Below are 54,842 nucleotides of genomic sequence, written 5' to 3' on the forward strand. Positions count from 1 at the left end.
TTGGTGGCGGCCGCCGCCGTCACCGGGTTCGTGCCTTCCGGGATTGCAAGATCGGCGAGGGTCTGCAAAGAGGTCGTCGCCTTCGACTTGGCCGCTTCGAAAACTTCCTGGGTCGGGTCATTGCCGTCTGCAAAGAGCGCCTTAAGTTCCGAAATGGACTGGCCTGCCTCCGAAGCAAGGCGACCGACTTTCTGGGTCGTTTCGGCATCGTCGGGGGCTGACGGGCGTGAAGTCTTGGCAGATTCGGTAACCGTCTTCTTCACTTCGGAGCCGGCCTGGTTTATTGCGTCACCAACTTTGGCGGCGTCTCCGCCGATGCGGGGCATGACGAAAAAGACCATCAAAAGAATTGCGACTACAAGCACTGCAAGGGCCAGCAAGCCGGCACGGTTTCTCATCATCACGTCTCCCCAGGCGGCAATCTTGCCGGACTTCCTAAAATTGCTAGCGATTCCCGCTGCTTTGCACAAGCAGTCAAAGTAGCCAGGCAAATGTAAGACGCAGGTTTTCCGTCATTTTTCTTGACTGGAGCCAGAGAGAATAGTTGTTTGCCCGTATGACAGATCAATCTCATTCCATTCGCTCCATCTGTGTTTACTGCGGCTCGCGACCGGGCAGCGATCCCCGCCATATGGCAGCCGGCCGTGCGCTGGGTAAGGAAATCGCCGAGTATGGCCTGCGCCTCGTCTATGGTGGAGGCACCAAGGGCATAATGGGGGCTGTGGCGAGCGGCGTGCTTTCGAACGGTGGTCAGGTAACCGGCATCATCCCCGAGTTCCTGATCGACATGGAGGCTACGCGCCATTCCCTCGGCCAGCTCAATGAGTTGATTGTAACGCCTGATATGCATACGCGCAAACATGCCATGTTCGAGCGCTCCGATGCCTTCGTCGCGCTGCCGGGCGGGATCGGCACGCTGGAGGAAATCGTCGAGATCATGACCTGGGCGCAGCTCGGCCGTCACGAGAAGCCGATGGTGTTTGCCAATATCGGCGGCTTCTGGGATCCGATGATGGAGCTCATGCGCCACATGACAGACGAAGGTTTCGTCCACACGGCCCATCGCGTCCAGCCGCTCGTTATAGACGACATATCCGAAATCATCCCCGGCATCGTGGCACAGGCGGCCGAAATCGCATCGCTGGACCGCGAGGGCGAGGATGCGGTGATCTCGAAGATGTAACGGCGTCCCTAGATCAGGATGACTTTAGGCCCGATGGGCTGAAATCTGGACTGACCCGGCATCCTGCTAGCGCTCCCGGCTCCCCTTGAGCATCGCCCAGCTGTAGAGGAACAAGCCCGCCCAGATCAGTGGGAAGGCGATCATGCGCGCGGTGCCGAGCGGTTCGTGGAACACGAAGATCGCGATGAGGAAGATCATCGTCGGCGCGATGTACTGCATGATGCCGATGGTCGAAAGCCGCAACAGCTTGGCGCCATTGGCATAGATCATCAGCGGTACGGCGGTGACGATGCCGCAGCCGAGCAGCAGGGCGGTATCGGCCCAGCCGGTGCGATAGAAGTGTCCTTCACCGCTGCCGAGCTCCAGATAGAGAACGTAGAACAGCGCCGGGACGCTGAGGATCAAAACCTCGAGGAAGAAACCCTGGTTCGGGCCGAGCGGCAACGTCTTGCGAAACAGAGCATAGAGACCCCAGGAAATCGTCAGCGTCAGCGCTATCCAGGGAATGCCGCCGCTATCAAGCGCCAATACGACGACCGCAAGGCCAGCCAACGCAATAGCTGCGATTTGCGCCGGGCGCAGCCGCTCCTTCAGCACGACCGCGCCAAGGAAGATGCTGAACAGCGGGTTGATGAAGTAGCCGAGCGCCGCATCGATCGCGTGGCCACTGCCGATCGCCCAGACATAGGTGCCCCAATTGACGGTGATCAGCGCAGCAGTGAGCGCCGCCATGGCCAGCATCCGCGGCGACCGCAAGGCAGTGCGGATATCTTGCGTTCGGCCGAGGACGATGAGCACTAGACCCGCCAAGGGCAAGGACCAGAGGATGCGATGAGCGATGACCTCCGCCGGCGAAATATGAGCGACGGCCTTCATGTAGATCGGAAGGAAACCCCACAGAAGATACGCCGTCAGTGCAAAGGCGAAGCCACGTGGACTGTCTTCGTTCTTGACGATCGGAGCGCTTGCATTGGCGGACATCGAGTGTTTCCATATTTGTTCTTGTTATGGATCCGCTTAACGTAACGGACGTGAATAGGCCAATTCATTTCGGTGAATAGATGCTGGCCCATCGCGACGGTGAAGACCATGGACGAAGAAGCTCTTGCGAACTGCCGCAGAGCATTTGCCTCCCGGGTACTTGCGAAGGAAGGCGTGCAAGACGACGACGCGCTGCTACAGGCCTTTGCAGCGGTACCGCGCGAGCGGTTCCTAGGGCCGCCGCCATGGAAGATGGCGGGATGGGGAGGCTATGTCGATGCCTCGGGAGATGCCTCTGTCGTCTATCAGGACGTGCTGTTTGCGCTTCAGCATGAACGGCATATCAACAACGGCAGCCCGAGCCTTCACGCCCGGGGAATCCACAAGTTGGCGCTCCGTCAGGGGGATACCGTCTGTCATGTGGGCGCCGGCAGCGGCTACTACACGGCAATCATGTCCCTGCTTGTTGGCAGCGGCGGTCATGTCACCGCCGTCGAATTCGATGGCGAACTGGCGATGCGGGCAGAAGAAAATCTCCGCGACTATCCGAATGTTCGCGTTGTCCATGGCAATGGGGTCGAATGGCCGCGCGAGCCGACAGATGCCGTCTATGTGAACTTTGCCATCCACTTTCCAGCCGAAGCCTGGGTGGAGCGATTGAGTGTCGGCGGCCGGCTGATCCTGCCGCTGGGCGTCCCCGATGTCGATGCGGCGGGGCCGACCGGTCTTGGTTCCTACGCTGGCTTCTTCCTGTTCCGCCGCGAAGACCTTGGTTACGCTGCCGAATATCTTGGGCCCGTCGCGTTTGTCTGGGCGGAGGCCGTAAAGGGTGGGTTCGATAGTTACCGGCGGCTGGAGGCCGCCTTCTACAAGGGCGGTGTGGAACAGGTCCGCGCCCTGCGCTGGAAGACCGCGCGACAGGGCAAGGAGTGGTATTCGGAGGCGGATTGGGGCCTCGTCGTCGGTGCCTGACGCCTACTCGGCGGCGATCTTGCCGGCCAGTTGTCGGTTCTTCATGAGCTTGTAGATCACCGAGTCCATCAGCGCCTGGAACGACGCATCGATGATGTTCTCAGACACGCCGACCGTCCACCAGCGAACGCCGTCACTATCGGTAGATTCGATGAGAACGCGGGTGATCGCCTCGGTACCGCCGTTGAGGATACGGACCTTGAAGTCGGCCAGCACCAGATCGTCGATCTCGTGCTGGTATTTGCCGAAGTCCTTGCGCAGTGCGAGGTCGAGCGCATTGACCGGACCGTCGCCTTCTGCCACCGACATGATCGTCTGCCCGTCGATGACGACTTTCACCACCGCTTCCGAGACGATCTTAACTCGCCCGTGGGAATCGAAGCGGCGCTCGACCATCACGCGGAACCCCTCGATCGAGAAAAATTCCGGGATGGTTCCGAGGGTCCGCCGAGCAAGCAGCTCGAAGCTCGCATCGGCGCCCTCATAGGCATAGCCCGATGCCTCGCGCTCCTTGACCAGCGCGATCAGGCGGTCGAGCTTCGGATCGTCCTTGCCGACCTCGATGCCGCGCCGCTTCAGTGCGTTAATGAAGTTCGCCTTGCCCCCCTGGTCAGAGACCATGACCTTGCGGAAATTACCGACGCTTTCAGGCGTCACATGCTCATAAGTGCGCGGATCCTTGAGCAAAGCCGAAGCATGAATGCCAGCCTTTGTCGCAAAGGCAGACGCGCCGACATAAGGCATCTGATGATCGGGCGAGCGGTTCAACAGCTCGTCGAAAGCGTGCGAGAGTCGTGTGAGATTCAACAATCGCTCGGTGTCGATCGAGGTTTCGAACCGGGATGAATACGCTTCCTTCAGCGCCAGCGTCGGGATTAGGGTCACGAGGTTGGCATTGCCGCAGCGCTCGCCGATGCCGTTCAGCGTGCCCTGAATCTGTCGCACACCCGCTTCCACGGCGGCAAGCGAATTGGCGACCGCCTGACCGGTGTCGTTGTGCGCGTGGATGCCAAGACAGTGACCGGGAACGCCCGCCGCAATAACCGCGTGGACAATGGTCCGGATTTCCGGCGGCTGCGTACCGCCATTGGTATCGCAGAGCACGACCCAGCGTGCGCCGGACTCATAGGCGGTCTTGGCGCAGGCGATAGCATAGGCGGGGTTTGCCTTGTAACCGTCGAAGAAATGTTCGCAGTCGACCAATGCCTCCTTGCCGGCGGCGACGGCGGCCTTGACGCTCTCAGCGATGCTTTCGAGGTTTTCCTCGTTCGTGCAACCGAGCGCCACCTTCACATGGTAGTCCCAGCTCTTGGCGACAAAACAGATCGCGTCACTCTTGGCCTGCAGCAGGCTTGCCAGGCCCGGGTCGTTCGAGGCCGAAACACCGGCTCGCTTCGTCATCCCGAAGGCGACGAAGCGAGCTTGTGTCGTGCGCTTCTCGGCGAAAAAGGCAGTATCCGTCGGATTGGCGCCGGGATAGCCGCCTTCGACATAATCAAGGCCGAACTCATCAAGCATGGTCGCGATCGCAATCTTGTCTTCGACGGAGAAGTCGATGCCGGGCGTCTGCTGCCCGTCGCGGAGCGTCGTGTCGAAGAGGTAGATCTTTTCGCGTGTCATGATGGTGGTCCTGTCGGCCTTGTGGGCTCGTTATTGCTTTCCGGCGAACTTGTCTGTGGCGCGGATCAGCTTGTCGAGGATGCCGGGCTCCGAAAACGCATGCCCCGCGCCTTCGATCAGATGGAACTCCGCCGTTGGCCATGCCTTGTGCAGCAGCCAGGCATACTTTGCCGGGCAGGGCATGTCGTAACGGCCATGCACGATGACGCCGGGAATGTCCTTCAGCTTATGGGCATCATGCAGCAGCTGGCCTTCGTCCATCCAGCCGGCATTGACGAAGAAGTGGTTCTCGATGCGGGCGAAAGCATAGGCAAAGTCGGCCTCCTCGAACTTGCCGCTGGTCGACTTTTCCGGCAGCAGCGTGATCGTTTCGCCTTCCCAGATGCTCCAGGCTTGGGCCGCTTGAAGGGCAACGGCCCGGTCCGACCCGGTCAGTCGGCGATTGTAGGCCAGCATCATCTCATGGCGTTCTTCCGGTGGGATCGGCGCGATGAAGCGCTCCCATTTGTCGGGGAACATCTCCGACACGCCGAACTGATAATACCAGTCGAGCTCGGCTCTGGTGAGCGTATAGATGCCGCGCACAACCAGCTCGGAAACGCGCTCCGGGTGCTTCTCGGCATAGGCGAGCGCCAGCGTCGAACCCCATGAGCCACCGAACACCTGCCATTTCTCGACGCCTGCCATCTCGCGCAGCCGTTCGATGTCGGCGACGAGGTGCCAGGTCGTGTTGGCATTGAGGTCTGCGTGCGGCGTGGACTTGCCGCAGCCACGCTGGTCGAACAGCAGCACATCGTAGAGTGCGGGATCGAACAAGCGGCGGTGGCTCGGCGAAAAGCCGCCGCCGGGACCGCCGTGCAGGAACACTGCCGGTTTTGCACCCGGTGTGCCCGAACGCTCCCAATAGATCTTGTGGCCGTCACCGACGTCGAGGTGGCCCGACGCATAGGGTTCGATCTCGGGATAGAGGGTACGGAGCACTTCAGTCATATTTTGACGCCTTCGGCTGGCCAGGTTGCAGTATCGTGATCGGGATGCTGGAAGGAGATAATCGCCTCCTGCCGCGCGTAATAGTCGGGGTCCGTGTGAACAGGTTGATCGAAGATCGTCTCGACCCACGGAATGCGTGCGTCGTAATTGACCTGGATTTGCGGTGCCAGATCGCTGCGATCGTCGAAGGTGCCGATCGCCAACTCCAACCCGCCGGGGTGTCGATAGGTCATGGGCGTGCCGCAGTTCTTGCAAAAGCCGCGATCGATATTGACGGAAGACTGGAAATAGCTGGGCTCGCCGCGCGTCCACTCCATGCCTTCGTCAGGTGCGGTGACGAGAGCGGAGAAGAAGCCGCCGAACTGCTTTTGGCACATGCGGCAATGGCAGATCGAAGGGCGGCCAAGTTTGCCGCTGATGCGGAATCTGACTGCGCCGCACTGGCAACCGCCGGCTCGAATGGGTTCGCTCATGCTGACGCTCCGGTTGGCCAATGGGCTGTGTCGTGGTCGGGGTGCTGATGATTGCTCGCGGCAATCGCGTTTTCGCGCTCGGGTGTTTCTGGTTCCGGCTCGACGGGCAGGGCATCGAGTTTGTGAAACCAGCTCATCTTGCGTCCGGTGTTCGATTGCATCACCGGCTTGACGCTATCGGGATCGTCCAATGAACCGAGCACGATGTTGATGAAGTCCGCACCCGGAACATCGTAGAAAAGCGGTGTCCCACAGTCCGCGCAAAAGCCGCGGCGCACGATATCGGAAGAGTGAAACCATTTGGGCTCGCCGCGCGTCAGTGCGAAATCCGTCCGCTTCGCCGCGGCCAGCGGCATGAAATAGTTCCCGGCGGCCTTCTGGCACATGCGGCAATGGCAGAGGTGCGGATAACCGAGTTCGCCAACGGCCCGGTAACGAACCGCACCGCATTGGCAACCTCCACTCAGAGCCACAGCTGGTGTCATGGATTTCTCTCCTCGGGCCACGTCGTCGTGTCATGGTCCGGATGCTGGTAGGAGACGATGTCGAGCACGAAGGGGGCCGCCTCGGCATCCTCTTCGGTCTCGCGCGCAGGCAACTCATGCAGGTGGTCAACGAAGCCGATCTTGCCTTCGGTGCCAAACTGGATGACTGGCGGAAGGGCGGACGGATCATCGAAGGCGCCTGCTGCGACCGCCATGCCATCCGGCGCCTCGTAAGTCAGCGGCGTGCCGCAATCGGCGCAGAAGCCGCGCTCGACCACGTTGGACGAACGAAAGCGCTTGCGCTTGCCGCGCGTCCATTCGAACTCGGCGCCACGCACGGAGACCAGCGGTGCGTAATAGGCACCGAACGCCTTCTGACACATGCGGCAATGACAGATGGACGAATCCTTCAACATTCCGCGAACGCGGAAGCGGATCGCCCCGCACTGGCAGCCGCCGGTATAGGTGCTCATCTCTTCACCTCCCACTTGGTCACTCGTTCGCCGGTGGCCGGATCCTTGCCGTCCTTGAGCTGGATGCCTTCGGCAAGCAGCGTGTCGCGGATCTTGTCGGCCTCGGCGAAGTTCTTCGCCTTAAGCAATTCGAGCCGCGCCTTCACGCGCCGGTCGATTTCGATGGCGACCGCTTCGTCGATCTCGGCCTTCTCAGGCAGAACGCCGAGCAAAGCCGCGCTGGCGGCGAATGTCGCGTGATCGCCGGACTGGGCAAGCGCATGCAACGCCTGGATGGCTGCCACCGTGTTGAGGTCGTCGGCCAAGGCGCTGAGGACAGCAGCGTCGGGCTGCGCGCCCGCAGCATCTGCTGCCGGCCATTTGGCGAGCACCCGTTCGGCCTCCTCCAGCCGCTTGACCGAAAAATCGATCGGCTCGCGGTAGTGGGTCATCAGCATGGCAAGACGCAGTACTTCGCCGGGCCACTGCCGGCCGCCGAACTTCTCGGTGTGCAGCAACTCGTAGATAGTGACGAAATTGCCTTCCGACTTCGACATCTTTCGGCCCTCGACCTGCAGAAAGCCGTTGTGCATCCAGACGTTCGCCATGACCTTGGTGCCGTGGGCGCAACGCGACTGGGCGATCTCGTTCTCATGGTGGGGGAAGATCAGGTCGAGGCCGCCGCCGTGAATGTCGAAGACTTCGCCGAGGTAGCGCTCGCTCATGGCAGAGCACTCGATATGCCATCCCGGACGACCGCGCCCCCAGGGGCTCTCCCAGCCGGGCTCGCTCTCGCTCGAAAGCTTCCACAGCACGAAGTCGCCGGGGTTTTTCTTATGCGCCTCGACCGCGACGCGGGCGCCGGCCTGCTGTTCCTCGAGGTTGCGCCTGGAAAGCGCGCCGTAATCTGCCATGGATTTCGTGTTGAACAGCACTTCGCCGGCCGCCTGATAGGCGTGACCCTTGGCAATCAGCTTCTCGATGATCTCGATCATCTGGGCGATGTTGTCGGTCGCCCGCGGCTGGATCGTCGGATCAAGGCAGCCGAGGGCCTTGGCGTCTTGGAGATATTGCGTCTCGGTTCTTTCGGTGACCAGCCGGATCGCCTCGTTCAGCGGCAAACCGGGGTGGTCGCGCAGAGCCCGCGCATTGATCTTGTCGTCGACGTCGGTGATGTTGCGCGCGTAGGTGACATGTTTGGCGCCATAGACATGGTTCAGCAGCCGAAACAGCACGTCGAAGACTATAGCGGGACGCGCGTTGCCGATATGGGCGTAGTCATAAACAGTCGGGCCGCAGACATACATGCGGACGTTTAGCGGATCGATCGGCGCAAACGCCGTCTTTTCGCGCGACAGCGTGTTGTAAAGCTTTAGTTCCGGCTTCTTAGTGTCTGGCGCGCCGGCCATGTCTACTCTCCCAAAATGCAATGATCCGAAAAATACTTCCACCGGCGGGCCGGGGCGTTTCTCATCTTGGGTCTTTGGGAGACGAAAACGGCCAGGCCAGCGAGCGCGCTAGCGAATAATCTTCCGGCAGATAATGCAGGTAACCGTTTTCATGGCGGGTTTTATGGCGCGGGAACGGGGATTGGTCAAGGGGGGTGAGAAGCGGTCGGCGCCAGCCGGAGCAATCGATCCAGTGAATCGATTGCAGCGACGAACATCTAGCTGGTTTGAGCGGATGATCTGAGATTCGTTCGCCATTCTCGCGGCGTAAATCTGATCTAGCCAATTGCGAACATGTTGAAAAACCGGGAGGAATATGTGCGCAAGGCGGTATACACGACAATCGGAGCGACAGCAATTTTCTTGGTCGCATCCGCTGCATACTTCGCCTACGATTTCGGAATGGCTCGCTTCAACAATCCATCCCTCAGCCACTATCCGATCCAAGGGATAGACGTTAGTCACCACCAAGGCGATATCGATTGGAAGACGGTCGCGGCGCAACCGAGCGTCCGCTTTGCGATAATGAAGGCGACCGAAGGGGGAGATCACCGAGATGCCAAGTTCGCCACGAACTGGCAGCTCGCGAAAGATGCGGGCTTGGTACGCGGCGCATACCATTTTTTCACCTTCTGCCGCCCAGGCAAGGATCAGGCACAGAATGTCTTGGCAACCGTCCCAAAGGAGCAGGGAACGTTGCCGATCGCCGTAGATCTCGAGTTTGTCGGCAATTGCAGCAAAGTCCCGACGGTGGAGGAAATGGCATCGGAGGTGAACGCATTCTTCGCTGAACTAAAAAGCACCTTTCCGGAGAAGCCGATATTCTACGTCACCCAAGAGTTTTTTGATCGATACCTCAAAGGCAACGAGTCGCGGTTCCCCGAACACTACCTGTGGCTCCGAAGCGTATTCAAAGAGCCACACCAGAACGATTGCCGTGACTGGTCAATCTGGCAATTCGCCGACAACGGCACGCTGGATGGCATTCAAGGCCCGGTCGATCTCAATGCGCTCTGCGCATCGGAAACTGGTTTCTCACACCTGTTCCCGGCCGTCGCGGCGAATTGAGTAAACGTGCCTATTCCGGCAGGCGGTAGTCGACCAGCTTGTTTTCGCGAACGATGAAGAGCTTGCCGGTCTCGGTCACGTCGGGACCGACCAGCGGCAGGATCGCCTTGGCGACCTCGGAAGGATGCGGCAACGTCTCGGGATCTTCGCCCGGAACGGCCTGCGCGCGCATGGCGGTGCGGGTGGCGCCTGGATCAACGCTGGTGATACGAAGTGGCGTGCGCTGCGTTTCACCTGCCCAGGTGCGGGCCAGCGCTTCGACAGCTGCCTTGGAGGCGGAGTAGGGACCCCAGAACGGGCGACACTTGTGCGCGGCACCGGATGAGAGAATGACGGCGCGGCCGGCATCCGAGCGCGACAGCAGCGGGTCTACCGAACGGATCAGCCGCCACGTCGCGGTCACGTTGATGTTCATCACCTTCTCGAAGGTCTTCGCCTCGATATGCCCGATCGGCGAGATCACGCCGAGCACGCCCGCATTGGCGACGAGGATGTCGAGCTTGCCCCAGCGCTCGAAGATCGAGGCGCCGAGCGCATCGATAGCGTTCATGTCGGCAAGATCGAAAGGAACCAGTGTCGCGGAACCGCCAGCCGCCTTGATTGCATCATCGAGGTCCTCGAGACCGCCGACCGTGCGGGCGCAGGCAATTACGTGCGCACCGGCCTTTGCCAGTTCAATTGCCGTGAAATAGCCGATGCCGCGGGATGCGCCGGTGACGAGTGCGATCTTGCCTTCAAGGTTGATAGTCATTGTGCCCCGGTCCTGCATCGCTGAAAAATTAAGGGGCGCAATAAGCGCCCCCTAGTCAAATGTCAAAGCCAATGGCAGTCAGCCATTGGTCGCGAGCAGGGAAACCTTGCGGCCCATCGTTTCGCCGTCCTTGTCGAGAAGTCGCGTCGGATAGTCGCCGGTGAAGTAGTGGTCGGTGAACTGCGGGCGGGCGTCGTTACGGTCCTCACCGCCGACGGCGCGATAAAGGCCGTTGATCGACAGGAACTCCAGGGAGTCAGCCCCGATATATTTGCACATGGCCTCGAGGCTGTCGTACTGGTTGGCCAGCAGCTTCTCGCGATCCGGCGTGTCGATGCCGTAGAAGTCAGGATAGTAAATCATCGGGCTTGCGACGCGCAGATGCACTTCCTTGGCGCCGGCATCGCGGATCATCTGCACGATCTTCAGCGAGGTGGTGCCGCGTACAACCGAATCGTCGACGAGCACGACGCGCTTGCCCTCGATCATCGCACGGTTGGCGGAGTGCTTCAGCTTGACGCCGAAGGCGCGGATTTGCTGCGTCGGCTCGATGAAGGTGCGGCCGACATAATGGTTGCGGATGATGCCGTATTCGAACGGAATACCGCTTTCCTGAGCGTAGCCGAGCGCTGCCGGCGTGCCGCCATCCGGTACGGGAACGACGACATCAGCCTCAACAGGCGCTTCCTTTGCGAGGTTGATGCCCATGTTCTTGCGCGCGACATAGACGCTGCGACCACCGACGACCGAGTCCGGACGGGCAAAGTAGACATATTCGAACAGGCAGAGGCGCTCCGGCTGGCCGTTGCCCGCCTTGCGGGCGTCGATCGAGATCGAGCCGTCCGGCTGGATTTCGCAGATGATGACTTCGCCGTTCTCGACATCGCGGACGAACTTGGCGCCGATGATATCGAGCGCGCAGGTCTCCGAGCAGAAGATCGGCTTGCCGTCGAGTTCGCCCATGACGAGGGGACGGATACCGGTGGGATCGCGCGCCGCGATCAGCTTCGTGCGTGTGATGGCGAGCATCGAATAGCCGCCTTCCATCTGGCGGATCGCGTCGATGAAACGGTCGGCCGTGGAGCTGTAGCGCGAGCGGGCGATGAGGTGGAGAACCACTTCCGTATCCGAGGTGGACTGACAGATAGCGCCACCGGCAATCAGCTGGCGGCGAAGCGTCAGGCCATTCGTGAAGTTGCCGTTATGTGCAATGGCGATGCCGCCGACTTCGAGTTCCGCAAAGAGCGGCTGCACGTTGCGGAGCGCCACTTCGCCCGTTGTCGAATATCGGTTGTGGCCGATCGAGATGTTGCCGGGCAGGCGGGCGAGGGTAGTCGGGTCAGTGTAGTGGTCGCCGACCAGGCCCATATGCCGTTCGGAGTGGAAGCGCAGCCCATCGAAGGAGACGATACCGGCCGCTTCCTGCCCGCGATGCTGGAGGGCATGCAGGCCGAGCGCCGTCAACGTTGACGCATCGTCATGGCCAAGAATGCCAAAGACGCCGCATTCTTCGTGGAGCGTGTCTCCATCGAATTCGTCATTGAACGTCAAGGAATGAGACTGGTTCATCGATGCGGGCCTTTGCTCTCACAAGAATGGATCGGCTTCCATAGCATGACGCCGTTATCATGCGTTTTAAACGGCTGAGGCCCGGCAGAGCGGATGCCCGGCCGGACCTTTATTCACGTTCCGCTCAAATGGCAATTGCCAGGTGGCGGGTCAAGCTGTTGAACACTGCGTCAATTCGACGGCTGCTGTGCACCATTCGCAGGAGCGGGCGCTACGTCTTCGGCTGGCGCCTGATCGGATGCCGGCGCGTTGCCGCTCTCAGTATTGCCGCCCTGCGGCTGAATTTTGTCCATCACGCTCGCCCGCACCATCTGCGCGAATTCGGCCGGCAGTACGGACTGCAACTTGACGACCATCGAGTCCAGGAACGGCTTCGACTTGGCGTTGTTCACCCAGGCCGGGCGGTGATCCGCGTCCACGAGCCAGTTCCAGAAAGCGACGGCGACGACGAGAAGAAGTATGCCCCTAGCCGCGCCGAAGAGAAAGCCCAAAGTGCGGTCGAGAGCGCCGATCCGGCTGTCGATGATGAAGTCCGCGATCTTCATGGTAATGAACGAGATCACGATCAGCGCAATCAGGAACACCACCGCGGCCGAGCCGACGATCGCAATGCGGTCGTCATCCGTGTACCTCTTCGCGTAGGGGACCAGGTAGGAGTAGAAATAGTATGCGGCGGCCGCAGAGCCGCCCCAGCTTGCGATCGAAAGAACTTCGCGGGAGAAGCCGCGCACCATTGCAAGTACGGCGGAGAAAAGAACGACGCCGATGACAATACCGTCGAAAATCGTAATGGGCATATAAATTCAACTCCAGGACCGCCGTTTATATACGGCTTGGTCGCGCCTCATTGCGTGCTTCCTATAACATCACCGATGCTGGCGATGAAAGGATCAAACCTCTTCTTCCACACGTCGCAGTGCGCCTTTCGACCCAGCAATACGTGCAACCAGGTCCGGCAGGCTCTCGATCTCGCTCCAGCGACTGCCCGAACCCTTCGGCAGGTCGGCTGACGCCGAGGGAAGCAACGCGGCAGAAAAGCCCAGCTTCTCGGCTTCTTTGAGGCGCTGGGACGTATGTGAAACCGGCCGGACGGCGCCCGACAGGCTGACTTCGCCGAAATAGACACAATTGGCCGGCAGGGCAATACCGGCCAGCGACGAAACCAGGGCCGAGGCGACGGCGAGGTCGGCGGCCGGTTCGGAGATGCGATAGCCGCCAGCGATGTTCAGATAAACGTCGTGCTGGCCGAGCCGGACGCCGCAATGAGCCTCGAGTACGGCAAGGATCATCGACAGGCGTGCGGAGTCCCAGCCGACCACGGCGCGGCGAGGGGTCCCGAGCGACGTCGGGGCAACGAGCGCCTGCACTTCGACCAGGATGGGGCGGGTGCCTTCCATGCCGGCGAAGACGGCAGCTCCCGGCGATTTTTCGTTACGCTCGCCGAGGAAGAGCTCGGACGGATTGGCGACCTCGCGCAGCCCCTTGTCTGACATTTCAAAGACGCCGATCTCGTCCGTCGGTCCGAAGCGATTCTTGACGGTGCGCAGGATGCGATAGTGATGGCCGCGATCGCCTTCGAAATAGAGCACCGCATCGACCATGTGCTCGACGACACGCGGACCGGCGATCTGGCCGTCCTTGGTGACATGGCCGACGAGAACCATGGCCGCGCCGGTCTGCTTGGCGAAGCGGATCATCGACTGAACGCCGGTGCGCACCTGCGTCACGGTTCCAGGCGCGGATTCGGCCAGTTCGCTCCAGAGCGTCTGGATGGAATCGATGATCACAAGATCGGGCCGCTTGCCTTCCGCCACCGTTGCCAGAATGTCCTCGACATTGGTTTCGGCAGCCAGCAGGACATCGGTGTCCGCTGCCTGCAGGCGTTGCGCCCGCAGCCTTACCTGGGCCACCGCCTCTTCGCCCGAAACGTAGATGATCCGATGGCCGCGACGCGAAAGCGCTGCCGCGCCCTGCATCAGCAACGTCGACTTGCCGATACCAGGATCGCCACCGATCAGCACCGCCGAACCGCGCACGAAGCCGCCGCCGAGTGCCCGGTCGAGTTCCGAAATGCCGGTATGGATACGCGGAGCTTCCTCGATCTCGCCAGAGAGTGCCGTCAGTGCCACTGGGCGGCCTTTCTTCGGCGTCTTTGCCGGTCCACCGCCGATGCCGCCCATGGGGTCTTCTTCGACGATGGTATTCCACTCGCCGCAGCTATCGCACTTGCCCGCCCAGCGGTTATGGACCGCACCGCAGCTCTGGCAGATGAATTGTGTCCTGGCCTTCGCCATCAATTATGCTTTCGGTTGGATGCCGCCAGCGCGTCGCATCGAATCAGTTTGATTGCTCAAATAATCATTCGTGGCACCGATCAAAACTAATGATTTCCCTATCAGGGGCGACGGTGGCACTTGTTCTCCACTGTCTTGGAGGCCACGACGATGCTGGACTATTCGCTCGCGCACTGGATCGCGTTCTTGACCGCGGCGGTCCTGCTCAACCTGTCGCCGGGTCCCGACATGGCTTTCATTCTCGGCCACACCCTCAAAAGCGGGACGAAGACCGGTTTTGCCGCGCTGTTCGGCATCTGGACCGGCGCCTGCCTGCATGTGGGGATGGCAGCATTCGGTCTATCTGCGATTCTCGCCGCCTCCGCACTGGCCTTTTCGGTGGTCAAGTGGGTCGGTGCGATCTACCTCATCTGGCTCGGCATTCAGGCATTGCGCTCGAAAGCCGAGGGCGGCCTGGTCAGTGCGGCGAAGGACGTCCTGCCCTGGAACCATGTCTACAGGCAGGGCATCCTCGTTTCGCTGCTGAACCCGAAGGTCGCGATCTTCTTCCTCGCCTTCCTACCGCAATTTGTGGTCGCGGGCGCCGGACCGACCTGGCTACAGCTGGCGGTCCATGGCCTATTCATCATTGCGGTTGCAGCCTTCATCGAGCCGCCGCTCATCCTTGCGGGAGGACGGCTTGCCGATCTCGTCAAGCGTAAGAGAAGCATCGGCCTCTGGCTCGATCGCGGCCTTGGCGCGCTACTGGTGGCGCTCGGCGTGCGGTTGGCCCTGACGACGCGGTAGGTCCTTAGTCTTCCTCGTACAGGTAGCGTCGCTCGTGCCGAAGGCCGATGCTGGTCAGGATCTCGTAGCCGATCGTACCTGCCGACCTCGCCACGTCGTCGACGAGCACGTTCTTTCCGAACAGTTCGACGTAATCGCCTGCGAGCACTGCATTTTCCGGAAGATCGGTGACATCGAAAATCGTCAGATCCATGGTGATGCGGCCGGCAACCGGAACCTTTCGCCCGGCCAGAAAACCCTGGCCTCCCTGCGGCACGACCTGGCGCAGAGGCACGCCGCCGCTCGACTGGCTTCGCAGGTACCCATCGGCGTATCCGGCCGACACCACGGCGAGCCTGCTGTCACGGGTCAATCGCATGGCGCGGCCGTAGCCGACGGTGTCGCCCGCCTTGGCCGTACGAACCTGAATGATCCGCGCCTCGGCGGTCACGACCGGCCGCATCGGGTTCGCCACGCCGTTGACGGCTTCGCCGCCATAGACCGCGATGCCGGGACGCGTGAGATCGAAGTGATAGTCACTGCCGAGGAAGATGCCACCCGATGCCGCTAGGCTTGACTCGATACCTTCATAGGCTGCGCTAACCCGCCGGAACGATTCAAGCTGTTGCTTGTTCATCTCCGAGGAATGGTCGTCGCTGCAGGCGAGATGGCTCATGACGAGCACCGGCGCAAAACTTGCCGGGCGCGAAACGTCGTCGGCAAGCGCGATCGCCTCGTCCATGGAAAGGCCCAGCCTGTTGAAGCCCGTATCGACATTGAGGGCGCAGGGGTAGTCGCCGTATTCGGCGAGCACGGCCATCCAGAAGGCGAGTTGTTCTTCCGACGAGATCACCGGCACGAGGTCGTTTTCGAAGAGCCGTCGCTCTGTGCCGGGCCAGACGCCCGCGAGCACGAAAATGCGAGCGTCGGGCGCGTAGGGCCGCAGCGTCACGCCTTCATCGACGGTGGCGACGAAGAAATCACGCGCGCCGGCCATAAAGAGCGCTTCGCCAGCGTCTTCGATGCCAGTGCCGTAGGCGTCCGCCTTCACGACAGCCGCGGCCCGAGCCTTGCCGGAGCGTCGCGCCATGTCCTTCCAGTTTTCCGTCAGTGCCGTCAGGTCGACGGTCAGGCGCAGGCCAGCGGAGTCGAATGGGTCTTCATCTTCGAAACTATCAACAAAATCAGTCATGGTGCTTCACAAAAGTAGGGAGAGTGCTTGTCGCGTGGTAGTCTAGAGATCAATAAGGCAAAGTGAAAGCAAGCCGAGGAGATATCGATCTTGCGATCACTTTTGTTCAAGACGCAGGGGACGCGCGTGAAGTAGTCTGGTTTGATGGAGAATGTATCGCAGAAAGAGGCGGCCGAGGCGATGCCGCTTGCAGGTCTCGAACGGGCGCGTTTCTGGCGCGACCGCCGATTCCACAACATGGAATGCCTGAGCGCGAGCTTCCTGACGCACGAATATGCGCCTCATGCCCACGACACCTTCTCGATCGGCGCCATCGAAAGTGGCACGCAGATCGCAACGATGAAGGGTGTTCGCGAGGAGACCGGCGCGGGCGATCTCTATCTCATCGACCCCGGCGTCGTGCATGACGGCGTTCCCGGCGGCGAGGGGTATCGCTACCGGATGATCTATCCCGATACCAAGCTCTTCGTCGATATTCTCGAAGACGTGACCGGCAAGGCTTTCAACGCCACGCCGTCCTTCCCGAAGGAGCTTCTCAATGATCCCGAGATGGCCGCCGCTTTTCATACCGCCCATCGCGTGCTGGAGAGCGGTGCCGGAGCGCTGGAATCAGAAGAGGGTATGTTTCGCGTGCTCGCGGCAATCTTCCAACGCTACGGCAGCACGATTGTCGTGCCGGTGGATACCAAGGAGCGCACCGCAGTCGGCCGCGCTCGCGACTATCTGACCGAAAATTTCGACAGCGATATCGGGCTTGACGAATTGGCCGAGGTCGCAGGCTTGAGCCGCGCGCATCTCATCCGGGCGTTCCGCCGCGAATACCACATCACCCCGCATGCCTTTCTGACCGACAAGCGTGTGCGCGAGGCGCGCAAGCTATTGCGGTCAGGACAGGCGCCAGCCGATGTGGCAATCCAGTGCGGCTTCGCCGACCAGGCGCACTTCACCCGCCACTTCAAGGCACGCACCGGCGTCACGCCGGGACAGTATCGCGCGGGCTGATCACTTTCGTTCAAGACGGTCACTGCGCAGCAGCTTAACACCTCCGACTTTAGCAGTTCTGGAGGTTCCAATGCTCACTCAAAGGCGATCGATCGGCGACTTTTTGGCCGGAGCGCGGGCAATCCTGCCGCTCGTCGTCGCCGTCATTCCAATTGGTCTCGTCTTCGGTGCGGTTTCGGCCACGAAAGGTCTGTCTCCTCTCGAAGCGACCCTGATGAGCGCGCTCGTCTTTGCCGGTGGCTCACAGTTTGTCGCCATGGATATCTGGACGCACCCGGCAAGCTGGGTGGGCGTCGGCTTTGCCGCGCTGCTCGTCAATATCCGCCACGTCCTGATGAGCGCGTCCCTCGGCACGAAGATGCAAGCCTTCTCGGGCTTGCGAAAATATGCCGCCATGCTGTTCCTGGCTGATGAGATATGGGCGATTGCGGAATTCCGCGCAGGCGTGGCGCGGCTGACACCTTCATGGTTCGCCGGCATCGCCATGCCGTTCTATGTGGCCTGGGTCGGCTCCACGCTGATTGGCGCCTCTCTCGGCACGTTTCTAGGCGATCCCGCTGCCATAGGGCTCGACTTCGCCTTTCCCGCAGTCTTTGTCGTGCTGGCGATGGGGTTCTGGAAAGGCCGTGAGACGGGTTCGGTATTGGCTGCGAGCGCTCTGGCCGCCGTCCTGGTTCACCAGGTCGTACCGGGTGTCTGGTACATCGCAGCCGGCGCGCTCGCCGGGCTTGCCGCGGCACTGTGGACAGGCAAGGCAAAGGCGGTGACGGCATGACCCTGGAGATACACACGCTTCTTGCGATTCTCGCCATGGCGGCTGCAACGGTGCTGACCCGCATGAGCGGCCTGCTTCTCATTCGCCATGTCGAAATGACCGAGCAGACCCGAACCGCCATCGAGGCGATACCGCCGGCGGTTCTAATGGCAGTAATTGCGCCCACCGCCTTTGCGACAGGCTGGGCCGAGACGGCTGCCTGCCTGGTTACAGCCCTCGCAGCGCGCCGGCTGCCGATGCTGGCAAGCGTTGCCGTTGGCGTGGCAACCGTTGCCATTCTGCGAGCCGTCGGCTTGTAGGTCGGGTAGCGTACTGACGAGAAGGATCTCGTCAGTGCTCTTCGTATTGGATGAAGGAGGGATCGGCGAGATCTGCGAAACGCGTGAATTCCGACTGGAAGGCGAGCTTCACCGTGCCGGTCGGTCCATGGCGCTGCTTGGCGATGATAACGTCAGCCGTGCCCTTTACCTTGTCGAACAGCGCTTCCCATTCGGCATACTTCGGATCGTTAGGATCGCGAGGCTCGAGATTCTTGACGTAGTATTCCTCACGGAACACGAAGAGTACGACATCGGCGTCCTGCTCGATCGAGCCCGATTCACGAAGGTCGGAGAGCTGCGGGCGCTTGTCGTCTCGGCTTTCGACCTGACGCGAGAGCTGGGAGAGGGCGATGATCGGAACGTTCAGTTCCTTGCCGAGCGCCTTCAGGCCAGTCGTGATCTGGGTGATTTCCTGCACGCGGTTTTCGCCTGACTTGCCCGAGCCGGTCATCAGCTGGATGTAGTCGACCACCAGGCAATCGAGGCCGCGCTGGCGCTTCAGGCGGCGGGCGCGCGCCGAAAGCTGTGCGATCGAGATACCACCGGTCTGGTCGATGTAGAGCGGCACCTTCTGCATCATCATCGAGCAGGCGACCAGCTTTTCGAAGTCGGCATCGTTGATGTCGCCGCGGCGGATCTTCGAGGAAGAGACTTCCGTCTGCTCGGAGATGATACGCGTGGCGAGCTGTTCGGACGACATTTCGAGCGAGTAGAAGCCGACGACGCCGCCTTGCTTCGCCTTCATGCTGCCGTCCGGCTGCACTTCGCCCTCGTAGGCGGCGGCAATGTTGTAGGCGATGTTGGTGGCGAGCGAGGTCTTGCCCATGCCCGGACGACCGGCGAGCACGATCAAGTCAGAGCGCTGCAGGCCGCCCATCTTGCCGTCCAGTGAATGGATCCCGGTGGAGATGCCGGAAAGCCCCCCATCACGTTCCTTGGCGACTGCCGCCATGTCGATCGCAAGTGCTACCGCGTCGTTGAATGACTGAAAGCCACCGTCGTAACGGCCGTTTTCAGCGAGTTCGAACAAACGGCGCTCAGTGTCCTCGATCTGTGTCTGCGGCGGCATGTCGAGCGGCGCGTCGTAAGCGATATTGACGACATCTTCACCGATGGTGATCAGCGCGCGGCGAAGCGCCAGATCATAGATGGCGCGGCCATAGTCTTCTGCATTGATGATGGTGACCGCTTCGCGGGCGAGACGGGCGAGGTATTCGGAGACCGTCATGTCGCCGACCTTTTCCTCGGCCTTGAGGAACGTCTTGATCGTCACCGGATTGGCGATCTTGCCCATGCGGATGATGTCGCCCGCGACTTCGAAGATCTTGCGGTGCAGCGGTTCGTAGAGATGGATCGGCTTCAGGAAGTCCGACACCCGATAATAGGCGTCGTTGTTCATCAGGATCGCGCCGAGAAGCGCCTGTTCGGCTTCGATATTGTTGGGGGCTTCCCGGTAGTGCTGCTCCGCTGGAGCAACGGCGGCAATCTTTCGAGCGACGTCGTTCATCTTGATCCGTTCTGTCTTCTTCAGCTTCGGGTGTGGCGCGCGCAAGCGGCAAAATCAAGCGCGGAAGCGAGAAGGCTCCTGTGCCGCCGTCGATACGGGAAGGCTTTGCCCGTTGTTCGACTTCTCCACAGTCGCACTTGCGGTCAGTGCAAAAATACCGAAAGTGTCACCTGCAGAACACGGCCAGAAACGACTCACTTCCATCGTGGCTTGCGTGGTAGTCTAAGCCTGTCGGGGGAGACTTGCATCCAAACAGAGGCCGTCGGCTCTTGAAAAAGATCGGAAAACAATATAGATAGCAACGATATAATTAGTGCGCTAACAAAATAGGACTGAAATATATGGGAAATCCCGTTCTCGGGCGTGAGCTTATCGAAGACCTTGCCGCTTTCAATCGTAAGCTAAGGGCCGTCTTCGACAAGATAGTGCGGGAGCGCAACATGACGCTGCCGCGCGCCCGTGTCTTCTTCACGCTTAATAAAAAGGACGGAATCAACCAGCGTGAACTTGCCGAACGGCTGGAGCTGGAGACGCCAACGCTCGTCAGGATTCTCGATGCAATGGAAGGGCAGGGTTTCGTCCAGCGGCGCGTGGCCGGCTCCGATCGCCGTGCCAAGGAAATCTACATCACCGAGACCGGCAAGGTCGTGGCCGGCGAAATCGATGACATTGCCGTAAAAGTGCGGGCGCAGGTTATCGCCGGTATTCCCGAAAATGATCTGAAGACTACTTTGGAAGTGATCCGGGCCATGCAAGCCAACCTGCAGGGCATTCGCGGAATTTGAGGTCCTGCCGATGAGCCTGGCCGAGACCGCCAACGACAATGTGGCGCCACGGCCCGCCGAGGAGGCGAAGCCGGGCACACAACAGATGCCGTCGCCGCCACCCGCAGCGGGCGTGCCGATGCCGGCCTGGAAGGTGCCGCTCTACATTGCGGCGTCGGTCCTGCTTTTTCTGACGCAAGGCCTCGGCATGAACCTGCTGACTGCTAACATCTATCAGCTGCAGGGCTCGTTTTCCGCGACCACGACTGAAGTTTCCTGGCTCTCGGCGGCCTATATGGCACCTTACGCCAGCATGTCGATTGGACTCTTCAAGATTCGTACCCAATACGGTCTTCGTCGTTTCGCCGAACTTGGCATTATCTGTTTCGTCGTTGCGGCGGTGCTCAATCTCCTCATCACTGACCTGCATTCCGCGATCGTTGTGCGCACCCTGAGCGGCATGGCCGCAGCTCCCCTTTCGACGCTCGGCTTCCTATATATGCTGGAGCCTTTCCCGCAGGAAAATAAGCTCTCGCTCGGGATCAGCCTTGCCCTGATGTGCACGCTGTTTGCGTCTCCCGTCGCGCGCATCGTCTCACCTTCGCTGCTTCAGTTCGGCGGGTATCAGGCGCTCTATATGTTCGAGATGGGCCTCGCGCTCGCCGTCTTTCCGATCATCTATCTGCTGCCGCTTACGGCGCCGCCTCGGGCGAACGTCATTCAACGACATGACATACTAAGCTATCTCCTCCTAGCGGTCGGCTTCGGGTGTCTTGCCGTCGTGCTGACGCTCGGCCGGCTCTATTGGTGGTTCGAGGCGCCCTGGATCGGCGTTCTACTGGCGGTGTCGGTCGGCTCTCTTGCTCTGATGCTGGCCATTGAGCTGCCGCGCACCAATCCGCTGATCGATTTCCGCTGGCTGTTTTCGGGCGCCAACATGCGAATGGCAGGCGTCCTGCTTCTCTTCCGCTTCGTCTCCTCGGAGCAGTCGTCAACTGCCGCCAACTTCTATCAGCAGCTCGGGCTTCTGAACGATCAGACAGTGACACTCTATGCGATCATTCTTCTCGCCTCCTTGGTTGGCGGGCTTTTCTGCGCGTTTCTGATGACGACGCGCTACGTCGAAACAGCCCACGTGCTGGCGCTCGCACTCATTGCAGCCGGCGCCTTTCTGGATAGCCAGTCGACAAGCCTGACACGGCCGCCTCAGATGTATTTGAGCCAGGCGATGGTCGCCGCGGGCGCCGCGATGTTCCTGCCTCCTGTCATGGCGAACGGCTTCAAGGCCGCGATCTCGCGGGGCGGGCAATACATCGTCAACTTCCTGGTGATCTTCGTCTTCACGCAGAGCATTGGCTCGCTCTTCGCCTCGGCGATGCTCGGGACTTTCGTGACAATCCGGGAGAAGTTCCACTCGAACGTGCTCGTCGAGCACATCCTGCTGCAGGATCCGATCGTGGCGCAGCGCATCTCACAGCTGAGCGCCGCTTACGGCAAGGTGCTTGGCGACAAGATGCTGCTCAACGCTGAAGGTTTGGTGCTGCTCGCCCAGCAGGTCAGCCGCGAGGCCTATATTCTCGCCTACAACGACACCTTCCTCGTCATCGGCTACTCCTCTGTCTTCGGCCTGATCGTCATTCTTTTCCATCAAGCGTGGCGCCGGCTGCCCTGGCCCAGGATAAGCCAGCCCGATGCAATCCCCGCTCAATCGTGATCTCAGGGTCCCAGTATGTTGAAGTTCCCTCGCTCTCCCTCGACTATCATCGCAGTGCTCGCCGGCATCGCCGGCGTCCTTCTCGTTCTCTATGCGTGGCGGCTGCCGCCGTTCGTGACATCGGTGGAGACGACCGACAATGCCTATGTTCGCGGCTATGTCACGATCATGAGCCCGCAGGTGAGCGGCTATGTCGTCGATGTGCCCGTGAAGGACTATCAGCAGGTCAAGCAGGGCGATACGCTTGCTCAGATCGATGACCGCATCTACGCCCAGAAGCTTGCCCAGGCACGTGCGGCGCTCGACGGGCAGAAGGCGTCGCTGGAGAATTCCCGCCAGTCAGAGCTTGCGGCAAAGGCGAGCATCGCCTCTAGCGAGGCGCAGATCGATAGCGCAAATGCAGCGCTGACGCGCGCGCAGCAGGCCTGGGATCGCGTCAACAATCTCAGTAATCGCGGCATTGCATCGCAGAGTGAGACAGAGGCCGCGCAGGCCACACTTGACCAGGCCAAGGCTGCCCTGAACCAGGCAAAGGCCGCGCTGGAAGTTTCCAAGCAAAACCTTGCAACGATCATCGTCAATCGCTCGCTTCTGGAAGCCAATGTGGCAAGCGCCGAAGCCGTCGTGCGCCTTGCGGAAATCGACCTGCAGAACACCAAGATCGTCGCACCGCGCGACGGTCATCTCGGCGAAGTCGGCGTACGCGTCGGGCAGTATGTGGCGGCGGGTACGCAGCTCATGGCCGTCGTGCCGGAGGATGTGTGGGTCGTGGCGAATTTCAAGGAGACGCAGTTGTACGGCATGCAGGTCGGGCAGCCGGTGACCATCACGGTCGATGCGCTCGGCAAGCAGCGTCTGAAGGGACACATCGAGCGCTTCTCGCCCGCAGCCGGGTCGGAATTCGCGGTCATCAAGGCGGACAATGCGACAGGCAATTTCGTGAAGATTGCACAGCGCGTCGGCGTGCGCATCGGCTTTGATCCCGACCAGCCGGTCGTCAAGGATCTGGGGCCGGGGCTCTCCGTCGTCGTCGACGTCGACAAGAACGCTCCGCCGCAGCAGAATACAGCCGCCAAATAAGCAGAAAGCCCGGCGCGAGCCGGGCTTTCGTCCATTTCCAGAGAGGATCTCTCGGGAAAATTAAGCTTCGTCGCCTTCGAGGTCGGCTTCCGGATCGAAGAAGTCTTCCGGACGCAGAGCGTCTTCGTCAACGCCGTAGATGGCATCGACGGAGTTGAGGGTTTCGCCCTTGGCCTGACGGCCGGCTTCTTCAGCCGAACGAGCAACGTTGAGTTCGACGTGGATTTCGACTTCAGCGTGGAGCTGCAGCTCAACCTTGTGCAGGCCGATCGACTTGATCGGCGTGTTCAGGTGAACCTGGTTGCGGCCGATGTTGAAGCCTTCCGCAGCGAGAATTTCAACGACGTCGCGAGCAGCGACCGAGCCGTACATCTGGCCGGTTTCGCCAGCAGAACGGACGACGATGAACGACTTGCCGTCGAGAGCGTCGGCGACCTTCTGCGCTTCCGACTTGCGCTCGAGGTTCCGAGCTTCGAGCGTTGCGCGCTCGGATTCGAAGCGCTTCTTGTTGGCTTCGTTGGCGCGCATCGCCTTGCCGAGCGGCAGGAGGTAGTTGCGAGCAAAGCCGTCGCGAACCTTTACGGTTTCGCCCATCTGGCCGAGCTTGGAGATGCGTTCAAGAAGAATGACTTCCATGTTCGTGTTCCTTTCGTGTCTTTAGATTTTCGTGTCTGTCTGTTTGGGGGCATCGACATCCTTGTTCGGGGTAAGTGCGATTGCCTTGCGGGTATCGCTTAAGCCCACCACGAGGATGAAAAAGGCTGGCACCATCAGGATGAGCGATGCCAGGTAGCAGAGGATAAGCGCTGGCAGGCGCCAATCCTTGCCGCGCGTGCGGAAATGCAGCGCGGCAAAGCCGGAAAGCAGGAAGCCGGCGCCGAAGGTGCCGACCACGGTTGCTCCGATCATCGCCGGCATGCCGCCGAAGAAGGTGGCGGCAAGACCGACGAGAAAAACGAAGATCGAATTGCGGTTCATGCGCAGCGCCGAGGCAATGTCCTCGCGGGGACGCAGGCCGCGGCCGGATGCGCTGACGATCCGGGTCGCGATGTAATAGGCGGCAAACAACATGACCACCCACATGCCGCCCTGAATGGCGGGCAGCATGAGGAGCACCAGCGATTTGGTCTGCGCCGTCACCGCCGGATCGGGCGAAAACTCGGGCTGCTGCTGTGCAAGCGAGCCAAACATCACGTCCACGAGCCGATCGATGAGATCCGGACCGTAACCGATCATGACGCCGACCACGATGACGGCGATCGTCACCAGACCGCAGAGGTGCAGCAGAATGTCCGAAAGCGGATACCAGGCCATCAGATGCTCGGGACCGCCGAGTTCGGAGGCGGGGCGGGCAAGGTTTGCAAGGTGGCTGAGCCAGCCGGCCGGCAGCAGCGTGACCAGCGTCATCATCAACGCGAAGGACGGCGAGATGGCGATCGCGCCAACCGCAGCGGCGGTGACGACGGCGGAAATTGCCGCCATGTTGCCCCAGCCGAGGCCGACGAGAAGAATGGGAAGGGCGGAGGCCGCGTAGAGAACGGCACTGAACGACGGCTGCATGCTTGCGCCGAGCACCAGAAGTGCGGCGGTCATTCCGGCGAGCGCGCCGATGCCTAGCGTTTTTGCGTTCAGTTGCGTCACGGTCGCTGTCCTGCTTCATCAAGCAGTTAGAGGGACTATCCTGAATCGGTTTCAGAAAGGCCTCAACATGGGTTTTAAGAGTTCCGATCCGCGCCCATCGCGAAAGGGAGAAGGGAAGGCATCGCTGCCTTCCCTCGATTTGGTCTCGTCAGCTGATTAAGCGACGACGTACGGCAGTAGGCCGAGGAAACGAGCGCGCTTGATCGCCTGGGCGAGTTCGCGCTGCTTCTTCTGCGAAACAGCAGTGATACGGGAAGGAACGATCTTACCGCGCTCGGAAATGTAGCGCTGCAGGAGACGAACGTCCTTGTAGTCGATGCGCGGAGCGTTTGCGCCGGAGAACGGGCAAGTCTTGCGACGACGATGGAACGGGCGACGAACCGGAGCGGAGGAAGCTTCAGACATTCTTAGATCTCCTTATGCACGGTCTTCGCGGGGAGCGCGGTCCGGACGCGGGCCACGCTGGAAGTCGCCGTCACGGCGCGGCGGACGGTCACCGAATTCGCGGCGCGGGCCACGGTCGGCACCATCACGCGGACCGCGGTCGTCGCGGTCGCGCTTCTGCATCATGGCAGACGGGCCTTCTTCGTGTGCTTCGACAGCGATCGTCATGTAGCGCAGGACGTCTTCGCTGATGCGCATCTGGCGTTCCATTTCCTGGACGGCAGCTGCCGGTGCATCGATGTCCACGAGGACGTAATGTGCCTTGCGGTTCTTCTTGATGCGGTAGGTAAGGGACTTAAGGCCCCAGTTCTCGATGCGCCCGACCTTGCCGCCGTTAGCTTCGATCACGCCCTTGTACTGTTCTACGAGGGCATCGACCTGCTGAGCGGAAATATCCTGTCGGGCAAGGAATACATGTTCATAAAGAGCCATGACAGCTTTGCCTTTCTTGCGTTGGTTCAACCCGATAATCGGCGGCTAAGCCTCAACGACTGCTCCTGAGAGGCGGCAAGCGCCAAGCAAGAAAAGCGTTCCGAGACGGTCGAGAGCGGAGACACGGGAGGCTGGAACGCTTCCGTTCCGACGATTCTCTTGCGAAAACCGGCCCTCCGTTCAGCCACCAGCCAGAAGACCGGGTTTGCGAACAGGGCGGCTTATACGGATTTTTGGCGGAAACGCAAGGGACACTCAGCAATGTTCTTGCTGTGAGTTCAGCGAAGGCAGCCCCGCCTTGCGCAGGCCGTCGACGAAGTGGTCGTAATGGCTGTGCGCCACATAGGGTGTCAGCATCTTCCAATAATGCTCGAGATCGGCCGGTACGTTTGCCAGGATTTCCGGTATCAGCCTCTGCGCTTCCTCCTGGCGTCCGAGCTGCCCCAGGCTGGCAAGAAGCACAACGCGATTGAAATAGGCGCGGCGGAGCGAAAGACCTCGCTCGGAGTAATGCACAGCCTCTTCGTAGTTGCCCAAGTGATAGTGCGATAGCGCAATACGGTCGAGAATGAGGTAGGCCAGCGGATCGTGCGGGCTTAGCCTTGTCGCCATATAAAGGGGGTCCAGAGCTTCGACAAAGTGACCGTTGAATATCCGCGCCCAGCCGAGACCCATATGCGCGAGGGCAAAATTGGGATTGAGGTCAATCGCCTGCTGGGCGGCCTCAATCGCTGCCGGCGCGTTATGGGCTACGAAATGCGCAAGGCACATTGCGTAGTGCGAGTAGGGGTCACGCGGGTCGAGCGCAACAGCGCGCTCGGCCTCTATTCGCAGCTCTGTGCTATCCCGGTCCACGTCGTCGCTGAAACCATGGAAGCATCGGGCGTAGAGTGAGCGGGCAAGCATCATATGGGCGCGTGCGAAATCGGGATCGAGCTCGATTGCGCGGCGATGCCAGGCAATGGCCTCGATGAAATGCTCGACCGTATCCTGCGCGTTATGGAGCCAGGTGCCGCGCATATGGCTCTCATAGGCGTCCAGATTGTCGGTTGTCCTTATCAACGCACGCCGGCTTTCACCGATTAGGATTTCCGGCTCGATTGCGCCGACGACATTCTGCGTCAGTTCGTCCTGAATGGCGAAGATATCGGATATTTCCCTGTCGTAGCGTTGCGCCCACAGGTGAACGCCGCTTTCGGCTTCGATCAGCTGCCCGGTGACACGGACGCGCGTCCCGGACCTGCGGACACTTCCTTCGACGAGATAGCGCACGCCGAGATCGCGCCCGATTTGCTTTACATCGACCGCGCGCCCCTTATACGCAAAGGATGAGTTCTGGGCGATGACGAAAAACCAGCGGTAGAGCGATAACGCGGTGATGATGTCCTCTGTCAGCCCGTCCGCGAAGAACTCCTGCTCGGGGTCGTCGGACATGTTGACGAAGGGCAGTACTGCGATCGAGGGTTTGTCAGGCAGCCTGAGCGGTCCACCGAGCGCACCCGCCTCCACGGGATCCTCCCGGCTCCAATGAACCCGATGCACCGGCACCGGGCGAGGAATATTCTTCAGCGTGCGGTCGCCCATCGGCACGAGGGGGAAGTCGAGCTTCCCCTCGATTTGTTCGCGTAGCGCGCCAGAGATGCAGATACCGGACGGCAGCGCCACCTCCTGGAGACGGGCTGCGACATTCACGCCGTCGCCAAGCAGGTTCTCCCCGGAGACGACGACATCGCCGAGATTGAGCCCGAGACGGAACTCCATCCGCCGGTCCGCCGGCAGGTCGGCATTGCGTCGATGCAGCGCACGTTGAATGGCAACAGCTGCGCGAACACCTTGTACGGCACTTGGGAATTCCGCAACGACGCTGTCCCCGGCACTGCCGAAGACGCGTCCTCCGTGCTCTCGCACGAAATCGCCGATCGTGGCGGTGTAGATGCTCAGCGTCGCAAGCGCGTCTTCCTCGTTGGTTGCAACGAGGCGGCTGTAGCCAGCAACGTCGCCGGCAAGGATGACTGCGAGCTTCCGTTCCACAGTATGAGCGCTCCTGCGGCGCTGCCAGAGCCTTATGAACCTAGCTGAAATGCGCGGAACGGAGAAGCAGAAATTGATGCCCGGGCGAAGTCGCCGAAACTTGTCGTTGTAAGTGCTGGCGAAGGCCGCATGGCTTCCATGCGGCGAACGACCTGGCCAGGGAAGGTCAGATCGCTATGCGTCGTCTGACTGCCCTAGATCGGCATCGGATACTGGCGGTGAACTTGCTCGATTTCAGCCAGAACCTCGTGTGACAGCTTGAGACTGACCGAGCTCAGGTCCGTCTCGAGCTGCTGCATCGTCGTTGCGCCGATGATCACGGACGCCATGAAGCGGCGGCTCAGGCAGAAGGCGAGCGCCATCACGCAAGGGTCGAGCCCGTGCCGTGCAGCGATATCGAGATAGGCCTTCGTCGGCGCTTCCTGCAAGGGCTGCAAACGACCGCCGATGTCGCCGTTGATCGACCCGCGCGAGCCATCCGGCTTGGCGCCGTCGACATACTTGCCGCTGAGGATGCCGCCGGCGAGGGGCGAATAGGCGAGCAGACCGACGTCCTCATGATGCGACAGCTCCGCCATGTCGAGATCGTAGTGACGGTACAGCAGATTGTATTCGTTCTGGATCGTGGCGGCGCGCGGCAGGTCGAGCTGTTCGGAAAGCGCCAGATATTTTTGCGTACCCCATGTCGTCTCGTTGGAGAGGCCGAAGGCGCGAACCTTGCCCTCTTTCACAAGGGCGCCCATCGTTTCCAGTATTTCGGTGATATTCGCGATGGCCTTGGCGTGGTCCTGCTTGAAGGGATCGTAGTGCCAAGCCTGGCGGAAATGGAAATGCCCTCGGCTCGGCCAGTGAATCTGGTAGAGGTCGATATAGTCCGTCTTTAGGCGCTTCAGGCTTGCCTCGATCGCCAGGCGAATGTTCTTGGCATCGGCCCCCTCGCCGCCGCGAATATAGGACCGGCCGGGACCCGCGACCTTCGTGGCGAGCACGATATCCTTGCGCTTGCCCGTCTTCTGGAACCAACTGCCGATATAGTCTTCGGTCAGCCCCTGCGTCTCGGCGGAGACAGGAGTAGTCGGATAGAGCTCGGCCGTGTCGAAGAAGTTGACGCCTTTCTCGACGCAATAGTCCATCTGCTCATGCGCCTCGGCCTCGGTGTTTTGCGTGCCCCAGGTCATGGTGCCGAGGCAGATTTCGGACACGGAAATATCCGTGCGGCCAAGTTTCTTATTTTTCATCTGAAAGCCCTGAAGGTAATCTGGAAACGGAATGGTCTGGAAGGACGGCGCAAATCTAGACCGGAATTGAGCAAGCGCAAGAGGCAAAACCGGGCTTTCTCGCAGCCGCAAAAGCCTTGGAACGCGGGCGTCCGGCACTTGACTCTGCAGGAAAGAATGTCAATTGGAGGCGAAATAACCAGAGGTCCGTATAAAAGGGACATAGCATGACCATTGCTTTTACATTCCCGGGTCAGGGCAGCCAGGCTGTCGGCATGGGCAAGGATCTCGCCGAAAACTTCGCCGAGGCACGCGCCGTCTTCCACGAAGTCGACGAAGCTCTGGGCGAAAAGTTGTCGGAGACCATGTTCAACGGTCCGGAAGACAAGCTGACGCTGACGGCGAATGCGCAGCCGGCCTTGATGGCGGTCTCGATGGCGGTCATCCGTGTTCTCGAGGCCAGGGGCGTCGATCTGAAGGCGAAGGTCTCCTACGTTGCCGGTCATTCGCTCGGCGAATACTCCGCTCTGTGTGCCGCAGGCACCTTCTCGCTTGCCGACACTGCGCGCCTGCTGCGCATTCGCGGCAATGCCATGCAGGCTGCCGTGCCGGTTGGCGTCGGCGCGATGGCTGCCATCATTGGCCTTGAACATGACGATGTCGTCGCCGTCTGCGAAGAAGCCTCTGCCGTCGGCTCCTGCCAGATCGCCAACGATAATGGCGGCGGCCAGATCGTCATTTCGGGGGAGAAGGCGGCCGTTGAGAAGGGTGCAGCGATCGCGACCGAAAAGGGCGCGAAGCGCGCGATCCTGCTGCCGGTCTCCGCTCCTTTCCATTCTTCGCTGATGGCGCCTGCTGCCGAAGCAATGCGCGAGGCGCTGGCGGGCGTGAAGAAGTCGAACCCGGTCGTGCCTTTGATCGCCAACGTGCGCGCTGCACCGGTGACCAACGCAGACGAGATTGCAAAGCTGCTCGTCGAGCAGGTGACAGGCCAGGTCCGCTGGCGAGAGACGGTGGAGTGGTTCGCGGCCAACGGCGCGACGACGCTCTACGAGATCGGCTCCGGCAAGGTCCTGACCGGCCTTGCACGCCGTATCGACAAGACCGTGAACGGCATCGCCGTTAACACGCCTGCTGATATCGATGCGGCCGTTGCCGCCCTGATGGCCTGATAGATTTAACGAATACAAGGAACACTTCCATGCTCGATCTTTCCGGCCGCAAGGCTCTGGTTACCGGCGCCTCCGGCGGCATCGGCGAAGAAATCGCCCGCATCCTGCACAAGCAAGGGGCCATCGTCGGCCTGCACGGCACGCGCGTAGAGAAGCTTGAGGCGCTGGCGAACGAGCTTGGAGATCGCGTCAAGATTTTCCCGGCTAACCTCGCAGACCGCGACGAAGTCAAGGCGCTCGGCGTCAAGGCCGAAGCCGATCTCGAAGGCGTCGACATTCTTGTCAACAATGCCGGCATCACCAAGGACGGCCTCTTTGTTCGCATGAGCGACGAGGATTGGGATAATGTCATTGAAGTGAACCTGACGGCGATGTTCCGCCTGACGCGCGAGTTGACGCATCCGATGATGCGCCGCCGTTATGGCCGCATCATCAACATCACGTCAGTCGTTGGCGTCACCGGCAACCCAGGCCAGGCCAATTACTGCGCCTCCAAGGCCGGCATGATCGGCTTCACGAAATCGCTGGCTCAGGAGATTGCAACCCGCAACGTCACGGTCAACTGCGTGGCGCCGGGCTTCATCGAGTCCGCGATGACTGGCAAACTGAACGACAAGCAGAAGGAAGCGATCATGGGAGCGATCCCGATGAAGCGCATGGGCACGGGCGCCGAAGTTGCCTCCGCCGTCGCCTATCTCGCCTCGTCGGAAGCTGCGTATATGACAGGCCAGACGCTGCACGTAAACGGCGGCATGGCCATGATCTGAAACGGGAAACTGCCTTTCGGGCAGATTTTCCCCGCAATAGCGTGTTGACCAACCCGATGGGGTTGATTTTCTGGCTTTGCGGCAGACTTAAACCGTGTTAAGCGGGCCATGACTGTGAACAGTCTCCCGAGAAAGCAGACGGACCGGCGGGCTTTTGTGCAAGCCTGGGACATTTCTGGTAGCCGGGTTCAAAGAGTTTGCCGAGGTGGCTTTAAGGGGCGCCGCAGGCTGAAACAGGGTAGGGATGTCACAAGGCATTCTGATCAGGACATAAGGTCGAGGAAACCGACATGAGCGATATCGCAGAACGCGTAAAGAAAATTGTTATTGATCATCTTGGCGTCGATGCCGACAAGGTTGTCGAAAGCGCCAGCTTTATCGACGATCTGGGCGCTGACTCGCTCGATACCGTCGAACTGGTTATGGCGTTCGAAGAAGAATTCGGCGTCGAGATTCCGGATGACGCTGCTGACTCGATCCTGACGGTCGGCGATGCCGTAAAGTTTATCGAAAAGGCTCAGGCTTAATCCTGAGCATTTATGAAAGGGCGGACCCGGAGTCCGCCCTTTTTATTTCTGGCATGGTTCTCCAAGAACATAAAAGGCAGGGGAATACAGTCGATGAGACGGGTCGTTATAACAGGTACCGGTATGGTCTCGCCCTTGGGATGCGGAACGGAAGTGACGTGGTCCCGCTTGCTTGCGGGTCAAAACGGCGCCCGCCTGGTCACTGAATTCGAAATCGACGACCTTTCCGCAAAGATTGCTTGCCGCATTCCGGTTGGCGATGGCAGCGACGGCACCTTCAATGTCGATGACTGGATGGAGCCCAAGGAACAGCGCAAGGTCGATCCTTTTATCATCTACGGCATGGCAGCCGCTGACATGGCGCTGAACGATGCGAACTGGCACCCAGAAAGCGATGAAGACCAAGTTTCGACGGGTGTCCTGATCGGTTCGGGCATCGGCGGCATCGAAGGCATCGTCGAAGCCGGCTACACGCTGCGCGACAAGGGCCCGCGCCGTATTTCTCCTTTCTTCATTCCGGGCCGTCTGATCAACCTCGTGTCCGGCCAGGTATCGATCCGTCACAAGCTGCGTGGGCCGAACCACTCGGTGGTCACGGCATGCTCGACTGGCGCGCACGCGATCGGCGACGCCGCCCGTCTCATCGCATTCGGCGATGCCGACGTCATGGTCGCCGGCGGCACGGAGTCCCCGGTCAGCCGCATCTCGCTGGCCGGCTTCGCCGCCTGCAAGGCATTGTCCACCCAGCACAACGATAATCCGACCAAGGCATCGCGCCCCTACGACAAGGATCGTGACGGCTTCGTCATGGGTGAGGGCGCCGGCATCGTCGTTCTCGAAGAACTGGAACACGCCAAGGCGCGCGGCGCCAAGATCTATGCCGAGGTCGTGGGCTATGGTCTTTCCGGTGACGCCTATCACATCACTGCGCCGTCAGAGGACGGCGAAGGCGCGCAGCGTTGCATGACGATGGCGTTGAAGCGCGCCGGCTTGACGCCCGCCGATATCGACTACATCAACGCGCATGGCACGTCGACGATGGCTGACACGATCGAACTCGGTGCCGTCGAGCGCTTGGTCGGCAATGCAGCCTCCAAGATCTCGATGTCGTCGACGAAGTCTGCGACGGGCCATCTGCTCGGTGCGGCTGGTGCGATCGAGGCGATCTTCGCAACGCTTGCCATCCGCGACAACGTTGCGCCTCCGACGCTCAATCTCGACAATCCTGAGCGCGAGACCGCAATCGATCTCGTTCCGCACAAGGCGCGCCAGCGGGAAATCAACGTCGCGCTGTCGAATTCTTTCGGATTCGGCGGTACGAATGCATCATTGGTGCTGCGCCGCTACGTCGCCTGAGTGCAGGCGTTGACGTCCTGACAGTGGGGCTGCACCTTGCGCGGCGCGGCCCCACCTGCATTTTGCCGCATTGCTTAGCAAGAAGCGGGACTTGAGGCCAAGTTTAGAGGATTGCCGGTGAGCGATACGAACCAGAGCAACGGGACGATCGGCGAGGAAAGCCAGCAGACGCAGAGCGGGCCGATCATTCCCAAGTCGCCGAGCGAGGCGCTTCGGCCGGAACGCGTACCCGAGCCGCCGAAGCGCTCGAAGAAGGCGCGCAGCCAAGTTATCATTTTCCTGAACTTCCTGATGACGCTTGTCGTGCTCGGCTGCGCAGCGGCCGTCTTCCTTTTCTATTACACGATCTCTGCCTACCAGAATCCCGGTCCGCTGGAGACAAACACGAATTTCATCGTGCGAAGCGGCGCCGGCGTTGCTGAGATCGCCGCAAGCCTCGAACGCAACAACATCGTGTCGGACGCGCGTATCTTCCGTTACCTCACCACGACGCATCTTGATGACGGCGAGAGCCTCAAGGCGGGCGAGTACGAAATCAAGGCGCATGCCTCCATGAACGACATCATGGAACTGCTGAAATCGGGAAAGTCGATCCTGTATTCCGTCGCGTTTCCGGAAGGCCTCACTGTCCGCCAGATGTTCAATCGTCTGAACGAGGATGCCGTTCTGGAAGGCGACCTGCCGACCGTCGTGCCTGCCGAAGGAAGCCTGCGTCCGGATACCTACAAGTTCTCGCGCGGCACAAAGCGGGCAGAGATCATCGAGCAGATGGCTGCGGCACAGCAGAAGCTTGTCGACCAGGTCTGGGACAAGCGCGATACGTCGCTGCAGCTCAAGTCAAAGGACGAACTGATCATCCTTGCTTCGATCGTCGAAAAGGAAACCGGCGTTCCCGACGAGCGAGCCCATGTGGCCTCGGTCTTCCTTAACCGGCTGGGCAAGGGGATGCGCCTTCAGTCCGATCCGACCATCATCTATGGCCTCTTCGGCGGTGACGGAAAACCGGCGGATCGCCCGATCTATCAATCGGACCTCAAGAAGGAAACGCCCTACAACACTTATGTGGTCAAGGGCCTTCCCCCGACGCCGATTGCCAATCCGGGTCGTGATGCGCTGGAGGCTGTCGCCAATCCCTGGAAGACGCAGGATCTTTATTTCGTTGCCGATGGTTCCGGCGGGCATGTGTTCGCGGCCACGCTCGAGGAACACAATGCCAACGTCAAACGCTGGCGTCAGCTGGAAGCGGCCAAGGGTGCCGACCCCAATATTGTCGTTGATGGACAGCCTGAAAGCCAGACGCAGTCGGACGCACCTGCCGCTCCGGCTCCCCAGAAGAAAAAGAAGACCAACTGATTTTCGGAGGCTCGCATGGCTTTGCAGTCCATGACCGGTTTTGCGCGGCGTGAGGGCACGAGTGGCCGCTGGCGTTGGGCCTGGGAACTGCGTTCGGTCAACGGCAAAGGCCTGGATCTGCGCTTGCGCCTCCCGCCGGGGCTGGAGCGCATGGAGAATGACGTGCGTCGGCTTGCCGGCGAGCGCTTTAGCCGCGGCAATATGCAGGCGTCGCTGTCCGTCTCTGCCGGTGAGAGCCGCATCGAAACCGTTCTCAATCAGGAAGCTCTCTCCGCAGTGCTCGCTCTGCGGGACCAGCTTGGCGGCATCATCGATCCCGCGCCGTTGCAACTCGATACTTTGCTCGCTATTCGAGGCATTATCGAATTCCGGGACAGGGAAGACGGCGATGAAGCGATTGCAGCGCGCGATTCCGACATTGTCGATGGCTTGATTGCCGCCCTTGTCGATTTGCGGCAGATGCGGGAATTGGAGGGCGCCGCATTGTCGCGCGTACTGCTGGACCATGTCTCGACAATTGAGGGACTGACGAAGGTGATCGAGCGTGATCCTTCCCGCTCTCCGCAAGAGATCGCTGGCCGGTTGGCCGGGCAGGTCGCAATGCTCATGGACGGGTCGGGAAAGCTGGATCGCGAGAGGTTGCATGCGGAAGCTGCTCTGCTCGCCACGAAGGCGGATCTTCGTGAAGAGATCGATCGCCTGAAGGCGCATGTGGTTGCCGCTCGCGACCTGCTCAGCAAGGGCGGCCCGGTCGGGCGCAAGCTTGATTTCCTTGCACAGGAATTTAACCGAGAATCGAATACTATCTGTTCGAAGTCGAATGCGGCCGCCGTTACCGCCGCCGGCATCGAGCTGAAAGTGGTCATCGACCAGTTCCGCGAGCAGGTCCAGAATCTGGAGTGATACATGAGCCCGGCCCACTCGAGCACACCAACCAAAATTGCCCGGCGCGGGCTGATGCTTGTCCTGTCCTCGCCGTCTGGTGCAGGCAAGTCGACGATTGCCGGCAACCTCCTCAGGGACGACCATAGCCTCGAAATCTCTGTCAGCGTTACGACCAGAGCCAAGCGGCCGAGCGAAATTGCCGGTAAGCACTACCACTTCATCACTGTCCCGCAGTTCGAGAGGATGCGAGACGCAGGCGACCTGCTCGAATGGGCGGAGGTGCACGGTAATTTCTACGGTACGCCGCGGGAACCCGTGGAATCCGCGATGGCCGAAGGTCGCGATATGCTGTTCGATATCGACTGGCAGGGTGCTCTGCAGCTTCAGGACAAGATGAAGGCTGATATCGTCTCGATCTTCGTGCTGCCGCCCACCATGACCGAACTGCAGTCGCGCTTGCATCGTCGCGCAGAGGATTCGGAAGAGGTCATTCGTACGCGGCTTCTGAATTCTCGCGCCGAGATCGAACGCTGGCGCGAATATGACTATGTCATCGTCAACGACGATCTCGACGAAGCGTTTCGCAACGTGAGCTGCATCGTCAATGCCGAGCGCGTCCGCCGGGACCGACGCCACGGCTTGTTCGACTTTGTTAACGGCCTGTTGACGGAAGAGCCGAAGCTCTAAGTTCAGCAAGTTTGAAGCGAAGGCATTTGCGAGCCGGTCCGCTTGACGTTACCACCTGTCTCCAAAGGTCTAAGCTATCGCTCTGCGTGAGAGATCGCCTGCACGTTGCCTAGAGGCAGTTCGCCAGTCGAACGAACTCGGCGACCGAAAGCGTTTCGGCGCGGCGCTGAGGATCTACGTCCGCCTTATTGAGTAAGGCTTCGCCCCCGAGGGGTTTGAGGCTTTGCCGCAGCATTTTTCGGCGCTGGCCGAAGGCTGCATGGGTGACCTTTTCCAAATCGGTGACCGAGCAGGGGATGGGGTTCTCGTTCGGCGTCAGATGGACGACCGTCGACGTGACTTTCGGCGGCGGCGTAAATGCCTGCGGTGGTATATCAAACGCCATACGCGCGTTCGTACGCCAGCCGCAGAGCACGCCGAGACGTCCATAGTGATCGTCGTCTTCGGTCGCGACGACGCGCGCTCCCACTTCCTTCTGGAACATCAGCGTCAGCGATTCCCAGAAAGGCGGCCACTGCTTCGGGAGGATCCAATTGACCAGCAACTGCGTCCCGACGTTGTAGGGAAGATTAGCGATGATCTTCACACGGCCCTCGGGTGCCAAAGCTTCGAAGTCCGTCTTCAATGCGTCGCCTTCGATGACCTCGAGCCGCCCAGGATAGTGGTCCGCAATTTCGGCGAGGGCCGGTAGGCAGCGAGAGTCGCGCTCGACGGCGACCACTTTCTTTGCGCCAAGTGCCAGAATGGCGCGCGTCAAACCGCCCGGACCCGGGCCGACTTCGAAGACCGTGACACCCTCCAGCGAGCCGGCTGTTCGAGCAACCTTCTGCGTCAGGTTGAGATCGAGCAGGAAGTTCTGGCCGAGGGCCTTTCGTGCATCGAGGCCATAGCGTTGAATGACGTCGCGAAGAGGCGGAAGCCCATCCAAGGCAGCCATCAAATGCGCCCTTCCGCGGTGCGTCCGAGGTGGCCTGCGAGCTTTAGGGCCGCGACGAGGCTGCTTTCGCGGGCAAGCCCTTTGCCGGCAATGCCGAAGGCGGTGCCATGATCAGGCGAGGTGCGCACGAAGGGCAATCCAAGTGTCACGTTGACCGAGTCGTCGAAACCAAGCGCCTTGGCCGGAATCAGGGCCTGGTCGTGGTACATGCAGATCGCAACGTCGTAGCGCGCCCTGGCCTCATCGTGGAACATGGTATCGGCGGGCAGCGGCCCAATTGCGTTGATGCCCTTGGACCTCAGGAATTGAATGGCCGGCTTGATGACCGCTTCATCCTCTTTGCCGATGGTACCATCTTCCCCCGCGTGCGGATTGAGACCGGCAATTGCGAGGCGGGGACTCGCGATCCCGAAGCGAGACCTGAGATCGGCATCGGCAATTCGGCAGGTCTTGATGATGAGTTCCGCATTGAGTGCTTGAGGCACATCCTTAAGGGGAATATGGATCGTGACCGGAATGGTGCGGAGCTTTGGACCAGCGAGCATCATCACCGGCATGGCCGTTTGTCCCGTCGCTCGTGCGGCGAGATCTGCCAGAAACTCGGTGTGCCCGGGGAAGGGGAAGCCAGACTCATAGAGCACCGACTTGGCGATTGGATTGGTGACGACGCCAAGGGCCCCACCTGATATCGTCAGCGATACGGCTTTTTCGATCGCGGCGATCGTGGCCTTGGCTGTCGCGACATGGGGCTCACCCGCCACGACCTCAATACCTGCAGATATGGGAAGCACGGGGAGGGCGTCGACAAAGACGTCATTGGCGTTGGCGCAATCGGTCTCGCGAATGGCAACCGTCAGCCCCAGCAGCTTGGCACGCAACGCCAACACATCAGGATCGCCAATAAACACGAACGGAGGAAGACCAAGCTCCCTACGTCGCATCCAGGCCAGCAATGTAATGTCAGGGCCGACACCAGCCGGATCCCCCTGACTCAGAGCAAGCGGGCGCGAGAACGAGATCGTCATTTTGCTCAGGGACGCATGATCTGCGCCTTCTTGCGCAGTTCTTCCATGTATTTCTGGGCGTTCGGATTCTCCGGAGGTGCGTTCTTCCCCGCCTTCGCCTTATCGAGATCTTCCTGGCGGAACACCATTTCCGCAGCCTGGTCATCGGAAACCTGGCGCTGGCTGCAGATGGCAATGTATTCAACACCCCTGTCCGTTACGCGCGTGGCTGTCGTGTTGCCCTTAGCCTGCTCGACAAGCGGCTTCCATTCGGCCGGAAGTTCCGGCGCGAGAACACGACCGAGCTCGCGCACCGATACGTCGCGCATCGTTGCGGCAAACACCTTGGCCTGCTCGCAACCAGGATACTTCGACCGGGATGCTTCGGCCTCGCTCTTGCGCTTGCCTACGATGCCCTTCTTGCTGGCGGGGACGACGAAGATCATCTGCTGCAGAATATATTCCGTGGTTTCCGGCTTCTGTTTGTTCTCCATCATGCGCGCAACAAGGTCGGAATTCGACATACGGGTGCTTGAGCCGTAGCGTGCATTGACAAGACGCGGCCAGCTCATCTGCACGGCAATAAAAGCCTTGAAATGCACGACACCGACGCCGGCGCGTTCGAGAATCTGCGTCATCTGATCGGTCGTCAGCTTGTTGCCGGTCGCAAACCGCGCGAACGATGCATCGACGTCGTCCTTGGAAACCGACATGCGCACGCGCGCAATTTCCTGCTGCTTCAGCGTCTGGTCGATCAGTTGCTCTTCTGCAGCCTTGGCATCTGCCTTCTGGTGCTGCAGCCGGAGGAATGCCTGACGCTTGGCAACATCACCGCTGGTAATTGCTGTGCCGTTGACGACCACCCTGACTTCGCTTGCAGCGAAAGCTGAGCCGGTCTGAGGCGAGGCAAAAGCCGCCAGCATCGCGAAAGCCGCGCCGGCAATCATCGTCGTTACGGTTTTTCTTGCGCCAATCATCTATCGACCCTTCCCATTGACGCCGCGCATTTACGTCGCGGCGCGCATACCTTCTCGAGACAAACGGGCACTGCCGCTCTAAATTGAAAATTCAGCATATGCCCCAGATATCAACTGGCGACAATGTCCTGCATAGTCTTACGGCGAAAGAAAGGCCCTTTCTTTCGCCGTAAGACTGAACTCGCCGTCAATTCTGGTAGATGGTTGTGTTGGTATCCACCGCGCCGCCGAGGTTGATATCGCCGAGCGTGCGGAAGGTCAACCTGGCGCCGATACTCCAGTCGCTAGCGGTTTCGGCGGTGGTATCACGCTTCTCGCTATATGCGATCGTAAAGATCGTGCATTCGTCCTCATAGGTCAGACCGAATGTTTTCCTGACGATGCTGTTGTCCTGAAGATCCCAGGCTATGCCGCCAAATACCGACCAATAATCCTTGAACTTAACAGTTCCCTTGGCCTGGATCTCATCGTTGTCTTCAGCAAAGCCATACTCTGGCTGTGCTGAGACATGCGTGTAAATCAGCTGGCTTTGGAGATTGTCGTTCTGGAAGCCAGCCGTGAAATCGCCGCGACGGAAACCCAAGCTCTTTTCGTCAAGCCGATAGGAGGCTGCGAGGGCGAGGCCCTGCGGCGTTTCGATGCCGCCGAGACCGACAAAGTCGGAGACGTCACTTTCCAGACCGGAATCCGCACCGACATTCACCAGATCGGCTGTGTCGAAAGAGTTCTGGCCGCCCAGCTGGTAGGATTGCCCGAATATGCCGTGCAGCTTGTAGCCATTGTCGAACGTGCCGGTGTACTGGAAGCCGACATTAGCGCGTGTGCCGCCTTCGATGCGATCATAGCCCGAGAACTTGTCACGCTCGAAAAGATTGGTCGCATCGAACACGAAGCTTTGTGCGTCTTCATTCGGAAGACCGCCAGCAAGGCGTTCGTCAGGCCGTGCATAGATTTGAACGATGGGTTCGAACAGGTGCGTGCTGTTTTCGGTCGTCCCGAGGATCGGATAGCGCATCTCCAGTCCGGCAGTAAACATCGAACGCGTCGCCGCATTGCTGTCATCATAATTGCCATCATAGACAAACGTACCGGAAGTAGGCGGTGGCGTCATGTTCAGTGCCAAGGCATCGCCACGGGCAGCGAGCAACGGCGTGATCAGGAAACCCTCAGGGGTGACAAACGTCCGCTTCCATTCCAGTTCGCCCGTCAGGCGGGACGTCTGGCCCTCAAGGCCACGGAACCGGTCGAAGCCCGCGACACTGTAGAAGTCGTCATGGGTGCGCGACAGGTTCGTGAAGTTGACGTCGGCGGAAAGTTCGCCCCCGGCTAGCGGCTGCGGCGCCACGAAGTGATAGTCCATCACCGGATAGACGATCGCCTGTTGCTTCTCCTTAACGTCGTTCGGATCGGCGTCCTGAACGTCGAAATAGAACGAACGCAGATCGAAGTAATTCCGTTTGCCGAGACCGGTCAGGTAGACCTGATTTGTCTGCGTTGAGTTGTCCAGCCCTTTTAGACTATAGGTCCGAGAAAAGTTATTGTCGCTCTGCGCCATAACGTCCCAGCCGAACGCCCAGCGCGGATTGATCCTGAAATCTCCCTTGGACGCTACAACGCCGCGGAAGTCATTTTCGGCATCACTGGTGCCGGGCGTAAAGGTCTCCGGGCTGAGCTGATTGATACCAGCCATGCGCAATATGTGCGTGCCGTTTTCGAATCGCTGACGATATTCCGCGTCCAGCAGGAAGCCCTGGGTCGTATAACCTGTGCCCGTCACCGTTATATCGCTGCTTGGCGAAATAACGTAGTAATACGGGACGGAAAGACCGAAGCCGAGATTTTGAGCGGTGACAAAGCTAGGAAAGAGGAAGCCAGACTTCCGCTTCACGGTGTTGTCGGGGACTTCGATCCACGGCACGTAGGCAAGTGGATGACCAAGGAGCTCAAAGCGCGCTTTTTCGAGGCGAATCGTGTGCTTGACGCCGTCCTGAATGACACGCTCAGCCTTGACCTGCCAGAAGGGGGGGCGTTCCGGTTTCTCGGCGCAAGGCAAACAGGCAGTATAGACGCCCTTGTTCAGGATCATTTGCGTGCCGCCAACACGCTCGCCGGTTTCAGCAACCAGGCGCGTATTGTCGGCGGTCTCGATTCTGAGTGCGTTTACGAAGCCGTTTCCAAAGTCGTCTGTGACATCAAGCTTGTCGGCGTACATGCGGTTGCCATCGGGGCCGATGAGTTCGACGTTGCCTAGCGCCATCAGGCGCCCAGTCTGCTGATTATACTCTACGCGCTGCGCCACCATCCTGTAGCCGCCGTAGTTAATCTGCACGCCGCCGATGGCCGAAACGATCTGCGCGTCCTTGTTATAGACGAGTTCGTTTGCCGACAGAATCAGCTTCTGGTCGTCCGATACGTTCGGCTTCAAACCTTGCAGGGCATCCTGCGCGAAGGCAGCAGGAAAGCCATTGGAATAGGTAGACAGAGCTGCGCCTACGAACAGGGCAACCAACTGTTTACTAAGAGTCTTGCGGTCGCCTGCCGCCACTAGCCATCCTCCTGATGAAGCAGAATTGTTGCACCCAAAGCCAAGGCAACGGTGACCGGAATCCACGTCGCCACGAAAGGCGGGACAACCCCACTGCTTCCGAATGCTTTTACAAGCACGGTGACCACATAAAGCACGAAGCCTGACAGGATTCCACCCAGAATCACTGACCTCGATTGGTTGAACCGGCTAAATTTTAGGGACACTGTTGCAGCAATGAGAGTCATGGCGACAAGTAGCAGTGGTTGGGACAACAACGAATGAAATTGCGTCTCGAGAGCCTTGGTCGGAATCCCAAAGGATTTCGCGGCGTCGATTCGGCTCGAAAGATCAAAAAATCCAATACTTTCAGGGGCTGTTAGCCTCTGCTGGACGAAATCCTGTTTCAAATTGGTGCGGACACGCACCTCATCCTTGCGCGCCGCGACTTCGCCGGGACGGCGCTCGACAACGTTCTTTAGAAGCCAGTAACCATCTTCCAATTTTGCCGACGCGGCGTCCTGTCTCAGGATGATGTGGTCGGTCGAATCGAAATGCACGAATACCGCATCCATCAGTAGCGTACCGTTCTCGAGAACCGTATGCGCACCTATGATCGCATCGTCGCCACCGCTGATCTGCCGAAGCCACGGAACTTGCGGTGCGGTATTCGGCGCTGAGCCTTCTCCGCGCCAGTTGCTCTCTACGATGGCGGCCTGGCGTTGCCCCCATGCTGCCAGCGGATTGAGGACAGTCATGACCAGGATGCCGAGCAAAAAGGCGCCGATAAGGAAGGGCGACATGAACTGCCAAACCGAGATGCCGGCAGCGCGCGTCACGACCAGTTCGTATTTTCTGTTGAGGCCGATCAAAACCGTCATGCCCACAAAGAGGGCAATAAAGGGAACGGTCTGCTGCAGGATGAGCGGCAGGCGCACGGCTGTCATCACGAGGCCCCCGGTCACGGTATAGCCGGGAAGGCCCGAAAGGCGGCCGGCCGTCTCGCTGAAATCCACGAGGTAGACAATGCCAATCACGCCGAGAAAGAACCACATTGTGGTCAGCACATAGCGACGGAAGAAATAACGGCCGAGCGTCCCGAAGATCATGCACTGCCTCCCGCGGAGGGATCCGCCGACCGGCCGAAGCGTTGCAGCAATCTCTGCCAAGATGCGGCGATGCGGTCGCTCATTGCGGACACGACCGACAGACGCTTGTGATGCGACAGAGATGCGATTGCGAGGAGGCTGGCGATCACGGGAATCGCATACAGCACACCGATATACTCCGGATCGGTGTCGATCTGATTTGCTGCATAAAATGAGGCCCAACGAATCGCGAATGCAAAGATGAGCGCCGCCACCATCGGATGCAGCCGCGCTTCACGATGGGAGCGCGCATCGCCGGCAATCGCGAGTGAAATCAGCGCAAACACCATCGGCAGAGCCCAATCCGTCAGACGGCGGTGCAATTCGGCACGATAACTGCCGGGCTTGGCGATGTAGTCCTTGTCGTTCGGATCCGGACTAAGCAGGAATGGAAGCTCGCGGTCGGATGCACGAAGCGTTGCCTGACCGCGGTTCTGTGTCAGATCGGACAGGTCGAAAGAGTAGGAATCGAAGCGAATAACGGAGACGTCGCCGGTCTGCGTTTTGCGGTGAACCTCGCCATCATGCATGATGAGTGACGTGCCCTTCTCGTCAACGGCGCCTTCGCGTGCGTAGTAGATAAGCTCGAATGCAGGGTCACGCTCGTCAACGACAAACAAGCCCTTGAGCACACGACCGGCCAATCGCTCCGATATCTGCACGTAAAGTCCCGTATCGATGCGGCGGAAGTTCTTCTCCTCAATAACGGAGGAGAGCAGATCCGCATAGGCAGCCGCCACCATCTGGCGAACGCCGGTCTTGGCCTTTGGCTCGACGACGTTGTCCACCAGAAACGAAAAGGCGCTAATGACGGCTGCGAGGATAAGAATCGGGCGCAGGATGATACTGCGCTTGGCGCCTGCCGCATCGATGACGGTCAGTTCCGAATCGTTGTTCATCGTTGTCAGCGTCTGCGTGACGCCGATGACAAGCGCGAATGGCAGTACGATGGGAATGATCGACGGAAGGATCAGCGTTGCCAGCTTGGCGAACGAACCCATCGACTGGCCGCTATCGGTCACCAGATTGACGCGCTGCAGAACCTGAGTCGTCCAAATGATCGCGAGCACCGGCAACAGGGCAACGAGAAACATCTGGCCAACACGCCGGAGTATGTATGTTTCAAGCAGTTTCATTCATGCCCTTGAACGCCATTTGCGAACCGATGCCGCTATGCAGCGAAATCCATCTACGCTCTTTGGTTCGCTTTTGCGACAAGCGGGCGTCGAAAATTCATTCAAATTTCAATTTTTTTTCGCGCTGTTGCGAATCGGTGAGAGCAAGAAGACCTACGAAGACCACGACGGACGAAAGCCATCCGAGGACCACGTCCGAAAGATAGTGGGCGCCGAAAGCAACCCGCATGGCGGGCGCCAGAAACGAGATTGCAGCAAGTGGCAGTGCAAGTGCCGAACGCGCTGGCTGCGGTATCAGGAAGATAAGACACGGGCGCGGTCTGCCCCAGTATGTCTTGAGGATGAGATTTGTGAGGATCACGGGGCCGATAATCAGCGAGCGAGAGCGATCTTGAACGCGCGGGCGCGTGTGACATTGAAAGTGGTTCCACAGTGCCAATAGCACTCCACCAGTTTCCACAGCAACACGATGGCGATGAGATACGGAAGCCGGAAAAAGAGCGTTCTCAGGAGCCCAAGGTACGTCTCATGCCGGTAGGGAAAATAACCGCAGTTCTCCCCGAGAGTCGCGGGAGCGCTGCATGCCTCGCGCACAAAAAAATGCGCCGACACGTCGATATCGATCTGCGGAAAGGCATTGAACAGCAGGAGCAGCAACCACCACAGACAGAAGAGGCCTACGAACGCATGTGTGGTATCGCTGTCAGGCTGCCGTACGCGCCAAGACGCCCTTGCCTTTGCCGACATCAGAAGAGAGAGCAATTTGGAATTCCTGTGGACTTAGTTCCACGGGAGGAATATGCGCCGAAGATGACATCCCGTTAACGAGTTGGCGGCTAGTCAAGCGGCCACGTCTTCGGTCCGAAGACTTGTCTTCGGGGGTGAAACCCGAAATGATCGGATAAAGCGGATTTAGGACAATCCCACTGGAGAAGATATGTCAGCCAAGTTCGATATTTCATTTGCAACCTCCGCCGAGATCGCCGGTGCCTACGCGGTCCTTCTGCAGACAAGCGGTGCAGATTTTGCCGCCGGGGCCAAGGTCGCGGACCCAGCTGGGGTGATCTCGAGAGCGGCAAAGATCGCTGGCTTCTCCGCCAAGGCGACGACTGTATTGGATCTTGTCGCTCCGGAGGGTTCGGCAGCCGAGCGGCTTATCGTCGTTGGCCTTGGCAAGCAGGAGGATCAGACCGCTCACGATTGGCTCAAGGCCGGTGGTGTCGCGGCGTCCAAGATCAAGAAGGCCGAAAAGGTTGCGATCTTCGTCGATGCGCCGGGCGCCAGCGTCGGCGCGAAAGAGGCGGCGGATTTTGCGCTTGGAATGCTTCTGCGCGCCTACAGCTTCGACACTTACAAAACCAAGAAGAAGGACGAGGACGGCAATAACCGCAATGGACGGGTGGCAGTGACGATCGTTACCGCAAATGCCACTGATGCCGCAGAAGCCATCAAGGTCTCGGAAGCCGTTGCGGCAGGGGTCAATCTGGCGCGCGATCTCGTGAACGAGCCGCCGAATGTTCTGGGCCCGGTGGAGTTTGCCGCCAAGGCGAGCGAACTGGCGAAGCTCGGCGTCGAGGTGGAAATCCTGACCGAGAAGGAGATGCAGAAGCTTGGCATGGGCGCCCTATTGGGCGTTGCGCAAGGCTCTGTCAGACCTCCGCGACTTGCTGTCATGCAATGGAAGGGCGGCAAGGACAATGAAAGCCCTATCGCCTTCATCGGCAAGGGCGTCGTCTTTGACACAGGTGGCATTTCGATCAAGCCCGCTGCCGGCATGGAGGAAATGAAAGGCGACATGGGCGGCGCTGCGGCGGTCACCGGCCTGATGCATGTCCTCGCGGTGCGCAAGGCGGCCGTGAACGCCGTGGGCATCATCGGCCTCGTCGAGAACATGCCCGACGGAAACGCCCAGCGCCCCGGCGACATCGTCACCTCGATGTCTGGCCAGACGATCGAGGTCATCAATACTGATGCCGAGGGCCGGCTCGTGCTCTGTGATGCGCTCTGGTATTGCAACGACCGCTTCAAGCCCAAATTCATGATCAATTTGGCAACGTTGACGGGCGCGATTCTTGTTGCGCTCGGCAACGTCCATGCTGGTTTGTTCTCGAATGATGACGAGCTCTCTGAGCAGCTGACTGCGGCTGGGCTGACGACGAGCGAGAAGCTCTGGCGCATGCCGCTCGGTAAAGAATATGACAAGCTGATCGACAGCAAGTTCGCGGATATGAAGAACACCGGCGGCCGCCATGCAGGCTCGATCACCGCGGCTCATTTCCTGAAACGGTTTGTGCAGGATACGCCTTGGGCGCACCTCGACATCGCGGGAACTGCGATGGGGTCGCCACAGGACGAGATCAATCAATCCTGGGGCTCCGGTTACGGCGTGCGCCTGCTCGATGAGCTGGTGCGCGCCAACTACGAGTCATGACGGAAGTTCTGTTCTACCATCTGACGGAATCCAAATTGGAGGACGCCCTGCCGCCGCTGCTCGAGAAAAGCGTCGAGCGCGGCTGGCGGGTTGCCGTACAGTTGAAAGACGCGGCGCGGCGCGACCTGCTCGATCATCATCTCTGGACATTTCGCGAGGATAGCTTCCTGCCGCATGGCACTGATGAGCGGGGCCTGGCAGCAAATCAGCCGGTTCTCCTCACGGTTTCCGAAGGGAATGCCAACGCCGCGACAGTCCGGTTTATCGTCGATGGCGCGGAGCCACCTCCGGTCGAAACCTATCAGCGGATCGTCTTCATGTTCGATGGTCACGACCAAGAGCAGCTGGAAGGTGCCCGCGCGCAATGGAAGAAGCTGAAAGGTGAGGGGCACAGACTGACATACTGGCAGCAAACATCCGAGGGGCGATGGGAGAAGAAGGCCTGAGCTCTATTGGCCCAGGCCGGAAGCCATCACGACCTCGTCGATGAAAGCCTGCTTTGCCTTGGTATATTGTGCGCGGCTTTCTGCATGCTCGCCGGCCAAGCCAACCTTCAGCTGCTCGTAGGCACGTGCGAGCCCGACATCGCTACGCAAGGCGTCGCGAAAGGCGATCATCCGGTTCCAGTTGTCGCCACGATACTCCACGACATGGACCAGATGGGTCCGGCTTTCATTCTTGATGCCGCGGCCGAAAATGTGATCGTCAGGAACGATGTCGCTACCGGCATAGTCGTAGCCTATTGCTTCCATGGCGACGATGCAGCGCGGACCGTCATCCAGGTGTTTGACACCGACAAGTGTGTCAATGATCGGCTTTGCCTTGATACCAGGAATGGCGGTGCTACCGACGTGCTGCATGTCGATTGCGATGTCCCCGAGCACTTGTCGGATGGCTTGCGCCTCGTTGGCATAGGCTTGTTGCCACAGGGTATTGGGTTCGGCGAGAGAAACCGTGATGTTCTTCAAGCCAAGACCGTAAGACGCATCGTCTCGCATGCCGAACCTCCGTGACAGACCGTGAGCTCTTCACAATATTAGGAGGTTCGGCACGTTTCTATCAATCGTGAAACGCGTCGACGAATTTGCGCTTGCCGAGCATGAACGCGTCGGCAACATGGCGAAGAGGCGCGAGATCGACGTCGGACTTGCCGGCCTTGACGATTTCCGCGAAGCGACGGTAGAGCGCTGGATATTCCTCTTCCGGCGCCGAGAACTTCAGCTCGCCATTGATCGACAGCTTGGAACCGCCTTCCGCAAGCTGCACATGGCCGGCTTCCGTTTCCGCGAGGATGTCCCAGCTCTGCTTGCCGGTCTGTCGCCAGTCGAATTCGGCATAAACAGGCACGTCGTCAGCGTTCTTGAAATGCAGATCGGCAGCAATCGGTGCGTCGCGATTTTCCGGAAATTCGAGCGTTGCGCCCGTCAGGAAGATCGCTTTCGGCAGGATGTGAGTGACGATTGAAAGGGCGTTGATGCCCGGGTCGAAAACGCCGAGACCACCGGCCTGCCAGATCCAGTCCTGGTTTGGATGCCAATGGCGAACATCTTCCTTCCAGATGACGTGAACGCTCTTGATCGTCGTCGACGCGAGGAAGGACTTCGTGGCTTCAACGGCCGCCGCATAGCGCGAATGCCAGCTCGCAAACAGTGAAACGCCCTTGCTTGCAGCGAGACTTTCAAGATCGGCCACTTCGCTCAGCGTTGCGCCCGGAGGTTTTTCGAGAAAGACGTGCTTGCCGGCGGAAAGCGCCTTGTGTGCCGCTTCGTAGCGGTATTGCGGCGGCATGCAGAGGGAAACTGCGTCGATCGCCGGGACTGCATCGAGCATCGCATCGATCGTGGTGAAGCTCTGGATGCCCTCGACGGTGCCATGGCGGCTCGCCGTTGCAACGAGCTTGAAGTCGGAATTCTTTGCGATCGAAGGAAGGTGCTGGTCGCGGACGATCTTGCCGACGCCAACGATGGCGAGGTTGATAGGTGACATGCTGGTGGCTCGCGTTCGGTGTTTCACTCAAAAGTATGATTTATTTTGCGCCTGTTTTAACAGAAAGAAACCGGCGGGCAAGCGTCGATAGCCCCATCAGAGAGACGCCATCTCGGCGGGCGCTGTCGGCTTCTTGAACTGCAGCGTCACGACCTTATACCCCTCGGCCTCGAGCGTTGAAAGAAGCGTCGGCAGCATTGTCGCAGTGCGATTGTGGATGTCGTGCATGAGAATGATGCCGCGGCCGGGCTTGTAAATGTTGAGACAACCTTGATGATTATGGTTAGCGATCGGTTTCGATCGTCCGGGAATGCACAGAATAGTGCGGTGTCCAACTAGCTCTAGTTTAGAGCTGTGGCTATCCGGCCATGGCTTCCTCGTATTCCGACGAAAGCTCCAGCCACAGCTCTTCAGCCACAGCGAGCTTTGCGGCAGCCTCGCCACGCTGTTTGGCTTTCTCGGCGGCTTTCGCAGGCGCCTTTTCGTACAGCAGCGGATCTGCAAGTTCCGCATCAAGCGCCTGAATCAGTTTCTCCAGCTTGCCGGTCAAGGATTCGATTTCGTTGATCTTTTTCTTGAGCGGCGCAAGCGACGCGCGTTTCTCTGCATTCAGTTTGCGCTGGTCCGCCTTCGAGGCGGACTCTTCAGCGAGCTGAGGCCTCTCATCCTTCTTTTTACCCGATGTGACAACGAGGTCGCGATACTCGTCCATTTCGCCATCAAAAGTCGTCACGGTGCCGTTGTTGACGAGCCACAATCGATCGACCGTCGCCTCGATAAGATGGCGGTCGTGGGAGATCAGGATGACGGCGCCCTCGTAGTCGTTCAGCGCCTCGATGAGTGCTCGCCGGCTGTCGATGTCGAGATGGTTCGTCGGCTCGTCGAGAATCAGCAAATTCGGCGCGTGGAAGGCGGCGAGACCCATCAGCAAGCGGGCTTTCTCACCGCCGGAAAGATCCTTTGCCGCTGTCGACATCTTCTCCGTCGCGAGGCCCATCTGGGCGACACGCGCCCGCACCTTTGCTTCGGGTGTATCCAGCATCAAGCGGCGCACATGCTCGACCGGTGACTGGTCGGGGATCAGGTCGTCGAGCTGGTGCTGCGCGAAGAAGCCGATCTTCAGGTTTGGGGCGAGCTTGACTTCTCCCGCCTCCGCCGACAGGCGACCGGAAATGAATTTCGCGAAGGTGGATTTGCCATTGCCGTTGGAGCCGAGCAGTGCGATGCGATCGTCGTTGTCGATACGCAGATTGAGGCCTCTCAAGATCGGCTTGCCAGGCTCATAGCCGACCGCGCCACCGCTGATGGCAACGATGGGGGAGGCCGGCTGCTTTTCCGGCTCGGGGAAGGTGATCGGCTGCACGTGATCTTCGATGACGGCTGCCACTGTGCCCATGCGCTCCAACGCCTTGACGCGGCTCTGCGCCTGGCGCGCCTTGGAGGCTTTCGCCTTGAAGCGATCGATGAAGCTCTGCAGGTGTTTGCGCGCGGCCTCGTTCTTCGCTCGTGCCTTTGTCTGCAGCTCGTCGGCTTCTGCCTTCTGCCTTTCGAACTGATCGTAGCCGCCGCGATAGAAGGTGAGCTTCTTCTGATCGAGGTGGACGATCGCGTTGACGGCGTTGTTCAGCAGGTCACGGTCATGGCTGATGATGATGACCGTGTGCGGATATCGACGCACATAATCCTCGAGCCACAATGTGCCTTCGAGGTCGAGGTAGTTGGTCGGCTCGTCGAGGAGCAGCAGGTCGGGCTCGGAAAATAGAACCGCAGCGAGGGCGACGCGCATCCGCCAGCCGCCCGAGAATGACGAGGCCGATCGCGACTGCGCTTCCTGATCGAAGCCGAGGCCGGCCAGAATGGCGGCGGCGCGCGCTTCCGCAGAATGCGCATCGATATCGACGAGCCGCATCTGGATTTCGGCGATGCGGTGCGGATCGGTGGCGCTTTCCGCCTCCGCCAGCAAGGCTGAGCGCTCCTTGTCGGCTGCCAACACGATTTCAATCAGCGCGTCTTCTGTTCCCGGTGCTTCCTGCGCCACCTGACCGATGCGGGCATTTTTCGGGATCGATATCGAACCGCTTTCCGAAGCCAAGTCGCCGGTGATGACCCGAAAAAGCGTGGACTTGCCCGCACCATTACGGCCCACCAAGCCGGCCTTGGTGCCGGCCGGTAACGAAACGCTGGCGTGATCGAGAAGGAGGCGGCCGGCAACGCGCGCGGAAATATCGGAAATCGTGATCATGGGTCGGGTTTTGTCGGAACTCTTGGCCGAAGGCAAGGGCGCGCCGAAGCCGGACGGCACGATATGGCGGAAAGTTACATCACTTCCGTAACCTTTTGCTAATTGGCGTGTGTTGAAGTGCATTGCACGCCATGATTGTTTCGGCGGTGGGCTCGTGCGATGTCGGCGCGGATTGAAGGATAGGCATTCATGTCCCGCAACGCCGATATTCTCGTGGTGGTCGTGAGTTTTACCTTCATCTGCCTGCTTTCAGCCGTCGCCTTGCTCTTTCCCACCGGTCCGTTCGTCGTCGTTATCGCCTCACCCGACATTCGGGCAGCGCAAATGCACCAAATGATCGGCGACGCGGGCGGGCAATATATCGCGGAAGGACGCTACCCATGGATGGCAGTCGCCCATTCCGACCATGCCGGTTTCGCGCAGCGCCTCCTCAGGCATGGAGCGCTGCTCGTTACCAACCACTGGATGACCGAGAGTTGTTTGATGAGGGGGACTGTATGAAATCGATCGACAGCCTGCGCATGCGCGTCGCCGGTGGCATTCTGCTGCTGCTCTGGATAGATCTGGGCCTTCTGGCCCTCAGGCTGTTCGCCTATTCCAGCCTTCCGGCAACGGTGGTTACTCTCTGCGGCGTCGCCATTGTGGCGTTGGCAACCATTCTCTGGTTCATCGATCGAGCAGGTGCTGTCACCCGTGTGGGTATCGTCCATGGCACACGCGGCGCTCGTCGCTCTGCTCGTGTACAGTTTCAGCGGCTCGCCGCTGCAGATTGACATCCATATGTATTTCTTCGCAACGCTGGCGATCTGCGCGGCATGGATCGATTGGCGCGCGATCATCGCCTATGCCGCCGTCGTTGCTGTTCATCACCTGGTGCTTTTCTTCCTGTTGCCGGTGGCGGTTTTTCCCGGAACCTCGGATTTCACGCGCGTGCTTCTACACGCGACGGTTATGGTCCTGCAGATTGTTGTGCTAGTCGCCCTCGTTCACCGAGTAGCAAAAGCGCTCGCGTCCGTGGAAACTGCGGAAGAGGCGGCCGAGTGGGCGACGGCAGCCCAAAGGGCTGCCGAGGAAATGGGAATCAAGATGATGGAGACGGAAAGCACGTGCGGCGGACGAGCGCGCTACGCGGGATCGCGAGCGCATCGAGCAAGCCGAACAGACGCTCTTTGCTGTCAGGCGGCTCGATGAAGCCCTTGCCGCTTTGGCAAGCGGCGACCTATTGTTCCGGCTGCAGCAACCCTTCGCTGGTGATCTCGAGCGCTTGCGTACGGCGTTCAACCTTTCGGCCGGGAATCTGCAGGAGGTCATGTTGACGGTCGGCGATGCTGCCAGGGCCGTTCGCTCCAGTTCGTCATCGATCCGCGATTCCAATAACGACCTTGCCCGGCGTGCAGAGCAACAGGCTTCCTCGGTTGAGGAGACCGCGGCTGCGGTCACGCAGATCGTGGAGACCGTCCAACAATCGGCGAAACGCGCGGAGGAGGCGGGTCAGTTGGTGGCGCAAACCGTTGAGGTGGCGCAGAAGTCCAACGCTGTGGTGGTTGCCGCCGTTGGTGCCATGGGGAGAATAGAGGGATCAGCCAGGCAAATCGGCAATATCGTTGGGGTCATCGACGAGATCGCGTTTCAGACCAACCTTCTCGCCTTGAATGCGGGTGTTGAGGCGGCGCGAGCGGGTGAAGCGGGCAAGGGATTTGCAGTCGTCGCTCAAGAGGTCCGCGAACTGGCACAACGCTCCGCGGTCGCCGCGCGCGAGATCAAGACGCTGATTGCCTCTTCGGATGCGCAGGTGCGGGAAGGCGTCTCCCTGGTAAACGATACTGGACACACGCTGACGCTGATCGCCGCGAGCGTTACGGACATTCGCGTGCACATTCGAGGCCATCGTCGAGGGCGCGCGCGAACAGTCAGCTGCTCTCGGCGAGATTGGTTCGGCAATCGGCGCGATTGATGCGATCACGCAGAAGAATGCTGCGATGGTTGAGGACTCGACTTCCGCGGCCCGCCTGCTCACGACGGAAGCCGAGCGCCTTGAGGATATCCTCGGTCGCTTTGCGGTCGTTGGAAGACAGTCAGTGCTTCGACTGGCGGCGGGAGAATGAAGGCGCCGTACTTTGCGCATAAGCGCATCGTGGCCTTGGGGCGGATGAAAGCTTGAGCGCGGCGCTCAGCGCCCAAACGCTTGCACGGGTTGCCGGCGGTTTGATTGGGCAGCGTAGAGTGCGACACGCGCATTTGCCTGCAACTGCGATGCCGTCGCTGCGTCGGCGCTCAGTGCGATCCCGAGCGAAATCGTCAGTCTCGTCCCGGTGCCGTTGTCGGAGGTCGCGAAGACCAGGTTGTCCTCCGCCGACGTGCGCAGGCGTTCAGCAATCAGGACGGCCTCTTGCATGCCGACATTGGCAAACAGCAAGGAGAATTCGTCACCGTCCGTTCGCGCGACAACGTCATTCTTCTTGATTGATTTACGGAAGATGTCCGCCAGCTTCTTCAACAGCCGGCTGCCGGTGTGTGTGCCGTAGCGACTATTGAATGCCTTGAAGTCATCGATATCGACCATGATGAGAGCACTGCCGGCGAAGCCTTCGTCGCGTTCATAAAGATCGGCGATTACCTTGTTGAGCGCGATACGGTTTGGCAGGCCTGTCAGTTTGTCGGTCGTGGAGGCAACCTGCGCCGCCGCCACACCGCGTGCCAGCGTCTCAAGCCGTTCGAGATCGGCTTGCAGCTTCGTCTGCAGCGCCGTTTCTCCGCTTGTCGCTTCCTCAAGCGCTTGCGAGAGATACTCCATCTCGTTCATCAGAGAGGACAGGCTCTGTTCCGGATCGCCGACGATTGAGTTCAATACGGTTTCTGCCGCCCGCGTGAACGCTCGTCTGTGGATAAGGCAGTCGGCAAGATGCTCTGCTGCCTCTCGCAGGAGTTTGGCGGCCTCTGCCTGGGACGTATTGTCGATCATGCCGCAATGACTGACGAGACGGTACTTCAGGCCGAGATCATCGAGGGAAGCCTGGTTCGGAGCCGAGCCGAGGGATGCGATATCCTGTGCCAAGGCTGCGTTCTGCCCGATGATTGCCTCGTACAGAAGTTCGTAGTTGCGAGGCAGGCCCGCAATGCCGAGACGCGTGATATGCTGGCTGACGCGTTGGATGTCCGTTCCAGAGCCTGGGCGTGAGGCTTCGCGTTGCACCTGCAAATCCGATGCTGCATGTCGCATGACCGTCCCCTTCGCTCGTCGGCCCTGTTCGGCCTGGCGCTGTTCTTCCTATGCGTGCAATGGCTTAAGATAGGTTGAATCCCGACCGTCTGAGGGGGCGTGCGCCCGGGTGGTTCTTATGACGCGGTTAACGGGTGCTTGATGCTCAGTTGTCGAGCCATCGTTTGCCGTCTGCGCGCAGGTAGTATGCGAGGTCGAGGCGGAGACTGGCTTTTCCGAGCGCCGTCAGCGTCATGTGGCATTGGCCACGGTGATGGGTTTGATGATTAAAGAAATGTGAGAGGCCCGACCACAGCGGTTGCCTGATCTCGATCGGCTGGATGATCGGCATATAGGTGAAGTTCGCAGCAAGAGAGGATTCATCGAGCGTATCTATCCAGTTTATGATCCGCTGGTCTTCGATTTGACGGACCCCGAGTAGTGACGGAAGATCCTCGTGAAGCACGCTGTCGAGCGTTGAAGGGGCATCGCCGGTGCCGGTAAAGCGCTTCATCCAGATCCGATCGGCCGCCAGGAGATGGTTGAGTGTTTTCTGCAGCGAACCAAAAAAGGCCCCCCGATTTTCCTGAAATTCCGCCTCTGTCAGTTCGGACGCGGCGGCGTATACGATCGCGTTGGCCCAACGATTGTAATCCGCAAACATCTTATATTGTTTCAGCATTTTCTATCCTGCCTCCATTTGGCAGCTGATGTTAAGGCAATTTAGGTCAATCATCTTTGATAAGACCATGAAAGTTGATGATGGTCGGACGGTAGGCTGGAACATGACAGCGGCGTGAAATTGCCGATGCCCACTTGTTTTCGGGCTATCAGGCGGGTAAACACCGCCCACTTTTCCCACGGAATAAAGGATTTTGACCAATGGCGATTGAACGCACTTTCTCGATGATCAAGCCGGACGCAACGAAGCGCAACCTGACGGGCGCTATCACCAAGATTCTCGAAGACGCCGGCCTGCGCGTCGTCGCTTCCAAGCGCGTCTGGATGAGCAAGCGCGAAGCCGAAGGCTTCTACGCCGTTCACAAGGATCGCCCGTTCTTCGGTGAACTCGTTGAAACCATGACCTCCGGCCCGACCATCGTTCAGGTCCTGGAAGGCGAAAACGCGATCCTCAAGAACCGCGAAGTCATGGGTGCGACCAACCCGGCCAATGCTGACGAAGGCACGATCCGCAAGGTTCACGCCCTGTCGATCGGCGAAAATTCGGTTCACGGCTCGGACGCTCCGGAAACTGCTGCCCAGGAAATCAAGTACTGGTTCTCCGACACCGAAATCGTCGGCTGATTCAGGCTCTCAGCAAAACCGCTGAAGCTGTTGAAT

54 protein-coding genes and 3 pseudogenes are annotated in these 54,842 nt (G+C 59.8%); 24 read left to right on the forward strand and 33 right to left on the reverse strand.

The window, feature by feature from the left end:
- Nucleotides 1-401 (reverse strand): annotated as a pseudogene (locus tag PMI09_RS24695) (peptidoglycan-binding protein LysM); the annotation flags it as partial.
- A gap of 155 nt (nt 402-556) precedes the next feature.
- Between PMI09_RS24695 and PMI09_RS24700 the strand changes: the two are divergent.
- Nucleotides 557-1,183: a TIGR00730 family Rossman fold protein gene (locus PMI09_RS24700; RefSeq protein ID WP_081499114.1), complete on the forward strand. Its 627-nt coding sequence runs from the start codon at nt 557-559 to the stop codon at nt 1,181-1,183.
- Between the two features lie 66 nt (nt 1,184-1,249).
- Here PMI09_RS24700 and rarD read toward each other — a convergent pair whose 3' ends face one another.
- Nucleotides 1,250-2,164, reverse strand: a complete 915-nt coding sequence (gene rarD / locus PMI09_RS24705) for an EamA family transporter RarD (RefSeq protein ID WP_007800871.1) — start codon at nt 2,162-2,164, stop codon at nt 1,250-1,252.
- A 108-nt stretch (nt 2,165-2,272) separates the two neighbouring features.
- On the opposite strand from rarD, the gene PMI09_RS24710 reads away from it, so the two are divergent.
- Nucleotides 2,273-3,136: a protein-L-isoaspartate O-methyltransferase family protein gene (locus PMI09_RS24710; RefSeq protein WP_007800873.1), complete on the forward strand. Its 864-nt coding sequence runs from the start codon at nt 2,273-2,275 to the stop codon at nt 3,134-3,136.
- Nucleotides 3,137-3,139: 3 nt separating this feature from the next.
- Here PMI09_RS24710 and cimA read toward each other — a convergent pair whose 3' ends face one another.
- Genes cimA through cysS form a run of 6 tightly spaced genes read right to left on the reverse strand, consistent with a single transcriptional unit; the run spans nt 3,140 to nt 8,565 of the window.
- Nucleotides 3,140-4,756, reverse strand: a complete 1,617-nt coding sequence (cimA, locus tag PMI09_RS24715) for a citramalate synthase (protein ID WP_007800874.1) — start codon at nt 4,754-4,756, stop codon at nt 3,140-3,142.
- A 30-nt stretch (nt 4,757-4,786) separates the two neighbouring features.
- On the reverse strand, nt 4,787-5,746 hold the full coding sequence (gene pip, locus PMI09_RS24720) for a prolyl aminopeptidase (RefSeq protein WP_007800876.1): 960 nt from the start codon (nt 5,744-5,746) through the stop codon (nt 4,787-4,789).
- Entirely contained in the window at nt 5,743-6,219 is a 477-nt protein-coding gene (locus PMI09_RS24725; RefSeq protein ID WP_007800878.1) for a GFA family protein, read from the reverse strand. The genes pip and PMI09_RS24725 overlap by 4 nt, the downstream gene beginning before the upstream one ends.
- Nucleotides 6,216-6,704, reverse strand: a complete 489-nt coding sequence (locus tag PMI09_RS24730) for a GFA family protein (RefSeq protein WP_007800880.1) — start codon at nt 6,702-6,704, stop codon at nt 6,216-6,218. Before PMI09_RS24730 ends, PMI09_RS24725 begins: the two co-directional genes overlap by 4 nt.
- Nucleotides 6,701-7,177, reverse strand: a complete 477-nt coding sequence (locus PMI09_RS24735) for a GFA family protein (protein ID WP_007800882.1) — start codon at nt 7,175-7,177, stop codon at nt 6,701-6,703. Before PMI09_RS24735 ends, PMI09_RS24730 begins: the two co-directional genes overlap by 4 nt.
- On the reverse strand, nt 7,174-8,565 hold the full coding sequence (gene cysS, locus PMI09_RS24740; RefSeq protein ID WP_007800885.1) for a cysteine--tRNA ligase: 1,392 nt from the start codon (nt 8,563-8,565) through the stop codon (nt 7,174-7,176). The genes PMI09_RS24735 and cysS overlap by 4 nt, the downstream gene beginning before the upstream one ends.
- A gap of 333 nt (nt 8,566-8,898) precedes the next feature.
- Here cysS and PMI09_RS24745 point away from each other — a divergent pair, with 333 nt between their 5' ends.
- Entirely contained in the window at nt 8,899-9,672 is a 774-nt protein-coding gene (locus PMI09_RS24745) for a glycoside hydrolase family 25 protein (RefSeq protein WP_443216202.1), read from the forward strand.
- A 10-nt stretch (nt 9,673-9,682) separates the two neighbouring features.
- On the opposite strand, the gene PMI09_RS24750 is transcribed toward PMI09_RS24745, so the two are convergent.
- The 4 genes from PMI09_RS24750 to radA all read right to left on the reverse strand — a co-directional run bounded on the left by PMI09_RS24750 (nt 9,683) and on the right by radA (nt 14,286).
- Entirely contained in the window at nt 9,683-10,423 is a 741-nt protein-coding gene (locus PMI09_RS24750) for an SDR family NAD(P)-dependent oxidoreductase (RefSeq protein ID WP_007800889.1), read from the reverse strand.
- Nucleotides 10,424-10,501: 78 nt separating this feature from the next.
- The gene (gene purF, locus PMI09_RS24755) at nt 10,502-11,992 is read right to left on the reverse strand and encodes an amidophosphoribosyltransferase (protein WP_007800891.1); all 1,491 of its coding nucleotides are present in this window, start codon (nt 11,990-11,992) and stop codon (nt 10,502-10,504) included.
- A gap of 170 nt (nt 11,993-12,162) precedes the next feature.
- Nucleotides 12,163-12,789, reverse strand: a complete 627-nt coding sequence (locus tag PMI09_RS24760; protein ID WP_007800893.1) for a CvpA family protein — start codon at nt 12,787-12,789, stop codon at nt 12,163-12,165.
- A 93-nt stretch (nt 12,790-12,882) separates the two neighbouring features.
- Nucleotides 12,883-14,286, reverse strand: coding sequence for a DNA repair protein RadA (radA, locus tag PMI09_RS24765; protein ID WP_007800895.1), 1,404 nt, complete (start codon nt 14,284-14,286; stop codon nt 12,883-12,885).
- 150 nt (nt 14,287-14,436) lie between these two features.
- Here radA and PMI09_RS24770 point away from each other — a divergent pair, with 150 nt between their 5' ends.
- On the forward strand, nt 14,437-15,072 hold the full coding sequence (locus PMI09_RS24770; protein ID WP_007800898.1) for a LysE family translocator: 636 nt from the start codon (nt 14,437-14,439) through the stop codon (nt 15,070-15,072).
- Between the two features lie 4 nt (nt 15,073-15,076).
- Here the strand turns inward: PMI09_RS24770 and alr are convergent, their stop codons facing one another.
- A complete protein-coding gene (gene alr, locus PMI09_RS24775) occupies nt 15,077-16,243 on the reverse strand; it encodes an alanine racemase (RefSeq protein WP_007800900.1) in 1,167 nt (388 codons plus the stop codon).
- Nucleotides 16,244-16,423: 180 nt separating this feature from the next.
- Between alr and PMI09_RS24780 the strand changes: the two genes are divergently transcribed.
- The 3 genes from PMI09_RS24780 (at nt 16,424) to PMI09_RS24790 (ending at nt 18,319) form a co-directional block, all read left to right on the forward strand.
- Nucleotides 16,424-17,245 carry an AraC family transcriptional regulator gene (locus tag PMI09_RS24780; RefSeq protein ID WP_007800902.1) on the forward strand — a complete coding sequence of 274 codons (822 nt, stop codon included), beginning with the start codon at nt 16,424-16,426 and terminating at the stop codon, nt 17,243-17,245.
- 70 nt (nt 17,246-17,315) lie between these two features.
- Nucleotides 17,316-18,020, forward strand: coding sequence for an AzlC family ABC transporter permease (locus PMI09_RS24785; protein ID WP_007800904.1), 705 nt, complete (start codon nt 17,316-17,318; stop codon nt 18,018-18,020).
- The gene (locus PMI09_RS24790) at nt 18,017-18,319 is read left to right on the forward strand and encodes an AzlD family protein (protein ID WP_007800906.1); all 303 of its coding nucleotides are present in this window, start codon (nt 18,017-18,019) and stop codon (nt 18,317-18,319) included. The genes PMI09_RS24785 and PMI09_RS24790 overlap by 4 nt, the downstream gene beginning before the upstream one ends.
- A 31-nt stretch (nt 18,320-18,350) precedes the next feature.
- On the opposite strand, the gene PMI09_RS24795 is transcribed toward PMI09_RS24790, so the two are convergent.
- On the reverse strand, nt 18,351-19,847 hold the full coding sequence (locus tag PMI09_RS24795) for a replicative DNA helicase (protein WP_007800907.1): 1,497 nt from the start codon (nt 19,845-19,847) through the stop codon (nt 18,351-18,353).
- A 341-nt stretch (nt 19,848-20,188) separates the two neighbouring features.
- On the opposite strand from PMI09_RS24795, the gene PMI09_RS24800 reads away from it, so the two are divergent.
- From PMI09_RS24800 to PMI09_RS24810, 3 genes are read left to right on the forward strand one after another with little or no spacing between them, the layout of a single operon-like run.
- The gene (locus PMI09_RS24800; RefSeq protein WP_007800909.1) at nt 20,189-20,632 is read left to right on the forward strand and encodes a MarR family winged helix-turn-helix transcriptional regulator; all 444 of its coding nucleotides are present in this window, start codon (nt 20,189-20,191) and stop codon (nt 20,630-20,632) included.
- Nucleotides 20,633-20,642: 10 nt separating this feature from the next.
- On the forward strand, nt 20,643-22,325 hold the full coding sequence (locus tag PMI09_RS24805) for an MFS transporter (protein WP_007800912.1): 1,683 nt from the start codon (nt 20,643-20,645) through the stop codon (nt 22,323-22,325).
- A gap of 15 nt (nt 22,326-22,340) precedes the next feature.
- Nucleotides 22,341-23,405, forward strand: a complete 1,065-nt coding sequence (locus PMI09_RS24810) for an HlyD family secretion protein (RefSeq protein ID WP_007800913.1) — start codon at nt 22,341-22,343, stop codon at nt 23,403-23,405.
- Between the two features lie 60 nt (nt 23,406-23,465).
- Here PMI09_RS24810 and rplI read toward each other — a convergent pair whose 3' ends face one another.
- The 6 genes from rplI to PMI09_RS24840 all read right to left on the reverse strand — a co-directional run bounded on the left by rplI (nt 23,466) and on the right by PMI09_RS24840 (nt 29,191).
- Complete coding sequence (rplI, locus tag PMI09_RS24815; RefSeq protein ID WP_007800916.1) at nt 23,466-24,041, reverse strand: 50S ribosomal protein L9; 576 nt, start codon at nt 24,039-24,041, stop codon at nt 23,466-23,468.
- A 21-nt stretch (nt 24,042-24,062) separates the two neighbouring features.
- Nucleotides 24,063-24,998 carry a DUF2232 domain-containing protein gene (locus PMI09_RS24820; protein WP_210294270.1) on the reverse strand — a complete coding sequence of 312 codons (936 nt, stop codon included), beginning with the start codon at nt 24,996-24,998 and terminating at the stop codon, nt 24,063-24,065.
- Nucleotides 24,999-25,202: 204 nt separating this feature from the next.
- Nucleotides 25,203-25,451: a 30S ribosomal protein S18 gene (gene rpsR / locus PMI09_RS24825; RefSeq protein WP_004680498.1), complete on the reverse strand. Its 249-nt coding sequence runs from the start codon at nt 25,449-25,451 to the stop codon at nt 25,203-25,205.
- A 12-nt stretch (nt 25,452-25,463) separates the two neighbouring features.
- The gene (rpsF, locus tag PMI09_RS24830; RefSeq protein WP_007800921.1) at nt 25,464-25,922 is read right to left on the reverse strand and encodes a 30S ribosomal protein S6; all 459 of its coding nucleotides are present in this window, start codon (nt 25,920-25,922) and stop codon (nt 25,464-25,466) included.
- A 255-nt stretch (nt 25,923-26,177) separates the two neighbouring features.
- Nucleotides 26,178-27,953 carry an adenylate/guanylate cyclase domain-containing protein gene (locus tag PMI09_RS24835; protein ID WP_007800923.1) on the reverse strand — a complete coding sequence of 592 codons (1,776 nt, stop codon included), beginning with the start codon at nt 27,951-27,953 and terminating at the stop codon, nt 26,178-26,180.
- Between the two features lie 194 nt (nt 27,954-28,147).
- A complete protein-coding gene (locus PMI09_RS24840; RefSeq protein WP_007800925.1) occupies nt 28,148-29,191 on the reverse strand; it encodes an aldo/keto reductase in 1,044 nt (347 codons plus the stop codon).
- 206 nt (nt 29,192-29,397) lie between these two features.
- On the opposite strand from PMI09_RS24840, the gene fabD reads away from it, so the two are divergent.
- From fabD to gmk, 7 genes are all read left to right on the forward strand, one after another.
- A complete protein-coding gene (gene fabD, locus PMI09_RS24845) occupies nt 29,398-30,342 on the forward strand; it encodes an ACP S-malonyltransferase (protein ID WP_007800927.1) in 945 nt (314 codons plus the stop codon).
- A 29-nt stretch (nt 30,343-30,371) separates the two neighbouring features.
- Nucleotides 30,372-31,109: a 3-oxoacyl-[acyl-carrier-protein] reductase gene (gene fabG, locus PMI09_RS24850; RefSeq protein WP_007800929.1), complete on the forward strand. Its 738-nt coding sequence runs from the start codon at nt 30,372-30,374 to the stop codon at nt 31,107-31,109.
- Nucleotides 31,110-31,399: 290 nt separating this feature from the next.
- Entirely contained in the window at nt 31,400-31,636 is a 237-nt protein-coding gene (locus PMI09_RS24855; RefSeq protein WP_003547058.1) for an acyl carrier protein, read from the forward strand.
- Between the two features lie 93 nt (nt 31,637-31,729).
- Nucleotides 31,730-32,992 (forward strand): beta-ketoacyl-ACP synthase II, encoded by a 1,263-nt coding sequence (gene fabF, locus PMI09_RS24860; protein WP_037084008.1) that lies wholly within the window; start codon nt 31,730-31,732, stop codon nt 32,990-32,992.
- Nucleotides 32,993-33,109: 117 nt separating this feature from the next.
- Nucleotides 33,110-34,345: an endolytic transglycosylase MltG gene (gene mltG, locus PMI09_RS24865; RefSeq protein ID WP_007800933.1), complete on the forward strand. Its 1,236-nt coding sequence runs from the start codon at nt 33,110-33,112 to the stop codon at nt 34,343-34,345.
- Between the two features lie 15 nt (nt 34,346-34,360).
- Nucleotides 34,361-35,248 carry a YicC/YloC family endoribonuclease gene (locus PMI09_RS24870; RefSeq protein WP_007800935.1) on the forward strand — a complete coding sequence of 296 codons (888 nt, stop codon included), beginning with the start codon at nt 34,361-34,363 and terminating at the stop codon, nt 35,246-35,248.
- 3 nt (nt 35,249-35,251) lie between these two features.
- On the forward strand, nt 35,252-35,917 hold the full coding sequence (gmk, locus tag PMI09_RS24875; protein ID WP_007800937.1) for a guanylate kinase: 666 nt from the start codon (nt 35,252-35,254) through the stop codon (nt 35,915-35,917).
- A gap of 109 nt (nt 35,918-36,026) precedes the next feature.
- Here the strand turns inward: gmk and rsmA are convergent, their stop codons facing one another.
- From rsmA to PMI09_RS24910, 7 genes and pseudogenes are all read right to left on the reverse strand, one after another.
- A complete protein-coding gene (gene rsmA / locus PMI09_RS24880; RefSeq protein WP_007800939.1) occupies nt 36,027-36,854 on the reverse strand; it encodes a 16S rRNA (adenine(1518)-N(6)/adenine(1519)-N(6))-dimethyltransferase RsmA in 828 nt (275 codons plus the stop codon).
- Nucleotides 36,854-37,879 carry a 4-hydroxythreonine-4-phosphate dehydrogenase PdxA gene (gene pdxA, locus PMI09_RS24885; protein WP_007800941.1) on the reverse strand — a complete coding sequence of 342 codons (1,026 nt, stop codon included), beginning with the start codon at nt 37,877-37,879 and terminating at the stop codon, nt 36,854-36,856. The genes rsmA and pdxA overlap by 1 nt, the downstream gene beginning before the upstream one ends.
- A gap of 5 nt (nt 37,880-37,884) precedes the next feature.
- Entirely contained in the window at nt 37,885-38,835 is a 951-nt protein-coding gene (locus PMI09_RS24890; protein ID WP_007800943.1) for a peptidylprolyl isomerase, read from the reverse strand.
- 187 nt (nt 38,836-39,022) lie between these two features.
- On the reverse strand, nt 39,023-41,380 hold the full coding sequence (locus PMI09_RS24895; RefSeq protein ID WP_007800945.1) for an LPS-assembly protein LptD: 2,358 nt from the start codon (nt 41,378-41,380) through the stop codon (nt 39,023-39,025).
- Nucleotides 41,380-42,468, reverse strand: a complete 1,089-nt coding sequence (lptG, locus tag PMI09_RS24900) for an LPS export ABC transporter permease LptG (RefSeq protein ID WP_007800948.1) — start codon at nt 42,466-42,468, stop codon at nt 41,380-41,382. The genes PMI09_RS24895 and lptG overlap by 1 nt, the downstream gene beginning before the upstream one ends.
- A complete protein-coding gene (gene lptF / locus PMI09_RS24905; protein WP_007800950.1) occupies nt 42,465-43,643 on the reverse strand; it encodes an LPS export ABC transporter permease LptF in 1,179 nt (392 codons plus the stop codon). Before lptF ends, lptG begins: the two co-directional genes overlap by 4 nt.
- Before the next feature lie 97 nt (nt 43,644-43,740).
- Nucleotides 43,741-44,390 (reverse strand): annotated as a pseudogene (locus PMI09_RS24910) (phosphatase).
- A gap of 190 nt (nt 44,391-44,580) precedes the next feature.
- Between PMI09_RS24910 and PMI09_RS24915 the strand changes: the two are divergent.
- On the forward strand, nt 44,581-46,074 hold the full coding sequence (locus tag PMI09_RS24915) for a leucyl aminopeptidase (protein WP_007800953.1): 1,494 nt from the start codon (nt 44,581-44,583) through the stop codon (nt 46,072-46,074).
- Nucleotides 46,071-46,520 carry a DNA polymerase III subunit chi gene (locus PMI09_RS24920; protein ID WP_007800956.1) on the forward strand — a complete coding sequence of 150 codons (450 nt, stop codon included), beginning with the start codon at nt 46,071-46,073 and terminating at the stop codon, nt 46,518-46,520. The genes PMI09_RS24915 and PMI09_RS24920 overlap by 4 nt, the downstream gene beginning before the upstream one ends.
- Nucleotides 46,521-46,523: 3 nt before the next feature.
- Here the strand turns inward: PMI09_RS24920 and PMI09_RS24925 are convergent, their stop codons facing one another.
- From PMI09_RS24925 to PMI09_RS24935, 4 genes and pseudogenes are all read right to left on the reverse strand, one after another.
- Entirely contained in the window at nt 46,524-47,072 is a 549-nt protein-coding gene (locus tag PMI09_RS24925) for a GrpB family protein (protein WP_007800958.1), read from the reverse strand.
- Nucleotides 47,073-47,133: 61 nt separating this feature from the next.
- Nucleotides 47,134-48,060: a Gfo/Idh/MocA family protein gene (locus tag PMI09_RS24930; RefSeq protein ID WP_007800960.1), complete on the reverse strand. Its 927-nt coding sequence runs from the start codon at nt 48,058-48,060 to the stop codon at nt 47,134-47,136.
- Nucleotides 48,061-48,156: 96 nt separating this feature from the next.
- Nucleotides 48,157-48,318, reverse strand: a pseudogene (locus tag PMI09_RS30680) (polysaccharide deacetylase family protein); the annotation flags it as partial.
- 100 nt (nt 48,319-48,418) lie between these two features.
- Complete coding sequence (locus tag PMI09_RS24935) at nt 48,419-50,302, reverse strand: ABC-F family ATP-binding cassette domain-containing protein (RefSeq protein ID WP_037084030.1); 1,884 nt, start codon at nt 50,300-50,302, stop codon at nt 48,419-48,421.
- A 189-nt stretch (nt 50,303-50,491) separates the two neighbouring features.
- Between PMI09_RS24935 and PMI09_RS24940 the strand changes: the two genes are divergently transcribed.
- From PMI09_RS24940 to PMI09_RS24955, 4 genes are all read left to right on the forward strand, one after another.
- A complete protein-coding gene (locus PMI09_RS24940; protein WP_007800965.1) occupies nt 50,492-50,803 on the forward strand; it encodes a hypothetical protein in 312 nt (103 codons plus the stop codon).
- Nucleotides 50,800-51,075: a hypothetical protein gene (locus PMI09_RS24945; protein ID WP_007800968.1), complete on the forward strand. Its 276-nt coding sequence runs from the start codon at nt 50,800-50,802 to the stop codon at nt 51,073-51,075. The genes PMI09_RS24940 and PMI09_RS24945 overlap by 4 nt, the downstream gene beginning before the upstream one ends.
- Nucleotides 51,011-51,493 (forward strand): hypothetical protein, encoded by a 483-nt coding sequence (locus tag PMI09_RS24950; RefSeq protein ID WP_157213405.1) that lies wholly within the window; start codon nt 51,011-51,013, stop codon nt 51,491-51,493. The genes PMI09_RS24945 and PMI09_RS24950 overlap by 65 nt, the downstream gene beginning before the upstream one ends.
- A gap of 118 nt (nt 51,494-51,611) precedes the next feature.
- Nucleotides 51,612-52,256: a methyl-accepting chemotaxis protein gene (locus PMI09_RS24955; RefSeq protein ID WP_007800969.1), complete on the forward strand. Its 645-nt coding sequence runs from the start codon at nt 51,612-51,614 to the stop codon at nt 52,254-52,256.
- 216 nt (nt 52,257-52,472) lie between these two features.
- Here PMI09_RS24955 and PMI09_RS24960 read toward each other — a convergent pair whose 3' ends face one another.
- Both PMI09_RS24960 and PMI09_RS24965 read right to left on the reverse strand, forming a co-directional pair.
- Entirely contained in the window at nt 52,473-53,522 is a 1,050-nt protein-coding gene (locus tag PMI09_RS24960) for a GGDEF domain-containing protein (RefSeq protein ID WP_007800971.1), read from the reverse strand.
- Nucleotides 53,523-53,667: 145 nt separating this feature from the next.
- Nucleotides 53,668-54,183 (reverse strand): DinB family protein, encoded by a 516-nt coding sequence (locus PMI09_RS24965; RefSeq protein ID WP_007800973.1) that lies wholly within the window; start codon nt 54,181-54,183, stop codon nt 53,668-53,670.
- Nucleotides 54,184-54,383: 200 nt separating this feature from the next.
- Between PMI09_RS24965 and ndk the strand changes: the two genes are divergently transcribed.
- Nucleotides 54,384-54,806 (forward strand): nucleoside-diphosphate kinase, encoded by a 423-nt coding sequence (gene ndk / locus PMI09_RS24970; RefSeq protein ID WP_007800975.1) that lies wholly within the window; start codon nt 54,384-54,386, stop codon nt 54,804-54,806.
- Nucleotides 54,807-54,842 lie beyond the last annotated feature (36 nt).

The organism is Rhizobium sp. CF122 (assembly GCF_000282035.1).
Taxonomy (GTDB): domain Bacteria; phylum Pseudomonadota; class Alphaproteobacteria; order Rhizobiales; family Rhizobiaceae; genus Rhizobium.

What these genes read in the sequence shown, in the direction of transcription:
- PMI09_RS24735 (WP_007800882.1), bottom strand. Translation starts at nt 7,177, where the DNA reads ATGAGCACCTATACCGGCGGCTGCCAGTGCGGGGCGATCCGCTTCCGC.
- PMI09_RS24950 (WP_157213405.1), top strand. Translation starts at nt 51,011, where the DNA reads ATGGCACACGCGGCGCTCGTCGCTCTGCTCGTGTACAGTTTCAGCGGC.
- gmk (WP_007800937.1), top strand. Translation starts at nt 35,252, where the DNA reads ATGAGCCCGGCCCACTCGAGCACACCAACCAAAATTGCCCGGCGCGGG.
- PMI09_RS24915 (WP_007800953.1), top strand. Translation starts at nt 44,581, where the DNA reads ATGTCAGCCAAGTTCGATATTTCATTTGCAACCTCCGCCGAGATCGCC.
- PMI09_RS24700 (WP_081499114.1), top strand. Translation starts at nt 557, where the DNA reads ATGACAGATCAATCTCATTCCATTCGCTCCATCTGTGTTTACTGCGGC.
- rpsR (WP_004680498.1), bottom strand. Translation starts at nt 25,451, where the DNA reads ATGTCTGAAGCTTCCTCCGCTCCGGTTCGTCGCCCGTTCCATCGTCGT.
- PMI09_RS24840 (WP_007800925.1), bottom strand. Translation starts at nt 29,191, where the DNA reads ATGAAAAATAAGAAACTTGGCCGCACGGATATTTCCGTGTCCGAAATC.
- PMI09_RS24790 (WP_007800906.1), top strand. Translation starts at nt 18,017, where the DNA reads ATGACCCTGGAGATACACACGCTTCTTGCGATTCTCGCCATGGCGGCT.
- radA (WP_007800895.1), bottom strand. Translation starts at nt 14,286, where the DNA reads ATGGCGAAGGCCAGGACACAATTCATCTGCCAGAGCTGCGGTGCGGTC.
- PMI09_RS24855 (WP_003547058.1), top strand. Translation starts at nt 31,400, where the DNA reads ATGAGCGATATCGCAGAACGCGTAAAGAAAATTGTTATTGATCATCTT.
- fabG (WP_007800929.1), top strand. Translation starts at nt 30,372, where the DNA reads ATGCTCGATCTTTCCGGCCGCAAGGCTCTGGTTACCGGCGCCTCCGGC.
- pip (WP_007800876.1), bottom strand. Translation starts at nt 5,746, where the DNA reads ATGACTGAAGTGCTCCGTACCCTCTATCCCGAGATCGAACCCTATGCG.
- ndk (WP_007800975.1), top strand. Translation starts at nt 54,384, where the DNA reads ATGGCGATTGAACGCACTTTCTCGATGATCAAGCCGGACGCAACGAAG.
- alr (WP_007800900.1), bottom strand. Translation starts at nt 16,243, where the DNA reads ATGACTGATTTTGTTGATAGTTTCGAAGATGAAGACCCATTCGACTCC.
- lptF (WP_007800950.1), bottom strand. Translation starts at nt 43,643, where the DNA reads ATGAAACTGCTTGAAACATACATACTCCGGCGTGTTGGCCAGATGTTT.
- PMI09_RS24925 (WP_007800958.1), bottom strand. Translation starts at nt 47,072, where the DNA reads ATGCGAGACGATGCGTCTTACGGTCTTGGCTTGAAGAACATCACGGTT.
- PMI09_RS24940 (WP_007800965.1), top strand. Translation starts at nt 50,492, where the DNA reads ATGTCCCGCAACGCCGATATTCTCGTGGTGGTCGTGAGTTTTACCTTC.
- lptG (WP_007800948.1), bottom strand. Translation starts at nt 42,468, where the DNA reads ATGATCTTCGGGACGCTCGGCCGTTATTTCTTCCGTCGCTATGTGCTG.
- PMI09_RS24930 (WP_007800960.1), bottom strand. Translation starts at nt 48,060, where the DNA reads ATGTCACCTATCAACCTCGCCATCGTTGGCGTCGGCAAGATCGTCCGC.
- PMI09_RS24810 (WP_007800913.1), top strand. Translation starts at nt 22,341, where the DNA reads ATGTTGAAGTTCCCTCGCTCTCCCTCGACTATCATCGCAGTGCTCGCC.
- PMI09_RS24730 (WP_007800880.1), bottom strand. Translation starts at nt 6,704, where the DNA reads ATGACACCAGCTGTGGCTCTGAGTGGAGGTTGCCAATGCGGTGCGGTT.
- PMI09_RS24745 (WP_443216202.1), top strand. Translation starts at nt 8,899, where the DNA reads ATGTTGAAAAACCGGGAGGAATATGTGCGCAAGGCGGTATACACGACA.
- fabD (WP_007800927.1), top strand. Translation starts at nt 29,398, where the DNA reads ATGACCATTGCTTTTACATTCCCGGGTCAGGGCAGCCAGGCTGTCGGC.
- PMI09_RS24780 (WP_007800902.1), top strand. Translation starts at nt 16,424, where the DNA reads ATGCCGCTTGCAGGTCTCGAACGGGCGCGTTTCTGGCGCGACCGCCGA.
- PMI09_RS24710 (WP_007800873.1), top strand. Translation starts at nt 2,273, where the DNA reads ATGGACGAAGAAGCTCTTGCGAACTGCCGCAGAGCATTTGCCTCCCGG.
- PMI09_RS24770 (WP_007800898.1), top strand. Translation starts at nt 14,437, where the DNA reads ATGCTGGACTATTCGCTCGCGCACTGGATCGCGTTCTTGACCGCGGCG.
- PMI09_RS24785 (WP_007800904.1), top strand. Translation starts at nt 17,316, where the DNA reads ATGCTCACTCAAAGGCGATCGATCGGCGACTTTTTGGCCGGAGCGCGG.
- PMI09_RS24935 (WP_037084030.1), bottom strand. Translation starts at nt 50,302, where the DNA reads ATGATCACGATTTCCGATATTTCCGCGCGCGTTGCCGGCCGCCTCCTT.
- PMI09_RS24965 (WP_007800973.1), bottom strand. Translation starts at nt 54,183, where the DNA reads ATGCTGAAACAATATAAGATGTTTGCGGATTACAATCGTTGGGCCAAC.
- rplI (WP_007800916.1), bottom strand. Translation starts at nt 24,041, where the DNA reads ATGGAAGTCATTCTTCTTGAACGCATCTCCAAGCTCGGCCAGATGGGC.
- fabF (WP_037084008.1), top strand. Translation starts at nt 31,730, where the DNA reads ATGAGACGGGTCGTTATAACAGGTACCGGTATGGTCTCGCCCTTGGGA.
- PMI09_RS24805 (WP_007800912.1), top strand. Translation starts at nt 20,643, where the DNA reads ATGAGCCTGGCCGAGACCGCCAACGACAATGTGGCGCCACGGCCCGCC.
- PMI09_RS24820 (WP_210294270.1), bottom strand. Translation starts at nt 24,998, where the DNA reads ATGACCGCCGCACTTCTGGTGCTCGGCGCAAGCATGCAGCCGTCGTTC.
- rsmA (WP_007800939.1), bottom strand. Translation starts at nt 36,854, where the DNA reads ATGGCTGCCTTGGATGGGCTTCCGCCTCTTCGCGACGTCATTCAACGC.
- rpsF (WP_007800921.1), bottom strand. Translation starts at nt 25,922, where the DNA reads ATGGCTCTTTATGAACATGTATTCCTTGCCCGACAGGATATTTCCGCT.
- purF (WP_007800891.1), bottom strand. Translation starts at nt 11,992, where the DNA reads ATGAACCAGTCTCATTCCTTGACGTTCAATGACGAATTCGATGGAGAC.
- cimA (WP_007800874.1), bottom strand. Translation starts at nt 4,756, where the DNA reads ATGACACGCGAAAAGATCTACCTCTTCGACACGACGCTCCGCGACGGG.
- PMI09_RS24760 (WP_007800893.1), bottom strand. Translation starts at nt 12,789, where the DNA reads ATGCCCATTACGATTTTCGACGGTATTGTCATCGGCGTCGTTCTTTTC.
- rarD (WP_007800871.1), bottom strand. Translation starts at nt 2,164, where the DNA reads ATGTCCGCCAATGCAAGCGCTCCGATCGTCAAGAACGAAGACAGTCCA.
- PMI09_RS24870 (WP_007800935.1), top strand. Translation starts at nt 34,361, where the DNA reads ATGGCTTTGCAGTCCATGACCGGTTTTGCGCGGCGTGAGGGCACGAGT.
- PMI09_RS24795 (WP_007800907.1), bottom strand. Translation starts at nt 19,847, where the DNA reads ATGAACGACGTCGCTCGAAAGATTGCCGCCGTTGCTCCAGCGGAGCAG.
- PMI09_RS24960 (WP_007800971.1), bottom strand. Translation starts at nt 53,522, where the DNA reads ATGCGACATGCAGCATCGGATTTGCAGGTGCAACGCGAAGCCTCACGC.
- PMI09_RS24890 (WP_007800943.1), bottom strand. Translation starts at nt 38,835, where the DNA reads ATGATTGGCGCAAGAAAAACCGTAACGACGATGATTGCCGGCGCGGCT.
- PMI09_RS24725 (WP_007800878.1), bottom strand. Translation starts at nt 6,219, where the DNA reads ATGAGCGAACCCATTCGAGCCGGCGGTTGCCAGTGCGGCGCAGTCAGA.
- PMI09_RS24800 (WP_007800909.1), top strand. Translation starts at nt 20,189, where the DNA reads ATGGGAAATCCCGTTCTCGGGCGTGAGCTTATCGAAGACCTTGCCGCT.
- PMI09_RS24955 (WP_007800969.1), top strand. Translation starts at nt 51,612, where the DNA reads ATGTTGACGGTCGGCGATGCTGCCAGGGCCGTTCGCTCCAGTTCGTCA.
- PMI09_RS24750 (WP_007800889.1), bottom strand. Translation starts at nt 10,423, where the DNA reads ATGACTATCAACCTTGAAGGCAAGATCGCACTCGTCACCGGCGCATCC.
- PMI09_RS24920 (WP_007800956.1), top strand. Translation starts at nt 46,071, where the DNA reads ATGACGGAAGTTCTGTTCTACCATCTGACGGAATCCAAATTGGAGGAC.
- PMI09_RS24945 (WP_007800968.1), top strand. Translation starts at nt 50,800, where the DNA reads ATGAAATCGATCGACAGCCTGCGCATGCGCGTCGCCGGTGGCATTCTG.
- cysS (WP_007800885.1), bottom strand. Translation starts at nt 8,565, where the DNA reads ATGGCCGGCGCGCCAGACACTAAGAAGCCGGAACTAAAGCTTTACAAC.
- pdxA (WP_007800941.1), bottom strand. Translation starts at nt 37,879, where the DNA reads ATGACGATCTCGTTCTCGCGCCCGCTTGCTCTGAGTCAGGGGGATCCG.